General features: G+C 47.0%; 38 protein-coding genes and 1 pseudogene. 12 read left to right on the top strand and 27 right to left on the bottom strand.

Annotated features, from left to right (window positions below):
• Positions 1-117: 117 nt before the first annotated feature.
• A complete protein-coding gene (locus J7E85_RS33410) occupies positions 118-645 on the top strand; it encodes a hypothetical protein (RefSeq protein ID WP_215164247.1) in 528 nt (175 codons plus the stop codon).
• 57 nt (positions 646-702) lie between these two features.
• Here J7E85_RS33410 and J7E85_RS33405 read toward each other — a convergent pair whose 3' ends face one another.
• From J7E85_RS33405 to J7E85_RS33395, 3 genes are all read right to left on the bottom strand, one after another.
• Positions 703-2352 (bottom strand): M56 family metallopeptidase, encoded by a 1650-nt coding sequence (locus J7E85_RS33405; RefSeq protein ID WP_215164246.1) that lies wholly within the window; start codon positions 2350-2352, stop codon positions 703-705.
• A 9-nt stretch (positions 2353-2361) separates the two neighbouring features.
• Positions 2362-2736 (bottom strand): BlaI/MecI/CopY family transcriptional regulator, encoded by a 375-nt coding sequence (locus J7E85_RS33400; RefSeq protein WP_215164245.1) that lies wholly within the window; start codon positions 2734-2736, stop codon positions 2362-2364.
• A gap of 260 nt (positions 2737-2996) precedes the next feature.
• Entirely contained in the window at positions 2997-3224 is a 228-nt protein-coding gene (locus J7E85_RS33395) for a glycine zipper domain-containing protein (RefSeq protein ID WP_215164244.1), read from the bottom strand.
• Between the two features lie 248 nt (positions 3225-3472).
• Here J7E85_RS33395 and J7E85_RS33390 point away from each other — a divergent pair, with 248 nt between their 5' ends.
• The 5 genes from J7E85_RS33390 to J7E85_RS33370 all read left to right on the top strand — a co-directional run bounded on the left by J7E85_RS33390 (position 3473) and on the right by J7E85_RS33370 (position 9913).
• Positions 3473-4495 carry an ABC transporter substrate-binding protein gene (locus J7E85_RS33390; RefSeq protein WP_215164243.1) on the top strand — a complete coding sequence of 341 codons (1023 nt, stop codon included), beginning with the start codon at positions 3473-3475 and terminating at the stop codon, positions 4493-4495.
• 22 nt (positions 4496-4517) lie between these two features.
• On the top strand, positions 4518-5627 hold the full coding sequence (locus J7E85_RS33385) for an ABC transporter ATP-binding protein (protein WP_215164242.1): 1110 nt from the start codon (positions 4518-4520) through the stop codon (positions 5625-5627).
• Positions 5624-7279: an ABC transporter permease gene (locus J7E85_RS33380; RefSeq protein ID WP_215164241.1), complete on the top strand. Its 1656-nt coding sequence runs from the start codon at positions 5624-5626 to the stop codon at positions 7277-7279. The genes J7E85_RS33385 and J7E85_RS33380 overlap by 4 nt, the downstream gene beginning before the upstream one ends.
• A 143-nt stretch (positions 7280-7422) precedes the next feature.
• Positions 7423-9123 (top strand): sensor histidine kinase, encoded by a 1701-nt coding sequence (locus J7E85_RS33375; RefSeq protein WP_215164240.1) that lies wholly within the window; start codon positions 7423-7425, stop codon positions 9121-9123.
• Positions 9116-9913: a response regulator transcription factor gene (locus tag J7E85_RS33370; RefSeq protein ID WP_215164239.1), complete on the top strand. Its 798-nt coding sequence runs from the start codon at positions 9116-9118 to the stop codon at positions 9911-9913. Before J7E85_RS33375 ends, J7E85_RS33370 begins: the two co-directional genes overlap by 8 nt.
• Positions 9914-9996: 83 nt before the next feature.
• Here the strand turns inward: J7E85_RS33370 and J7E85_RS33365 are convergent, their stop codons facing one another.
• The 13 genes and pseudogenes from J7E85_RS33365 to J7E85_RS33310 form a co-directional block, all read right to left on the bottom strand.
• Entirely contained in the window at positions 9997-10554 is a 558-nt protein-coding gene (locus J7E85_RS33365) for a delta-aminolevulinic acid dehydratase (protein WP_215164238.1), read from the bottom strand.
• A gap of 81 nt (positions 10555-10635) precedes the next feature.
• Complete coding sequence (locus tag J7E85_RS33360; protein ID WP_215164237.1) at positions 10636-11490, bottom strand: hypothetical protein; 855 nt, start codon at positions 11488-11490, stop codon at positions 10636-10638.
• 156 nt (positions 11491-11646) lie between these two features.
• The gene (locus J7E85_RS33355) at positions 11647-11892 is read right to left on the bottom strand and encodes a 3-oxoacyl-[acyl-carrier-protein] synthase III C-terminal domain-containing protein (RefSeq protein ID WP_285228868.1); all 246 of its coding nucleotides are present in this window, start codon (positions 11890-11892) and stop codon (positions 11647-11649) included.
• Between the two features lie 90 nt (positions 11893-11982).
• On the bottom strand, positions 11983-12528 hold the full coding sequence (locus J7E85_RS33350; RefSeq protein ID WP_215164236.1) for a hypothetical protein: 546 nt from the start codon (positions 12526-12528) through the stop codon (positions 11983-11985).
• Between the two features lie 2 nt (positions 12529-12530).
• The gene (locus J7E85_RS33345; protein WP_251036236.1) at positions 12531-13298 is read right to left on the bottom strand and encodes a YpjP family protein; all 768 of its coding nucleotides are present in this window, start codon (positions 13296-13298) and stop codon (positions 12531-12533) included.
• A gap of 114 nt (positions 13299-13412) precedes the next feature.
• Positions 13413-13874, bottom strand: a pseudogene (locus J7E85_RS33340) (N-acetylmuramoyl-L-alanine amidase family protein).
• Positions 13871-13984 carry a phage holin family protein gene (locus J7E85_RS34470; protein ID WP_256720560.1) on the bottom strand — a complete coding sequence of 38 codons (114 nt, stop codon included), beginning with the start codon at positions 13982-13984 and terminating at the stop codon, positions 13871-13873. Before J7E85_RS34470 ends, J7E85_RS33340 begins: the two are co-directional and overlap by 4 nt.
• Positions 13985-14107: 123 nt before the next feature.
• The gene (gene arcC / locus J7E85_RS33335; protein WP_215164234.1) at positions 14108-15058 is read right to left on the bottom strand and encodes a carbamate kinase; all 951 of its coding nucleotides are present in this window, start codon (positions 15056-15058) and stop codon (positions 14108-14110) included.
• 164 nt (positions 15059-15222) lie between these two features.
• The gene (locus tag J7E85_RS33330) at positions 15223-16590 is read right to left on the bottom strand and encodes a tetratricopeptide repeat protein (protein WP_215164233.1); all 1368 of its coding nucleotides are present in this window, start codon (positions 16588-16590) and stop codon (positions 15223-15225) included.
• Positions 16591-16664: 74 nt separating this feature from the next.
• Positions 16665-18206 (bottom strand): xanthine permease, encoded by a 1542-nt coding sequence (locus J7E85_RS34465; protein WP_251036235.1) that lies wholly within the window; start codon positions 18204-18206, stop codon positions 16665-16667.
• Positions 18207-18291: 85 nt separating this feature from the next.
• On the bottom strand, positions 18292-19722 hold the full coding sequence (locus J7E85_RS33320; protein WP_215164232.1) for a YlbE family protein: 1431 nt from the start codon (positions 19720-19722) through the stop codon (positions 18292-18294).
• Position 19723: 1 nt separating this feature from the next.
• The gene (fdrA, locus tag J7E85_RS33315) at positions 19724-21268 is read right to left on the bottom strand and encodes an acyl-CoA synthetase FdrA (protein ID WP_215164231.1); all 1545 of its coding nucleotides are present in this window, start codon (positions 21266-21268) and stop codon (positions 19724-19726) included.
• A 3-nt stretch (positions 21269-21271) separates the two neighbouring features.
• Positions 21272-22099, bottom strand: a complete 828-nt coding sequence (locus J7E85_RS33310) for an oxamate carbamoyltransferase subunit AllH family protein (protein ID WP_215164230.1) — start codon at positions 22097-22099, stop codon at positions 21272-21274.
• Between the two features lie 452 nt (positions 22100-22551).
• Here J7E85_RS33310 and J7E85_RS33305 point away from each other — a divergent pair, with 452 nt between their 5' ends.
• Positions 22552-24246 carry a PucR family transcriptional regulator gene (locus tag J7E85_RS33305; protein ID WP_215164229.1) on the top strand — a complete coding sequence of 565 codons (1695 nt, stop codon included), beginning with the start codon at positions 22552-22554 and terminating at the stop codon, positions 24244-24246.
• Positions 24247-24408: 162 nt separating this feature from the next.
• Here the strand turns inward: J7E85_RS33305 and J7E85_RS33300 are convergent, their stop codons facing one another.
• From J7E85_RS33300 to J7E85_RS33250, 10 genes are all read right to left on the bottom strand, one after another.
• On the bottom strand, positions 24409-24753 hold the full coding sequence (locus tag J7E85_RS33300) for a DUF3221 domain-containing protein (RefSeq protein WP_215164228.1): 345 nt from the start codon (positions 24751-24753) through the stop codon (positions 24409-24411).
• 727 nt (positions 24754-25480) lie between these two features.
• The gene (locus tag J7E85_RS33295) at positions 25481-25942 is read right to left on the bottom strand and encodes a hypothetical protein (protein WP_215164227.1); all 462 of its coding nucleotides are present in this window, start codon (positions 25940-25942) and stop codon (positions 25481-25483) included.
• An 18-nt stretch (positions 25943-25960) separates the two neighbouring features.
• Entirely contained in the window at positions 25961-27085 is a 1125-nt protein-coding gene (locus J7E85_RS34460) for a WXG100 family type VII secretion target (RefSeq protein WP_251036234.1), read from the bottom strand.
• Between the two features lie 321 nt (positions 27086-27406).
• Complete coding sequence (locus J7E85_RS33280; protein ID WP_215164226.1) at positions 27407-29485, bottom strand: ATP-binding protein; 2079 nt, start codon at positions 29483-29485, stop codon at positions 27407-27409.
• A 174-nt stretch (positions 29486-29659) separates the two neighbouring features.
• Positions 29660-33007, bottom strand: a complete 3348-nt coding sequence (locus J7E85_RS33275; protein ID WP_215164225.1) for an S-layer homology domain-containing protein — start codon at positions 33005-33007, stop codon at positions 29660-29662.
• A 241-nt stretch (positions 33008-33248) separates the two neighbouring features.
• Entirely contained in the window at positions 33249-33722 is a 474-nt protein-coding gene (locus J7E85_RS33270; protein ID WP_215164224.1) for a hypothetical protein, read from the bottom strand.
• Positions 33723-33728: 6 nt separating this feature from the next.
• Entirely contained in the window at positions 33729-33914 is a 186-nt protein-coding gene (locus tag J7E85_RS34455; protein WP_353049612.1) for a CdiA C-terminal domain-containing protein, read from the bottom strand.
• The gene (locus J7E85_RS33260; protein ID WP_251036233.1) at positions 33866-34606 is read right to left on the bottom strand and encodes a WXG100 family type VII secretion target; all 741 of its coding nucleotides are present in this window, start codon (positions 34604-34606) and stop codon (positions 33866-33868) included. Before J7E85_RS33260 ends, J7E85_RS34455 begins: the two co-directional genes overlap by 49 nt.
• Before the next feature lie 286 nt (positions 34607-34892).
• A complete protein-coding gene (locus J7E85_RS33255) occupies positions 34893-35408 on the bottom strand; it encodes a DUF4241 domain-containing protein (protein ID WP_215164223.1) in 516 nt (171 codons plus the stop codon).
• A 109-nt stretch (positions 35409-35517) separates the two neighbouring features.
• Positions 35518-36264, bottom strand: coding sequence for a sugar phosphate isomerase/epimerase family protein (locus J7E85_RS33250; protein WP_215164222.1), 747 nt, complete (start codon positions 36262-36264; stop codon positions 35518-35520).
• Positions 36265-36471: 207 nt separating this feature from the next.
• Here J7E85_RS33250 and J7E85_RS33245 point away from each other — a divergent pair, with 207 nt between their 5' ends.
• The 5 genes from J7E85_RS33245 (at position 36472) to J7E85_RS33225 (ending at position 43290) form a co-directional block, all read left to right on the top strand.
• Positions 36472-37998, top strand: a complete 1527-nt coding sequence (locus J7E85_RS33245; protein ID WP_215164221.1) for an ABC transporter substrate-binding protein — start codon at positions 36472-36474, stop codon at positions 37996-37998.
• Between the two features lie 39 nt (positions 37999-38037).
• Positions 38038-38973 carry an ABC transporter permease gene (locus J7E85_RS33240; RefSeq protein WP_127589888.1) on the top strand — a complete coding sequence of 312 codons (936 nt, stop codon included), beginning with the start codon at positions 38038-38040 and terminating at the stop codon, positions 38971-38973.
• An 18-nt stretch (positions 38974-38991) separates the two neighbouring features.
• Complete coding sequence (locus J7E85_RS33235) at positions 38992-39879, top strand: carbohydrate ABC transporter permease (protein WP_215164220.1); 888 nt, start codon at positions 38992-38994, stop codon at positions 39877-39879.
• Between the two features lie 173 nt (positions 39880-40052).
• Positions 40053-41747 (top strand): sensor histidine kinase, encoded by a 1695-nt coding sequence (locus J7E85_RS33230; protein WP_215164219.1) that lies wholly within the window; start codon positions 40053-40055, stop codon positions 41745-41747.
• Positions 41725-43290, top strand: coding sequence for a helix-turn-helix domain-containing protein (locus tag J7E85_RS33225; protein WP_215164218.1), 1566 nt, complete (start codon positions 41725-41727; stop codon positions 43288-43290). The genes J7E85_RS33230 and J7E85_RS33225 overlap by 23 nt, the downstream gene beginning before the upstream one ends.
• Before the next feature lie 248 nt (positions 43291-43538).
• Here the strand turns inward: J7E85_RS33225 and J7E85_RS33220 are convergent, their stop codons facing one another.
• Complete coding sequence (locus tag J7E85_RS33220) at positions 43539-43769, bottom strand: AbrB/MazE/SpoVT family DNA-binding domain-containing protein (protein WP_215164217.1); 231 nt, start codon at positions 43767-43769, stop codon at positions 43539-43541.
• Between the last annotated feature and the right edge of the window lie 195 nt (positions 43770-43964).

Genomic DNA, 43964 nt, shown 5'->3' with positions numbered 1-43964 from the left:
ACGAGTCAATATCCACCGGATGGAGACTATTGACCGCCTTTGCATCCGTCTGTAAATCAAAAGTTCAGTTTATATAGTAATTAAAAAAATATTAAATTTAAGGAGGATCATTCTCTAATGAAAAAACTTTTTTCACTTGTCCTTACAATGGTTCTGATGTTGTCACTTTCGGTATCCGCTTTTGCAACCTCAGAAGGAGAAGAAGCAATCTTTCCTTCGGGAACATCCATTACGGTCAGACCCATGACTCCGGAAGAGATCGTCCTGTTTGAGCAAAGAGCGAATGGAAACCAGGACGTAGGTCTCTTTGACATTGGTATCTTGTCTGATAGCTGGAGTGGAAATGTGAGTGTCCCTATTAATACGGATGGAACCCAAGGAGCAAATGTCGGCCATGCATTTATTCCCTCTCCGGACAGATATGTTTCGATAGCTGTAGGGAATTTGCCAGGCACTATGCCATCCGTTAATTTAAGCATAAAAAGTCAAACCAATAGCAGTGTCAGTTGGTGGCAACCAAATATAGCTGGAAATTCGATTGTTACCATTGACACAGGCAGCTATAGTAACCATACGTTCCAAATTAAAACAAGCACGAACGAGGCTAATTCAAGAAGTGCAGCTTTTTCATGGTCGACCCATTGAATAACCCCAAAAAAAGCACTGCCCTAAAGGCAGTGCTTTTTTCAAAATGGCGGTTTCTTATTTATCAAAATCATACTCAGCGAGTTCTTCTGGCGTCAATGTTTCTCTTAGTTCCTCTTCAGTTTCCTTCATTGAAGCTCTTTCTTCAGGTGTCATGGATCTTACCGTAATGGAAGTTCCCGGGGGGATTTCGTTTGGATGAGAATATTCATGATCATACTCAGCAAGCTCCTCAGGCGTCAACGTTGCTCTTAATTCCTCTTCAAGCTCCTTCATTGATGCTCTTTCTTCAGGTGTCATGGACCTGACCGTAATAGAAGTTCCCGGCGGGATTTCATTTGGGTGGGACTTCCTATAACCATCGTCTACAAGTAGAGCTGGTTCTTCATTTACTTGAGATTCAGCACCACTTTTTTCATTTGCACCTACGTTTTTAGGTGCAGCCACGGTTTCTTTGCCTTGGGATTCAGTAATTGTTTTATTTTCAGCTACAGGTACAGGACGAGCTTCTTCTGGCTGAGTTTCGGCATCGTTTGTTTCATTCTCAACTACAGGTACAGAGGGAGCTTCTTCACTTGGTTCAGCTTCAACATCATTTCCTTCATTCTCAACTACGGCATCAGAAGGAGCCGCTTCAGGGGCCACTTCGTTTGGTTGAGCTTCAGAATGACTTCCCTCATTTCCAATGACTTTGGGCGTATTGCTAGAAGCCCATGCCGCTGCTGATGTGCTAATTACAGCAACCAAAAACACCGCTGTTATCGTGAGATACAGTGTTTTCTTTTTTTGTTTCTTTACATTAAGCATCATCATTAATCTCCTTTTCAATTGTTTCCCGTCACCGGATAAGGAGGCACAAAATTGCACGGGTAAATTCCTTGATCCTGCCATAACGCTTAGGATCGTCTCACCATAGCGTTTTCGCTCGGGATAGGACATCTCTTTTACGACTTCTTCATCACAAGACAGCTCGCTCCATATATGAATGTCCTTGCGCAGAATGTGCACCAAGGGGTTAAACCAATGTATGGCGCTGGCTCCGAGCGTGAACGCTTTGACCCATAAATCTTTCCGTTTCAGATGGATCAACTCATGACGGATCACCATGTCCACGTTAACAGTATTCTCTATAGGGAGATAAATGGTTGGTTTCCATAGGCCGACAAGAACAGGACTCCGAATGATGGAGCTGTAAGCAAGCCGGACGTTGCTTTTCAGACCAAGGGCTTCCTTGATGAAAGGGAGCTGTTTAGCTGCTTCGCTGCTAATCGAAACGGTGGTACGCGTATGTTCTAGTTTCTTTAAAAATCTGCGATAACAATACATCTGCCATGCAGCAAAAGCTATAGCGCCGATTGCCCATAAGATAATAAGGGGACGGGCTACGTTTGCTGAAATGGTCTGTTCTGGGATGAGCTGTACCGGATTAATCCTTGAATACGGATTGGGGAGTGCATGTTGCACAGTTGAAGGCAACTCGTTCATTATGGGGACGGTTGCTGTTGCATTGAATGTAACAAGCGGTGAACTCCACTGCATACCAAGGACTACGGGTAAAAGATAAAAGCCTACTGCCATTTTGCTAATTCCATAGCGCCACTTTGTAGGAAAGGCATGGATGGGTATGATCCGTAATACAAGAATGCAGGCTACGACGGCACTTCCAGCAACGGTAAGGGTCAACAGCAATTCAAGAATAATATTCATAAGCACCCCCTACTTTTGCGAAAACCATTGCTTCAGCTCTGCAATATCTTCATCCGAAAGCTTTTCGCCGTCATACAAAGCTGAAATTAGATTTTTAACCGAGCCTTGATATAATCCGTCCAGGACGTGCTGCGTTTCCATGAGCTTATAATCTTCAGGTGAAATGCGAGGCATATATTTATTTGTCCGTCCATGCCTCGTAACCGTAAGTGCCCCTTTGTCCACTAAGCGTGATAGGAAGGTGGAAATGGTCTGCGCTTTCCACTCTTTTCCTCTCTGGGCAAACAGACCAAGCAGTTCGGTGGATGTGACAGGCGGTGTACACTCCCAAATCACCTCCATTAGCTCGGTTTCAGTATCCGATAATTTTTGAACTTGGTTCACGGTGAACACCTCTTTACGTCGTTATGCGTCCATAACGAACTTAATCACTACATGATGTAGTGATTATAAACTACTACATCATGTAGTGGTATGTCAAGCCAAAATGAGTTGAAATTTACTAACACATAGAACTTATACGTGAAATTAAAGAACCGCGCGGGAGCGCGGTTCTTTATAACATGCAGCTACAAATAATCGAGGGCACGGGAATCCCCGGGTCCTCTTATTTTTACTCGCACAGATGGTTGTGCTAACGCAGCTTATTTTGAATCGTTGTCGTCATTCTCTGCAGCATCGCCAGCTTTGTTACCCAATGTTGCGCCTGCGATACCACCTGCAATCGTACCGATTGGACCCAGAACGGAACCTACAGCAGCACCCACAACGCCACCGCCAGCTGTTCCTAAAGCTTCTCCAGCTTCAATATCCATGTTGGTCGTGTCGCGGTCAGAATCAACCTTTTGATTACGATCATTTTTATTAGCCATCCATCTCACTCCTTCGAAATTGTGATAGGAACAGCTCCATCTTGCCAGACGTTGTTCCAAACCATATCTTGCCCTAACGGATCTGAAAGAATTCTTTAAAAGTATACCTACTCAGATCTCTTTCCACTCCAAAATAGGTTGCGTATTTTAGACGATGTTTGCGGATTATGGGATTATGTAAACGGTACCAAGCCTGCTACAATGAACATGCAATTACGAAATGAACTTTTGTTCAAGGGGGATTATACATGAAAAAGCTATCGATTTTACTGTTAACCTGCGTGTTGATTATGGGTGCGCTTAGCGGTTGTGCAAGCAGCGAGTCCGATTCGGGATCGTCCAATAAACTCGTCATCTACAGTCCGAATAGCGAGGAGATCATCAAGACCATTATTCCGATGTTCGAGAAGCAGACCGGGATTACGGTTGAGCTTGTAACGGCTGGTACCGGCGAAATTATTAAGCGCTTACAGTCCGAGAAGCAGAACCCTTACGCTGACGTGATGTTCGGTGGTTCTATGGCCGGTTTCCGCGAAAATGAAGCTTTATACGAGCCTTACGTATCACCTGAAGACAAGAACCTGATTGAAGGTCACCGTAATACGTCGGGCTTTGCTACTCCTTATATCTCGGATGGCAGCGTGCTGCTCGTAAACAAAAACCTGATCGGCGATATCAAAATCGAAGGCTATGCGGATTTGCTGAATCCGCAGCTCAAAGGGAAGATTGCTTCCGCTGACCCGGCAAGCTCAAGCTCCGCTTTCGCTCAGTTAACCAACATGCTGAAAGCCATGGGCGGCGATTATGAGAATGAACAAGGCTGGAACTATGTTGGTCAACTGATCGGGAATCTGGACGGCAAAATCGCAAGCGGTTCCGGTGCCGTTCACAAAAGCGTGGCGGACGGTGAATATGTAGTCGGCCTTACCTATGAAGACCCTTCCAGCACTTATGTAAAGAACGGCGCTCCGGTAGAAATCGTATATCCAAAAGAAGGCGCCGTATTCCTGGATGCGGGATCCGCCATTATCAAAGATGCACCGCATATGGACAACGCCAAGAAATTCATCGACTTCATTCTGTCACAAGAAGCGCAGGATGCGTTCGGTACGCAATTAACGAACCGTCCACTTCGCCTAGATACGAAGCTTGGCGACCACATGAAGCCCTATGAAGAGATCCACATGATTGATGAAGACACGGACTATGTAAGTGAGCATAAATCTGAGATCGTTGAGCGTTATGTCGATTTGTTCACTAGCGTTAAATAAACTATAGAATCAGGTGACAACCATGAGCGTAACCATAACCATTAAAGACTTAATCAAAAAATACGACGACATAACCGTCATTCCCGAGCTGTCGCTGGAGATTAAAAAGGGTGAATTCTTCACCCTTCTCGGGCCTTCCGGGTGCGGCAAGACGACACTGCTGCGCATGATCGCCGGCTTCAACAGCATTGAAGGCGGAACTATTCATTTTAACGAGCGTGTCATTAACAAGGTGGAACCGGGCAAGCGGAATATCGGGATGGTCTTTCAGAGCTATGCGATCTTCCCTCACTTAAACGTTAGAGGAAACATCGCGTTCGGACTGGAGAATCGGAAATTATCCAAGGCGGAGATTAACGCCAAGGTGGAAAACATCTTAAAGGTCGTTCAGATCGAGCCCTATAAAGATCGCATGCCGAAGAACCTATCCGGCGGCCAGCAGCAGCGCGTTGCGCTAGCCAGAGCGATCGTCATCCGCCCGGATGTCCTGCTGATGGATGAGCCTCTATCCAACCTGGATGCTAAGCTTCGGGTCGACATGCGTAACGCGATTAAAGACATTCAGAGAGAAGTCGGGATTACCACCGTCTACGTCACGCACGATCAAGAGGAAGCTATGGCGGTATCCGATCGGATTGCGGTCATGAAATCCGGCGTGATTCAGCATCTGGGGACGCCACAGGAGATTTATCAACGTCCTGCGAACGTATTCGTTGCTACCTTTATTGGTCGTACCAACATTCTCGAGGGTACTTTAACAAAATTGGCAGACAGCTATGTCCTGCACTTCGGCTCCGGCTATATGGAAGAGCTGTCTAACATCGAGGTTCCGAAATCCGATGCCAAGGCAGATACGCTAAACGTTCAAATCTCGGTTCGGCCGGAAGAGTTCATTCTGACCGAGGACCAAACCGGCATGAAAGCGACGATTGTACACAGCGTATTTCTTGGGCAGAACACCCATTATTTTGTAGACTTGGCGTCCGGTCAACGCGTGGAGATCACACAAGAATCGAAAACGTCATATATCCTCGAGCCTGGTCAAGTTATCTATCTCAAGGCCAAAAAAGAGAAGATTAATGTCTATGATGCGGCAGGCGAACTGAACTATACAAGGGGCGCTCGGCTATGAGAGAGACGCGCAAACGATTTGATGTCTGGACCAACATTTCGTTACTGATCTTTGTGTTCTACATTCTGTTTCTGGCCCTGCCTTTATTTACGATGCTGTTTAAGAGTGTGTACAACGGTACGACTGGCGATTTTTCCCTCGCCTATTTCACGAAGTTTTTCAGTAAGCCCTACTATTTAAACGCTCTGTTCAACAGCGTTAAAGTCACCGTCAGTGTAACCTTGCTTGCCGCCATTATCGCAACGCCGCTGGCATACATCATGGCAACCGTGAAGATTAAAGGCAGTTCGGCCATTCGGGTCATGATTCTGATCTCCTCGATGTCGGCTCCTTTCATTGGAGCTTACTCCTGGATCCTGCTGCTGGGCAGAAGCGGTGTCATTACGAAATTCGTTAGCAACACATTCGGCATTACGATGCCGGATATATACGGATTTACGGGGATCTTAGTCGTCTTGACCTTGCAGATGGTCCCTCTTATCTTCATGTATGTATCAGGCGCACTGAAGAATATGGACCAGTCGCTAATGGAAGCAGCCGAAAGCATGGGTTATTCAGGCTTTGGCAAAATGCGCAAAGTGCTCCTCCCGCTCATTACGCCAACCTTGCTGGCGGGCGGCCTGCTCGTCTTCATGCGTGCGCTTGCCGATTTTGGTACGCCGATGCTGATCGGTGAGGGATACAAGACCGTTCCGGTGCTGATCTTTAACGAGTTCATCAGTGAGGTCGGCGGCGATGACGGCTTTGCGGCGGCGATCAGTGTCATTGTCGTTCTGTTCGCCACAACGATATTCCTGCTGCAAAAATTCGTAGCCAATCGTAAATCCTTTACGATGAGTGCACTGCATCCGATTGAAGCCAAGAAGAAGAAGGGCATCGGCAATATCACGGCTCATGCCGTTATCTATCTGTATACGTTAATCGCACTGCTGCCGCAGCTCTATGTCATCTATACTTCGTTCCTGAAATCCAACGGCAGAATCTTCGTCGAAGGGTTCTCGCTCCAAAGCTATCGGGATGCCTTCAGTAATATTGGTGGCGTCATTCTGAACACGTTCTTCCTGGCGATCGTGTCGCTGGTTGTCATTATCCTGTTAGCGATACTGATTGCTTACGTAACCGTTCGAAGAAAGAATGCATTAACGAACACGCTGGATATCTTCACGATGTTCCCGTATATCGTTCCCGGCTCCATTCTGGGGATCGCTTTATTGATCACATTCAACAATAAGCCGCTGGCGCTAAGCGGAACAGCCGTCATCATGATCATCTCGTTTGTAATCCGCCGCCTGCCCTATACGATTCGATCCAGCGCGGCTATTCTGCATCAGATTAACGACGGGATCGAGGAAGCAGCGATCAGTCTGGGAGCTTCCCAGATGAAGACGTTCTTCAAGATCACGCTTCCGATGATGGTGGCAGGCGTAGTCTCCGGTGCGATCCTGAGCTGGATTACCATCATTACCGAATTAAGCACTTCGATCATTCTTTATACAGGCAAGACCAAGACCGTAACGGTTGCCATATACACTGAGGTCATCCGCGGTAACTACGGCGTGGCGGCAGCTCTATCCACGATTCTTACCGTCATTACGGTAGTGTCGCTGCTTGTCTTCCTGAAGCTCTCCGGACAGAAGGAAGTTTCAATGTAAAATGTGATGAATTCATAACGTAGAGACTACATCCAAGTCGGCACCTGCACCATGAAGGCCGACTTGGATGTATTTGGATTATCTGCGGTTAACCGCGAGTCAGTATAATAGGATCGAGGGTCTTATCGCAGATGGAGGGCAGCATGAAACATACACATTATCGCAACTTCAAGGAATCAACCCGTCATTTATTTCGCATCTATACGATGATCCCGTTCTCCATCTTAATTGTATTGTTTTTGGCGTTCACGATTATTAATGGCAGAATGAACCTAACCCAAAAGACGACCGAAGCCGCCCAGTCCATCAGTCAGTCCATATCCGGCGTGTATCAGCAGTACTACGAGGAGATTAATCGGATGGCCATCTCTCCTACCGTGATCAATTATGTAAGCTCGCATTTGGGCAGCGATAAAGTGTACTCCGCATTTTATGATTTCAACAACCAGCAGAAGGTCAAAAGTATTTTTCATATCGTCAATACGGATGGAGTCTTCCTGGCAAGCTCCGCCCCAGCGGATTCACTGTATTCCAATTTTGCCTTCGGCAATCTCATTCATCGGATCGATCAGCGGCCCGGCGACACGCTAACCGAAATGAACAGCTTTCGTTATTCGCATGACCGCGATACGAGTTACACGTTTGGCAAAGCCATCGTGAAGGACAAACGGACGATAGGTTATATCATCTATCAGCTGTACGAATCCGACATTCAGAAGATGATTTTCGAACAAAATAATGAGATCGCCATGATCACCGATGAACATAACACCATTATTGCCACGACCAGCAACGTGACCAAAGGCGTGCTCAACAAATTCAGCCCCAAGCTCGATAACAAGGGACATGTTCTGCTAAACGAAGGCAAGTACTACATGTATGCCAAGCGGATCCCTGATACGCCGATTCAAGTCATTACGCTGAACTCCTATAAATCGGAGCAATACACCTACTATACGGTCTCTTTCTTTGTTCTTGCTGCCAGCCTGCTGCTATGGGTGTTGATCCAGTTCCTGGCGAACAAAATGTCGACCCGCAATTCTGAGTCGATCGATAAATTAATTCATGCCTTGGCACAGCTGCGCGAAGGAAACTTCAATGGCTATGTCGACATTCAGACGAATGACGAGTTTCAAATTCTGGGCGATGAGTACAATGTGATGCTGGATCGGTTGAAAGAATTGATCGAGAAAAATAAAGAGCTGTCCGAGCTCAGCACGATTATTGAGGTGAAGCAGCTGCAATCGCAGTTCCACCCGCATTTTATATTCAATGTACTGGAGACACTGCGCTATGCCATTAAGATTGACGCGAATCAAGCGCAGGACATCGTGCTGATCCTATCGAGGCTGCTTCGATACAGCATCGGACCTGATCGCAATGTCCAACTGAAGAATGACATGAATTATGTACGGGATTACCTGAAGCTGCAGCAAATTCGGTTCAATGATCGGCTGGAATATCGGATTACCGTAGCAGAGGAAACACTGGATGTATACGTCCCCAAGCTTCTGCTGCAACCAATTATCGAAAACGCTATCAAATATGGGTATCAGGATCAGAGCCATGTACTTATCGAGATCAATATCTACACTTCCACAGACAAGCTGATTCTGGAAGTCCGCGACAACGGGCAAGGCATGAGTGAAGAGACGCTTCAGGAAGTGAATCAGATCCTGCAGAGCCACACAAACACGACGCAGCATATCGGGCTGTACAACGTTCACCGACGTTTGGTGCTTCTATATGGCGAAGGATCCGGCATTCACATTGACAGCGCACAAGGAAAAGGCACCTGTGTGGCACTTACGATTCCTTACGAATGGAGTGGATATCATGTTTAAAGTTCTACTGGTCGAAGATGAGGATATGATTCGCAGGGGCATACGGTTCAGCATCGATTGGCTTCAATACGATTGCATCGTCATTGAAGAAGGGCTGAATGGACAGGATGGCTATGAGAAGATCTGCGAGCTGAAGCCGGATATCGTCATAACCGACATCACCATGCCGATCATGGATGGCATTTCGATGATTCGGGAAGGGTTGCAGCAGCATACCTTCAGCAGCATTATTATTTCCGGATATAATGAATTCCACCTTGCGAAGCAGGCACTCCAGTTAGGCGTGACCGAATTTCTAGTGAAGCCCTTAGAGGATGAGCAGCTGGTAGCGGCACTGGAATCGGCCAAAGCCAAGGTGGATTTAATCCGCAAATATGAAGTGATCTCCAATCATCCACAGGAAAAGGAAGAGATTCTAAACAGCAAATTTCTGGAGAAGGAAACCAAAACCTCGAAATACGTGGCCAAAATGATCGCCTATGTACAGGAGAACTATGCCAAAAAGATCAGCATTCATGACCTCGTGGAGGAGATCGGCTTAAGCGCCTATTACCTGAACCAGAAATTCAAGGCAGAGACCAGCTATACCTTCAACGAGTTTCTCAATCGCTATCGCATTCAGAAATCGATCGATTTACTGAAGTCAGGCGATAACAAAGTCTATACCATCGCGCAGGATATCGGATTTAGCGACTACAAGTATTTTATTAGCATCTTCAAAAAGTACGCCCATGTCACGCCGAGTCAGTATCAGGAATATTTCGAGGAGAAGAATGGAAAGAACGGGTAATATAGATCCTAGAGGTACTCTATCGTGCTTATATTGACACACACCCCTGCCAGGAATGAGCAGGGGTGTAGGATCTTTATCTATTATTCCTGTCGTTCATACAGCCGGTACATGGATAGTTCATCACTCATCGCTACCGCTTGCGCAAAGGCTTCCTTTACGTCCCGTCCCTGCTGAACGATTTCATAAAACAGCCGAAGAACGAACATCAGTGCATCGTTGCCGTCCGGATAGTCATCCGGCCCGATATACATCTTGCAGCCCCGCTCCAGGAAAGCGTCAGCCAGTGCTGGATCTCCCAGCGAGCAGCCGTTCGCGATCACCGTCTTCCCGTCCAACTTCGCGTAACGCTGTATCTCGCCTGGTCCGAAGCCGCCTCTCGGCTCATCCTCCTCGTATACCTCTTCGCCGAGCTCCGGCATGATCAAACTGCCTTCATCCCCGTGAAAGTTCAACAGGATCATATCGGTGCCTTCATACACATCATCACCCGACAAGACAGAGATCAGATCATTCGGCCTCCCGATCCAATAGGTAAAAACGCGCACCCCGAAATATTCCAGAGCCGCCCTTACGGCTTGGCTCTCCATATCGCAATCCGGTCCGACGACCAGAGCGACCTGCATAACAGGCTTACTCACTACCACTTCAACTCCTGACAATTATCCTTGAATTTGGATTTATTTATTGAAACTATGTTGTTACAAGAACTTAAACTATGATTATTCTTTTCTCAATATCATCCACCATTGTTTATCATACGATTCGACTTCAATCTCTTCAAGACCTAGATTTGCTTCGCTAATCCAGCTTCTAGCCAGTTGTATATAGTTGCTGTGAAATTCAGAGGAATAACCCATTTCATCATATCCAGAATAAGTAATGTTATCGAATACCATGTATCCTCCTCTTTTTAACTGCTTATGACTTGTGTCAATGATTTGGATAAACGCATGATACGCTGCATCTTTTAACATGCCTTTTCGGTCATAATCCATAACAGCTTGTAACATTTGAGGTTCTATTGTCCACCAATCATTATTTACTGTATCAATGCCCTCACGGTCGGCGATAATGGTCTGGATGATATCATTAATAGCGTGATGAAAAGCAACAACGTCAAAAGAAGACTCTGGATAATATAAACCAATATTTGCGGCATCGTCCTCAACAACCTGTATGTTTATGTCCATTCCTTTCGTTTTCTCCTGAAAATTTTGTGTCAGCTCCCTGTTGAGATTGGCAGTCACATAGGTGCCCATGTTCTTGGAATAAGCGTCTAAAGCCTTTGGAATGTAAACAATATCACCTGCACCAACTTCTAAAAGACTTAAAGCACGGGGCATATTCAGCTCCATAAAGAGATTCTGCCAAGAGGCTGAATAATACAATTGAAGATATTCGAATACCCTCTGCTTGGATATACCTATCGGTACTGCTAATGTGTCTTTCAATTTGTTTTCCATTTGGACTGCGTTCATCTGTTCTAATTCAGAAATCATGTCCTGTGAAAAGTCACGTTTTAGAACGTTAAACACACCGGCACTCATCTTCTCTGCTAGTGTCTGCATATTCATTAGAGTATCCCTCTCTTCGTATAGTTTCTAGAGTATATTCGAGAATTCATGGTGTTTTTTCCTCTTTTTATTATTAAAAAGGAGAATCTGTGCATGATGATCGCTGTCTGTATGAGGAAAATAAAAGACAGCGTCAGACGATGGCGTCCTTTATGTTTACACTACGCTCAGCAGCATAATCGAGATTTGGAATCTACCACTTTCGGGAACGATGCACAACACCTGCTCTCCCTCAGTGAGATGACCTTCATTCAGCAGCTCCTCCAGCATAATATAGATCGATGCTGCGCCCGTGTTCCCTTTCGTATATAAATTCGTAAACCATTTCTCTTCCGGAATCCTCACGCCGCCAAGTTTCAATAACCGGAAGATTTCATCGTTCTTGAGTTTCTTTGGAAACAAACAGTGACTTTAAATTCCCATAATCCCAAAAAGAAAAATAAAAGACCCTGCACTATATAATGTGCAGGGTCTTACTTTTCAAATTACTTACTACATTTTAATCAATTTCTGTATCCATTTGATCGTTATTTCATCTTTGACTTCTCTACTCAAATCGGAAGGAATTTGCAAATATTGTTCTTCCTCAGGCATTTTATGCAACTGACTATGCACAATAGGATCAGCATTACTGTCAGCAGAATAATATTGAGGAAAGCGGTAATCTTGTCCTTCAAGTGATCGATAAACATAAAAATTGTACTCGATACCATCAACTACACAAAAGGCATGACCTTGAATTCTCGGATCGCACCAGACGTGAGTCCCTTTTAGCTTTTTTAAAGAAAGTAAAAAACCATTCTTCTGAGCTTCCGTAATATGATAATCATCCAAATAGTACTTAGATGATATTCGATCAAAGTTCGTATCGATGATCTGGTAGTTCAAAATCACTTCGGCCCTCTTTTGAAGAATGGGGTTAAAATAATCCTCTTGGATTCCGCCCTTATACTTTGATAATCGGCTCTTTACCAAGTAGTCGATATTACTGTGGTCTAAATTACGACCAAACGTTAATAAAAATCGTCGTTTATCCAATTTTACTCTGAACCCCATTTTGGAAGTGAATTATGGTATAAATCAATATTTCCTTTATGGTCATCCCAATCATCTTTTGTATGATAATGCCACCGAGTATGATTTCTAGATTGGGAAGTGAAAACATCTAATCTCAAATATTCTTTACCATCTTGTCCAAATAAATGAATTATTGGTTCTCCTTGATCTATCCCATTCGGTTGACTAGGTTTTTCTGGTCCTTTGTTCTTAGTATAACCATATCGTTCATAATGTGCTTTTATTCCTGGCTCTAATCTTGGCCATACAATCTCATCGAATTGTTTACCTATTTGCTGTTGTATCTTCTTCCCCATCTTCTTTTTAACAGCTGCTTTTATTATAGCAGCAACAACTGCCCAAACAATAGGCCAAATAGCAGGCGAAATTTCACTTTGTATACTGGAATCTGACAAATGACTTATCGTAGATGTCTCAGTACTTGATATATCTGCAAATGCAAGTATCATAGCAAACTCTTTGCTATACTCGTTATATTGTTCAATATTCGCCTTTAAATTTTCGTCTACCTCGATTGCTTCCTCTATGCTGCTAGAGTGTTCTTGGATAAATAATAGAAGTTCTTGAATCTCGCTTTCAGTTAGATTTAGTTCATCTTGGATTTGCTGAAGTTCGCTATGTGCTGGGAGCGCCGATACAGTAATTGCAGCAAATACTGTATTTAACAACATTACCAAAACTAAAACTGAAGCTATTTTCTTGATACTACGCCAAAAACTCACAAAAACCATCTCCTTATAATATCTATTTTGTATAACACCTCCTAAAAATCTAAATTATTTACTAATATTTAACAAATGATGAAAGTTCTATTTTATTTTAACAATATGTGTTTTTATGAATTTTTAATAGTAATTTTGGTATATTATAATATTTACATTTACCATCTTTACATAAAGGTCATAGACAATATGCAGATTCGCCGCTTTCTGTCCCCGATCAATCACATGATAAGGCTTTAGGGCTGCCATGATTTTGGTATGCAGCACATTCTGAAGAGAACGAGACGCAGCGGAAACATTAGTATATCGGAATGACTCCAATCCACCAGCTCCACCACCGGCATTACAATGGATGGAGACCAGGAGGTCAGCGTCCGCTTTGTTGGCCGCATCTGTTCAATCATCAAGCTCAAAAAACTCATCCGTGGACCGGGAGAACAGCACCTATACGCCACCATAATCACGTTCCAGCTGCTTTTTAATTTCGTGTGAAAGAGTAAGAACGATATCCTTTTCCTGCAGACCATTTGCAACCACTCCCGGGTCCTTACCCCCATGTCCGGCATTGATCCATACCTTCTTCATGACTGGATCCTTTCTTTCGTTTGCTTGATTGCCTGGTGACCAAATACAGCAAAGACCCCTGCAAGGATTCCCTGAATGATGGCTTCAACGGAAAACCCTAGGAGCCCGATTATGCGAGTATCATCGCAAAGAACCCGAGAGAGGCACTTTTTTCAAAGTATCCCTCTCTCGGGCCATGTTCAAAAAAGTAAATATAGCGGTTCTGGCGGTTCTTTTGCCAACCGCTTGCGCCATTAGCTCACAATATGTGTCCCAGCCTGTTTCTTGATGGCATCGCTTAAGCTTTCCGGGTTCGTAATGATGACTCTGCGTCCGGGTTTCTTTAGAAAATTAAGACTCGCCTCAATTTTAGGAAGCATACTGCCTTTCGGGAAATGCCCCTCTTTCACATACTGTTTAATCTCTTCAACGGTGACCTCTTCAAGTGCCTTCTGATCCGGCGTACCGAAATTCACGAATACTTGGGGCACGCCCGTTGTAATGATCAGCGTTTCCGCATCTACCTGTTCTGCCAATAAGCTTGTGGCAAAGTCCTTATCGATCACCGCATCGATGCCTTCGTAGGTATGGTCCTTCGTCTTGATCACAGGAATACCTCCTCCGCCGACGGCAATAACGATACAGCCAGACTCGATCAGCGAACGGATGGCCTCCTTCTCGACAATATCAATGGGAGCAGGTGAAGGAACAACCCTTCGATATCCGCGGCCCGAATCCTCAATCATCACCCACTCGGGATGCTCGCGCTTCAATTCCTCGGCTTGCTCTAGGGAGAAGAAGGAGCCCACCGGTTTGGAAGGATCTCGGAAATTAGGGTCGGCTTCACTGACTTCAACCTGTGTAATGATGGTCGCTACCCTTTTCGTGATGTTGCGGTGGATAAACTCATTCGTTAACGCCTGTTGAATTTGATAGCCGATGCCGCCCTGCGTGTCCGCCACGCAATTCACGAGCGGAACGGCATTCATGCCAATGACCTCTGAAGCAACCTCGCTCCTTCTCAGCTCGAATCCAACCTGCGGCCCGTTACCGTGAGTAACGACCACGTTGACGCCTGCTTGCACCATGTCTGCAATGTTGGCTGCAATTTCACATACCGCCTCGTATTGATCCTTAATCGACTCGCGGCCATTATCCTTGACTAACGAATTACCGCCAATGGCTACAACTACAAATTTATCCATGACTAACCTCCTGGTCGATCAGCCGATGACTCTGGCTGAGTGATCCTCTATAAACGAGCCATACGGCGCGCCGATAATAACGAGTCCTGCATGAAGAATCCATCTTTATTGGCACGCCAGAGACCGTAGATGTTCCGTAAAGATGTGTTTACATTCGAATGGAATTATCGTTTAGCAGCAGCCGTTATGGTTTCTTTCAAACGTTTGGCTCTACTATGGTCCGGATGAATAGCCTGTGCTTGTTCAATCCACGTCATGGCCTGATCCGGCTGATTAAGCGCTAACAGGCTGCTGGCTTTCTCGCAGTAATAATCCGCATGATCCGGGCCGCATTGGATGGCCTGATCCATCACTTCGATCGCTGCCGCATAGTTACCAAGCAAATTCAAGGATTGGCCCTTATGATAATGATATAGCCCATTGGTCCGATCATGCGTGATTGCATTGTCTATCGCATCGGCAGCCTCTTGGTGCTTACCGAGCGATCTCAAGCTGTTCGCTTTGTGAAAGGAGAAATCATAACGCCAAGGCTGCTCGGCTAACAGCTGATCCATCACGATGACGGCTTCCTCGTGCCTGCCCAATTCTCTTAAATAATTGGATTTATGATAGCGGTAGAACGTTTCCTCCGGCTTACGCTCAATCGCTTTGTCATATTCGGCAATGGCTTCTTCCGGACGTTTCATCATCCGATAAGCATTGGCGGTATAGAAATAGAAGTCTAGATCGCCGGGATCAAGCGACAGCCCTTGATTATATGCAGCCAGTGCCTCGTCATAGCGTCCTAATTCTCCGGAACAATAACCTTTGTAGTAGTAGAGGTCGGCAGGATTCCCCTCTTCCCCCAGCGCATTGTCTATGACAGAGATGGCTTCCTCGAAACTTTCTGCCTTAGCCAGCTCTTTCGCTCTTTGGATGCTGTCCGGAACACTTTCGCTTTGTTTATTGAGAATCTTGATTACCTTATGCTGCTTCATCTCTACGGCATGCTGGAGGGAGGACTTTCCGTCACGATCCTTCAGATGCACGTCGGCCCCTGCTTCAGCCAGAAGCTGAATGATATCGGAGTACAGCCGGCCCCCGTTTCCAAGAATGACAGCCTCCAGCAGTGCGGACCATCCCAGATTATTCACATGATTCACGGCAACGCCTGCTTCCAGGCAAATCTGAACGGTCCTTAAATATCCCTTTTCGCTTGACGGCAGCAGCGTTGTTCCCCCAAATCGGTTCACGCTGGTGATATCCGCTCCTCCTTGAATAATCAGACGCAGGATTTCATGAAAACCGTTAGCTCCTGCACATAGATATGGGGTTAACATGGTGATGTCTCTTGCATTCACGTCACTGCCAGCTTCGATTAACCCTTTGGCAAGGGAGACATGGTTTTTCTGTGTTGCAGCCATTAGCGCCGTCCGGCCCTGGCTGTCCTTGTGATGAACATCGGCACCACGCTTCAATAACTGCTCTACCGCAGCCAAGTCTCCCCGGTCGCATGCCAGAATGAGTTCGTCATTCATCGCTTCAGCATTCATTGAGTGACCTCCTCATTTTATGTTTTCAATCCTTGTCATTCAGAACTGCATATTCGGACAAGCGCATTCCAGCATTACTCTGACTGCAATTGGTTTGCCGGATCGCGTAGATCGGAAAAATGCTTATAAACAAACAGTGCGGCAACCATCAGGTATGCGTATACGAACGGCATCAGCGCATCTTGGGCAAATCCCACCGTAGGCGCATGGATAATGCCGAATAGGGATAGGACGGCTGCGATGACCGCGAACACGGCAGCCCGCAGCGGCTTATTCAGGATGGCGAAGATGGCAATTGAGCCCCAGATCAAACTGCTGAGTGGTGCGCCGTTCCCCAGATGATTCAGACCGTTATAATAAACGCCTTTGCTTAACAACAAATCGATGCCAACCTTGGAAGCCGTCGTCTCGGCGGCATTAAAGATGTTATTGGCAAGTGTTAAAGCCCAGTTGGCGATCCAAGGGAATAAAGTGATGAAGATAACGGGCACTTCATTCTTAGGCGTCTCGCGGACAACCTGATTGGCTGTGACCACGCCGACATAGACCAGGATCGGTACAATCGCGACAACCGGAATGATGGACAGGAGCAGCGCCCCGATTCCAAAGAGCGAGATGATCAGCATGGCAAAGCCGGATGCAATCGTATACCCCAGACCGGCGCCGATGGATTTCCAGCCGGCGTGACCGATGTACACGGTAACCGGGAACGGGTTACCTGTGAATGCACCAATACTGGAAGCCACACCGTTCGTCAGCATGACGTTCCGGGTATTATAAGGATCTCCCGCCGCATGCGCACTCTCGATATTTTCCAAGTCAAAAATATAGTTGGCGAGACCCAAAGGAATGGCCGATGCCAAGTACGGTAGCGCATGAGGTATTCCTTGGAACAGGCTTGTAATGTGTACTTCAGGCGGATTAAAGCCCAGTGTAGACAACGCCGTCGTAATCGCTTCCGGATTTTGCAATCCGAATACCCAAGCCAGAACGGTACCGGCAATGAGCAACAGAAAACCGGTCGGGATTTTTTTGAATATTGGAGATTTACCAAACCAGTTGATAAAGATGATGACCAGTACGATAAAAGCGACAATCGGTGTTTCGAATGATTGCAGCATCGGGTTCATGGCAAGCAGCAGCAATCCAAGGCCGGACAAACAGGACAAGAGAACGGTTCTTGGAATTACTTTTCTAAGCAAATCGCCCAAGAAGGAACCCACAACCAGGATCATGGCTTCGAAGAAGCACCATACCAGACCGATCTGGAGCGCAAACGTTGCATCATTGGTCTGTCGGAATACCGGAATCAGCACCAGAAAAGTAACGGTAAATATCGATGGGGCGCTCGGACCTGACGGCAGTGCGGTAATGTCACTGCGGCCCGTTTTCTTTGCCAGCCTATATCCAAACCAACCGTAAGCCATGCTTGCGATAAAGATAGCGAATCCGAAGGCCGGGACTACTCTTCCGTAGACCATATCTTCCGGAAAACCTACAACAAAAATCAAAAGTGAAATCATGGTCAGCAGATTGGTTAGATTATTGGCAAGCAAGCCGAAGAACGCAGCCCAATCTCCTTTTTTCCATAACATTTTCATGAGTACCTGATCCATATAAATGCCTCCTTAGATCATTACACTTATAGAACTAGCATAAGGTACCCTTCAGGCATTAACGCATGCCTGAAGGGGCACCATTCTATGACTGAATGCGCTGGCTAAGAGCTAGTAACGCCTGTTCAAAACAATCCACCGGAGGATGCGTGATACCCGCTCCAATCATTCCGATTCCCGGGTCTTTATGTGCGATGGCCGTGTTGATGACAGGCATGATGCCGGTTTGGGCCACTTTGCGAATATCAATGCCCGTTGGAATGCCGCTGAAGTTCAATAAAGGAATCGTGACATTCGGATTTTCCGTGGTCGTAATCTCCTTCATCTTGACTGAATAATTCATGGCTTCATCCACGGTGCCGCCGACAAGCGCCACGATCGCCGGAGCGGTTGCCATCGCAAATCCGCCGATTCCGTAGGTTTCCGTGATCGCGCTATCGCCAATATCAAGGCCTGAATCCTCCGGTTTATAACCTGCGAACATCGGTCCAACCACCTTTTGCGCCGGTCCGGTGAACCAGGTGTTGCCTGGCATGCCGCTGACGCGAATGCCGAATTCGACGCCATTGCGGGCCATGGTGGTCACGATGGTGCTGTATTCAATCCCATGGGCCGCATCCAGCGCGCATTTACAGAGCGCCATCCAGGTCGGGCCGGAGAAGTAATCGCTGCTTGCCACAAAATCAAAGACCTCGATTTGCTGCTCGGTAGGGAAGTCCGTCCGCAGAATGAGCGGCGTTAACGCTTGGATTAACAGCGTCGTGCCGGCATTGTTGCGGTTATGGCATTCATCTCCCATATGAAGCGCCTGCGACAGCATCAGACGAAGGTCAATGCCATTCTTGGAGAACTTCATGGCATCCCGGAGCATCGGGCCAAGCACGTCTCTCATCCAGTTCAGACGAGCGATGACCGTTTCGTCATTGGCGCCCATCCGCAGTATTTTGGACAGCTGTTCGCTCAGGTTTGTGTACGCGATATTGCCGTATGTCCGGTTCTCCACGATGTGCATGAACATCGAAGCTGAGGTTACCCCCGCCATCGAGCCTACGCAGTTATGCTCGTGACATGGCGAGAACGTGATTTCACCCGATGCTGCAAGTTCCGCTGCTTCATCCAGATTGCCGGCCAAGCCTTCGAAGACCAGTGCGCCCGTAACCGCGCCCTTCATCGGACCGCTCATTCGCTCCCATGTAATAGGCGGGCCTGCGTGCAGGATCGTCTTCTTGGTCATGCCCGGCACGACATTAATCGCCTGATCGAAACCGATCAATACCGGCTGGGAGTTGATGATCCGCCCTACGGCCAGCTTGTTCGCCGCTTCGATTTTCTCCTGAATGTCCGGCTGATCCAGCTTGTCAAGCAGTGCGATGACTTCAGGCTTGCCGCCGCCCGGCGGTTTCCACTCCAGGTGGGAGACCTTCCCCTTTTGCTTCAAAATATCGTCTTTAAACATTTCCAGACCCACATTGATTACGTGAAGCTCGCTGTTAAATAGCTCGTTGATTCTGCTCATGTCATACTCCTTTCTCGACAAAGCCTCTGGCAAGAAGCCCTGTATTCGTACTGCTGCTGGCATAAGTAACTCCGGCAGATACCAGTTTATTTAACTGCTCTTCTACAGACGGCGTATCGAGATCCGTGCCCAGTACATAACCGATAATCTCCAGATGTCTTCCTTCTTGTTCGGCCGCCTGCTTGGCTTCCACGATCGCCGGAAGCATGACCCCGACCGGATCCTCGTGCGCTCCGTATCCAAGAACGAAGTCCATTACGATAACGCCAACCGACGGATCTTTAGCTTCCTGCTTGAATCTGGCAATTCGGGAAGAAGGATCGATCATCGGATGAGGCTTGCCGTTGGTGAACTCGTCATCCCCAAAATCGATAAACGTGTGGCCCTGGCTCACATGGATATCCTGCAGGCGATACTTCGGATCCTTTGGAATATTGCTGTATACATCCTCGTATTGCTCCATCGCCAGGTACATGGCTTCGTCGCACAGCGTTCCGCCGCAGAACAATCCACGGATGTATTTTTGCTCCGGCTTTAGCTTGGCCTTGATCTCCTCGATGAGAGGCAGATTCAGCGGGTGCTTATCAATGGTGCTCTCGTCGACGCCCGACAGGATAACGGCTTTCAGCGCCGCTTCTTTCGTCGTTTTGGCAAAATGACCGCCGGCGTTCACCACTGCTTCTTCCGTTCCGCCGATAAAACACACCACGACAGGCTTGCTCATGTGCTTGATCTCGGCAAGCACCTTCTCCTCCACGCTCTTGGCAGGCGGCTTTGAGATCAGTACGATGACCTTGGTTGCTTCGTCTTGGTTAAGCGCTCTCATGCCGTCCAGCATCATAATGCCGCCAACACGTTCGCTTAAATCGCGTCCACCCGTGCCGATCAGCTGGGAGATCCCTCCGCCAAAATCATGAACCCGAACGCTGACCTCCTGGCTTCCCGTGCCGGATGCGCCTACGATCCCAACGCTTCCTGGACGCACGTTATTCGCAAAGCACAGCCCCACGCCTCCGATGATGGCCGTACCGCAGTCCGATCCCATCATGAGCAAACCACGCTCATGCGCCATATTCTTGAGCTCGATCTCCTCTTCCACGCTGACGTTATCGCTGAACAGCATGACGTGGAGGTCATTCTCCAGTGCCTTTCTGGCTTCTCTGGCTGCGAAGAGTCCGTTTACAGAAATGACGGCCAGCTTGGCCGAAGGAAGATTTCTTGCGGCTGAATCAATCGTCGGGAACGTGAGTTCACTGTTTCCTGCCTCGCTTCCCTTGCTGTTAAATAGGGCTTCAACGCCTTCGTAAGCGCTTTCTACGAACTCCTCAGAGACTGCTTTAATGACGATCATCAGATCACTTCCCTTGGCTTCCTCCAGCTCCGGGGTCATGAGACCGACATTGGCCAGTACTTCCTTGTTCATCTGCGTTCCCATTGCGATAAATGCCTGATCCACGCCTTCCAATTGATTCGCTTTGGTTGACAGTGACATCAATGAGACGGAATCAAAGTACGTATTCTTTTTAATCACAACTTTAGTCGACATGCTTTACCTCCCATTTCTTTCTATGCTAAGCTTCAAGCCATTCACCAGACCGAGCGCGATATCCGTTCCTGATGTAGAACCGATATCGAGTACCCTGGATAAGCTAGATATAACTTCAGTCTTACTGCCATGGATCATATGGTGCATGAACTCTCCAATGGATTCCCTTACCTGGCCGCTTGCGGCTTTCTTTAAAGCCATATAACTAATCGGATTGCTCCTATCAGCCGATGCTGCCACAACTTGCTCGCACACATGGCGGATCTTGAACAGCGGACCATTCGTTAGATTCATAACGGCAAACAATCCGACCAAGAAATCGTCGCCCGACGGAGTCAGACCCGGACCCAAGCCTATTAGTTGAATTGCATAATGAGATGCCAGGTTGACTTCGCCTTTGGATAGTGCTTCAAGAAGTCTCGCGGAGCGCTCCCTCAGTAATCTCTCCATTTCCCGATCAAAAGGATTTACGGTCTCTGCCGATCGCTTCATCCCGCCGGCCTTGCCGTGAGCTTCAATCCATAACTGCGCTGCAGCTACATGGCTTCTTAAAATTTCTTCGTCTTCCGGATAGGATGGGATCTTACTCCGCCATACATGGACTTGCTGAAGCATAACGGCTTGATTCTTCCCTACGTATAACCGATCTCCCTCCGCATAGACCTGATCTCCAATCGTCAGCCCCTGTTTGGAAAAGCTGTCGATGTCCGTGACCAGCGTATTCGGAGCGTTGTCCACGTTGTCAGTGGCAATCGTATATAATTCACCGTTCGGACACTTCAGGTTCACCGTTCGATCAAAGATGCTGTGTACCGTCCCATGGAATTTCAAGCTTCTTATTTGTTGAAGGAACCCCGCATCGCAAGAGATGGCGGCGCTTACAACACAAACGGCTTCTGTACTGGTTTTCTTCCCGCAGCTTCCCGTTATATCGCCTCCTTAGCTTACAAATGGACAAATGCTGTCTTTTGTCAGGTTATCCCTTTGAAGGCTTCATTCACCTTGGATCGGCCATGCCTTAGTTGTGGATAAATGACCTTAGATGCTATACTAAATTCAAATTCAGCCGGTATATAAACGTCGAACGTAGAACAGGTGAATGACCTTCCATAACCAAAAGGATATTTTGTGAATTATATCACAGTTGAAGTTGCGAACCGCTCCTGACACCCTTATTGTAATCCAGGGCTTCGCTCCGGTCATTGTACAGCGAAACTAAAAACATGCCGTATTCGCTGTGCACATTGCACAATGAAGAACAAAAACAAAGGTGTGTGTTAAGAATGCTAACCATCAGGGACATCCTTCAGATCAAAGCGATCGAAGGCATTAAACTCGTTGCAGGTGCGGCAGGAATTGATCACCAAATATCCATTGTGAATATTATTGAAAATCCGGATGTATTCGATTGGCTGGCTTCGAATGAGCTGCTCTTATCCACCGGATATATTTTTAAAGATAGCGAGGAGCTGCAGAATCGGGTCATTCATGAATTGGCCGCGAACAATTGCGCGGGACTGTGTATCAAAATGAAACGCTATTTTGACCGAATTCCGCAAAACATGATTGATCTGGCAAACAAGTATGGGCTTCCGCTACTGGAGCTCCCTTTTGAATACACGCTGTCCAAGGTGATCGCGATCATTAATGAGAAGACCAATGCCGATTATGACGCGCTGAATCGCAGATCACTCGATCTGCATAATGCGCTGTTCAAAATTCCGCTGGAAGGGGGCGGCATCGAACAAATTTCGGCGGAGCTAGCCGACATCGTCCATAATCCGATCCTGATTCTTGATCGGGATTGGAATTTGCTCTGCTATACGGATCATCCGGATAATAAGACGCCGCTGCATGAGTTCATGTCGCTCCAGAAGAATAGGCCCATCTTCCCGTCCGAGTTTACCGAGGCGATCCCGACATATGTAAGCGAAATCAAGAAATCGATCCAGCGCGACTACGATCATAAGGGACAATCGTACAAATGCCGCATCATGCCGATCTCGGTGTCCAGCCATGTGTACGGATACATCGTCATCTTCCAAACCGTTCGCAAGCTGACCGAAGTCGATAATTTGGCGTTAGAGCACGGCTCTACCATTCTGGCCCTCGATCGCATGAAGGCGAAAGAGCTCGAGGAAGTCAAGCTCAAGATCCGGCACGATTTCTTTGACGACCTGCTGTCCGGCAGCATCACCTCGACCGAGACGCTGCATTCGCAGTCGGATTTGCATGGGCTGAATATCAACTATACCTATTACTGTATGGTCGTCCATATCGAACCGACCCTTCTGGAAAGCTACAAAGATATCGTATACCGCAAATACGAGCTGGAGCATATGGTGAAGAAGTGTGTCAACCTGATCCACGGCTTGTCCAGTAAAGCCAACGGGGAGCTTACGTGTTACTACCGAAGCCAGCAGATCATCATATTAGTCGGGAAGAATGAGAATAAACCGCCGGTTACCGTCAACGAAACAAAAGCTTTCGCCCATGAGCTGGTCGAGCTATTGACCCGAGAAATGAAAAAAACACAGTTTCTTATCGGCATTGGGAGTCAGTATAAGACGTTCTCCTCGCTTCATCGAAGCTTCTTCGAGGCCCAGGAAGCGATGCGATTGATGCAGCGATTCAAAGACATTCGGATTATCTCCCATTTTGAAGATTATGCCGTCTATCATTTTCTCGATTCCAATATCAAGCCTGCCGAGATGGAAGAGTTCTTCCACAACACACTTGGCGTCATCCATCACCATGATCAAACGTTTAACACCAGCTTTATCTCTACGCTGGAATACTATTTCATGCACAATCAGAACGTGACGGAAGCCGCCAAGGCAATGTTCATCCACCGCAACACTTTTATCTATCGCATCGACAAAATCAAAGAGCTGTTGAATTCTAATTTGAAAAATGCAGACGAGTTATTCCAGATTCAATTGGCGCTCACGCTCTATCGGCTGCTGAATAAAGGGTAGTCTACGGCAAAAAGGCGTGATTGGAAGGATCGCTGAGGAGCGGTCAGTTCCATGTCACGTCTTTTTTTGGGGGGGAATAGTGAGGGAAAGGCTTCTCTTTAGTTGTGCTCTGGCGGAGGTGTTAGGGAGGGTTATATGATTGGCTGCTTAAAGTTGGTAGTGTTATTTGCTCTCTAATTTCTCGTACTTTTTAGCTGCTATCTTACCAGGATAAGAATCTTCCCTAGTTTCATAGTAAATGATGATTTCTTCACCAACTGTAAGTGTTGAGGGATCAATCTTACTCACCCATACGACTTCCCTATATTCGCCAGATTTAATCACTTCTTGCGTATCTTTCTTTAAATCACCCTCTGTTAAATCAGCTATGAGTAGTATTCTATTATTTTGGAGATCGACTTCTTTTACGACTCCTTGCATCTGTTGGTAATCGGAATTGACAATATTACAAGCGCCCAATATAAAGAGGAGACAGCATGTTAGTAGCACCCATTTTGTTTTCTTCATTGGTTTGCTCCCTGAATTTCAGATAGTTGACGGGCTCTAGGAAAATGCCAATAACACGGGCTAAAAAAATAATATTCATAACGAAACCTTCGTTCTATGCTTATGTAAAGTGCGCTTGCGGCAGTGAACAGATTAAAGAAAACCTTGAAAGGCATATGCCATTCAAGGTCTCGAACCTATATCTTTTCAACTGAAATTGAATTACAGACTATCTCAGCAGTAAGAGGGGGCATTATAATTTTACAGTTCAACAATTGATGGCCTTCACTTTGAACTTCTGTAACTTCGATATCTTGTAGAAAATAAGGAATTTGTGGTCTGGTCAACTCTCTTAATGGTTTAGTCCTATCATCAACACTTGTAAGAAAGGAAAATTTAGAACATCCCGTAAAGGACAATTTGACGTTAAACTCAGTATCCTCAAAAACAAGTGTTAATTCGTCCAAAAAAACTCGAATCAAATTTTAATACTCTAGCATCCCAATAGTGCATTGCTTCAATCTCGCTCAGGATTTTTTCTGCTTTCACTGTATCACCTCATTTTTTATATGGAATATGAGCATCAGGACTTTTTCTGCCAACCACATTCAGATTAACATCAATTGGGTTACCACTTTCATCAAACAAATGAACATGGTCATATTTGGTGACTTTATCAGGTTTCTAATACTTATATAGGAATAGGCTTCTGACTTTTTATTTTTATGTTCATTAATGCTATGGACACTCAATATTTTTCTAAACTCTTAACTTCTTTCATTTTTTGCTCAATCCCATTCATAGCAATTTCTGCTTCCTCTCGAGCAATAACTCCCCTTCTGCTTTTATATTTATAAGTTTCATAAGCCCACACTAATATAATTTTCACAAATTCAATTGTCTCTAATTTACAGATCGGTTCAATCTCATCCTCGTCTTCGTCGTAAAATGGATCCTCAATTATGGTCCATTCTCTATAAGATATAACGCTTGAAGCATTTCCTCCATGTCTATATTCAGGTATATTCCCCTTCAATAAATCAATATAATTATCAATATCATTTTTTAGATCCTTAAATCTCCAAGGTATATCAGATCCTAAAGGATCACTTATCATATTGGCAAACTCCAATGATTTTTCTTCATCAAAATCCATTACAACGATATTAAATTCGTCCATATATCTCAATTTATACTTATACTTAATCATAAACAGATGTCCTCCATCTTAATAGACTGGAAAAGCCGAAATTATCTTATCGTTCCTTAAAATAATCTCAATTTCCATACCACTGCTTGTTTTCCCTATATATTTATTGTTTTTTATATTTACTTTATTATTAAAAGCCTCATTTACTGCATCTACCACCTCTTGAGGTGTCCATTCCTTTGGAAAAAATGTGGATTTAGGACCCTTTAATACTCCATTGATTTCTACATTAGCTTGATAGACACCAAACTCATTGGGTGGGTCAATATTTCCAACAATATTCGCCTTACTATTCGGCATTCCTTCATAATGAAAACCATTAGCATTCCCATTTTTGAGTATTTCACCATCAAAAATATGGTTTAACCCATTTTCTTTAGTCCCTTGTTTGAAGTTTTCTGTGCTTTGTAGACTCTCAAGCCATTTCGTTTTCTCTATAACAGGCTTTCCAACTTCAACCTTCCCCCCATCCCCACCCGAATCATGCTTCAGGTGTGGGTGAGTCTTCACGCCAAACCGGCGTCCGGCCAAGCCAGCGATGGCCATGGCTGCTTGCTGTCCGGCAAAATTGAACGCACCGCCCGACGCCTCGACGTCTGCGGCGAATTTCTCCTGGGTATCGGCATCAAAGATCATTTTGCCTCCCCAAACCGCCGTGTCGATAATCTCTTCCGCCGTCCCGATGGTTGCATTATAGGCCATATCCTTTGCAGTGCCAAGCGGGTCTTCTACCAAGGATGTCGCCGTATCCTTTACCGAATTTGCTACGGACTTCGCCCCGGTCTGCAGCCCCTGCCAGAAGTCCCCCGCATGGTCCCAGAACGTTTTGGGTTCATTAGCAGCGCTCGCTGCAGCTGCCGCGAGCATGATATCTTCATGCATATCGGCTGAAATAAACCGAAAGGCAATGGTTTTCAACTCCTGGCCGATGATCCGCAGATGTTCAATCGTTTTATTCATTTCGCCGTGGGCGTGCTGAAAATCTTCAAAAAACCGCGAACGGGTCGTTCCTTCCCACGAAGACATCATATACGTAATCTGCTGGTCCAGCCGATTCTTGGTCCTTTCCAGCTCTTCCGCTGCCCTGGCAGCTTCCTCCGATACCCGAATCAATACCTCGGGCGGAACGAGTATTCTAGGCATTTGCATCCTCTCCAATATTTCATTGGACCTTATTGTACCTATCTTCTAGGATATGGAAAAGGTTCCAGAGTCCTTCATATCAAAGGCATTGGGGTTTACAACCTGGAAGATTGGGGCCTTTCATGTTCTAATATGGTTCAGAAGCCCCAATATGCTCTATTGTCTCTAGTATAGTGACAGCCTTGGTTGACATTATGATGTATCTCTAATCAAACAGTTCACAAGAAACGCACCTCCTACAGAGATGCGTTTTTCCGCTGGGAATCCTATGCAGGAGCCCGCATAAACGGGCTATTTGATCCTATATCTTATCTAGTGTGCTCAGAACCCTGACCTCATCAAATCGCTTAGCACAAAAGCCAGATGTTTTTCTGCTAAACGCGTATGGCGGTAAAAGGTGGCTCTGCTCATATGGAAGGATGCTGCGAGCTGGCCTTTATTCCGGTCCTTGCGCAGATAACTTGCGATTAGAATTTCCTTCTCCAACAGCGTCAAAGGTTCCATCGGACGTCCGTCGGCCAGAATCCCTTGGATGATGTCCCTCACCTGCATCCCGTTCCAATCCAATCGCCGCGCGACAGGGAGTTCCTCCAGCTTGTCCGGGTCGAATAGCCGTTCCAGCATTTGCTTCATTTCGCTTCTATCAATGGCCGGAGGAAACTCACCCTTCCGTCGATGTGTCGGTTGACCTGCTGCTGTCTCCGTTTGCCGGATGATCCGCTGAATCCACTGATCAAAGGTCGTTTGCCTAAAATCAAGCTTCCATGTCGTTAATTCGATGCCCTTAGATCCCGTCGCTTTCCCGCATGCTTTGAATCCAAGAATCGACAATAAAGAATTCAACTGCGGATCCCCCGCCGCCAAAATCCCCCGCAGGCCGCCAGTCATATGAACCAGCCATTGCTGCATCAGCAAAGCCCCCAACTCTTCGGGACGATACAAAGTCTGTTCGGAGTTTACCGCGGATAACAGCACGAATATCGTATCGGCTGCCTCCGGAGGAAGCCGATGCAGCGAAGAAGCCTCTTCTCCCAGCATCCCCCTACACCCAGGCGCATATCGTTCCAACAATGGCAAACTCAAGGCATGCAGCCATACGCCTGCGCAAAACGCCAGCGGCATCCCTTTTTCATCCCGCACGATAAAGATTCCTTCAGGAAAATGAGCTGCAATCTCCTCCAGCAAAACCGGGCAATCGGCAGGTTCAACCAGTTCGGACTGCCAGTCAGAACCCTGAATTGACGCCTTTAAAAAGCACTGCACATACGGCAGATCTCCCTGCCCGAACGGCTTCTGCTCGCCGGGTTTCAGGCTTGACGAGAAATTGGCATAGGCATGGGCCGAGGGCAGAAATTCGCGGTACAGCTCCAAGATGTGGGCGCTCAGGCGCGTCTGCATCCGTTGATCGACCGAATGGAATCGTTCTGCCAGCAGAACGAACGCCTGATGGCGAACCGCTTCGAATTGTGCGGGATTTCTGCGCGCGAAATCATCCCGCAACATTCGAGCGACGACCTGGTGCAGCGATATTCCATCCACCGTATCCCGTACAAACGAAAGTCCCCTCAACTTGTAATAGTCCGCCCCTTCCCAGGGTGCGTCCAACAACCGGTTCAGCAGCTTCTCGTCGGCTACAGGCAGAAGCGACAAAACCGTCAGCGCACGGTACACGCCGGGAGAAGCCGCTTCCCGCAAAAATTCGGCGCTCAATACAGCCGGAACCTCTCGCCATACATCCCACTGTTCCGCAGATTCGGAAAGCAGCAGATCCACGGTCAAAGCAAGCGACAACGGATGGCCTTCCGTCTTCTCGACAATAACCCTTTGCATTTCCACACCCAAGCCGCTGCCGCCTAAATAATCGTAGACCTCTTCTCGCGTAAACAGCCGCAAAGGGAACCTATGCAATTGGGATTTCCATTCCGGATTCGTCTGCCACTTGAGCGGCAGTCCATTGCGCGAGGCACATACGATCAACACGCGGGCGGACTTCAACTCAGGAAGAAATCTGGAGAACAGCCACCCTTCCAGCTTTTCGATCTCCTCACCATTGTCTATGAACAACACGGTACGCTGCAGCTGAAGCTCGTTAACGATGTATGGCAGCAGCGCGGATTCCGGATCCCTGGTTCTGCCGTATTCGGTTGCCAGACTCATCTCCAGACTCGCCAGAAAAGCGCCCGACGTTGTTAAGCCCCCTTGCCCGTCCAGCCAAAGGGAACGCACCGAGGACTGCCTTGCCGTGCGGGCCATTTGAAGCAGCAGCGTTGTTTTGCCAATACCGCCAATCCCTGATATTGAAAAAATGGATGTCTGTGCACGGGAATCCGTCAGCCAATCCGTAAAACTCTTCATTTCCCGATCCAAACCGATAATTCGATGTCTTGAAATCTTCTCCATCCGTTACATCCTCACTCCATCCGCTTCTCGCCCGTTGAATCTTATCACTAATAAACCTACTATTTTTTTATACTATACTATGTATCGAGTCTACGAATAGGTTCAATAACGGAATAACCGCAAAAAACGCGCACATTCTCGGTTGGAATGTACGCGTCAGCTGTTCAGCTGCAATTAGTTGATGAAATTCAAATAGTGCAGCATTCGGTATAAGAGAACGGTGCTTTGGGCGCGCGTGGCAAACGCCTGCGGAGCGAACGCAGCCTTCCCGACCCCTTCGATCACGCCCGCGGCCAGCAGCTCGGCAGCCGGTCCCTTGGCCCACTCGGATACCTGGGCATGGTCCGAGAAGCGTTCCAACGCGGAGGTGTCCTGCGGCGGAAGCTCGCTGGCATATCGGACGGCTCTGCCCAGCATAACCGCCACCTGCTCTCTCGTGACCCAAGCGTCCGGTCGGAACGAACCGTCGGCGTAGCCATCAATTAAGCCGGCCTCGGATGCGGCACCTACCGCACCGGCGTACCAAACATCCTTCGGCCACACGTCCGAATAGGAAGAAGACTGCGGCTTCTCGGCGAGTCCGAGCGCACGTACGAGCATCGCGACGAACTCGGCGCGGGTCACCGTGCGGTTGGGATCAAGGGTGCCGTCAGCCGATCCGTTCACGATCAGCTTGTTCGCCATCTGCTCGATGTCGCTTTGAGCCCAATGTCCCTGAATATCCTCGAAGGTTCGATTGGATCGAACCGCGGTGTACACACCGTTATATAGGCCATAAAAAGTCGCTGTCTCCCCTTCAAAAACGGAAGGGACGAAGCGCAGCTTCCCTGCGTCATCCACCCACACGACGGTGGAACGGTCAGGTTCTGCAGCTGCGTTCATCGAGAATGCCCGCTCCATGTACGTTCCTTCCGCTTCGATTCTTTCATCGCCGTCACTGTATAGGTAAAAGCTCGTCGGTTCCGCCAGCATCTCATACCCTTGACGGATCAATACCTCATCCAACTGACGGCTTGCGGAATCCGTCATTTTCGCAATGACGATCGTTACGATCGCTCGCTTCGGGAGGTCACTTAGCACTTGCAGCGGAACGCTGTAGCTTGCCTTGCTTACCCCAATCCGAATGACTGCATTCGGCTTCGCCGCAAGGAGATCTTGCAGCGCTTCAGCCGGAAGGTCTACCTTCACCACCGGATCCTCATTGTCGATATCGATGATGATATCGTCCCCGCCAACAACAGACCACGACCGAACCAGCTCGGAGCCCGGCATCAATCTCAGAACCGTGCGCCCGTCATGCTCCTGCTCTTTTTTGGCGGTTACCCGAACTTGTTGACCATTGATCGTTACGATCATCCTTGGATCCGGTGCAGGAATAGGAGCAGGAACAGGAGGAACCCAGCTGTAGGTTGGAGGTTCCGGTTTAGGGATATAGACAGCTCTCAGATCGATGCGTCCTACGTCGACCGTTTCCCCAGCTAAGACATTCACGGTTGTCGCATAATCGTTATACGTCGCTGCTGTCACCGTGAGTGCATGGCGGCCTGCCACTACGTTATTCAGGGCGAATCTCCCATCGATGTCGGTCATATCCTTCACTTCACCCACCGATACCGCCGCACCAACCAGCGGTGTGTTACCTGCACCGTAGACTGCACCGATCACCGTCCCCGTGCTCGCTGGAGCCGATTGTACCGTCACAGCGGCGACAGCCGTGTACCCGCCATCGGTAGTTGTCACCGTGATCACCGTCGTACCTTCAGCGATCGGCGTCACCTCGCCGCTCTGATCCACCTGGGCGACGGCTGAATCGCTGGAAGTCCAGGATACCATCTGATTCGTCGCATTCACCGGCATAAGGACGGCCGTCAGCTTCTGCGAAGCACCTTCTGCCGTAAGGGTCAATTCCGTCTGATCCAGCGTCACTCCCGTCACGCGGACCTGGTCTCGAATATGGGCCACTTCCACCTGTACGCTGCTCCATGCCTGAATACGCTGCTGTGCATCCAGCTCAAACACCTGAAGATACTGACCCGGAATCGGTTCCATAATGTCCGTGCCTAGCAAGTACGATGTCGCTTCAACTGGCAGCGCATCACCCACTAGGGGTCGCACACCGGCATCTGACCCGAGCAGATAAGCAAACGTGTGTCCCGGGTCGCCCGGAACCGCCGTCACGCTCGTCGAGCCATTCGCGCTGCCTGGACTAATAGCAAACCCGTCGATGCCCGGTGCTGATTCATCCACGTACAGGGTCAGCACAGCACTAACGGTGTTCTGGCCCGCATCTGTCGCCGAGACCGTTACCGGGAACTCGCCACTCAGCGTAGGACGGCCTTCAATCGTTCCGTAGGTAGTCATCGATAGGCCATCGGGAAGTCCGGAAGCACTCCATGCCAGCCCTCCCCTTGCACCATCGAAAGCATCAGTCGAAATCGAATAAGGAACGTCCTTGACTGCCCGCTGAAGATCGGTTGTCAAGATGCCGGGGCGTAGATAGGGATAGCCCCCATTGACGCCAGCATCGACGGCCCACGTGTTCGCGAAATCCCAACCGCCATAATTGAAGGCTGCCTTCATGTCGTTGGTCGTAAGGCCTGTGAGTTGAGGCGGGCCTAAGTTTTCCCCAACTCCCACGCCAGTGGTTTGGACCGATACCGTGTTATCGTAATACGAGGCGTTGATGGAGGCATACGTCAAGATTCCGATAAAACCGCCCACTGTGTAATATGTGACGCTTCCGGACTGCATGACGGCAGTCGAAGAATAGCTATTGGCGATCGTTCCGTATATCAATTGTCCGGCCAACCCGCCGCCAAAAAAAAAGTGATCGCCCGCCGTATTCGTGATCCTTCCGGTGGCATACGATTCATTGATACTGCCTGCTCCCTGAGCTCCAACCAGGCCGCCCGCATACTGATTGGAGGCATCCCCGCTCTTCACAGCAGCGGATGAAGATGAGCGAAGAATGGTCGAATCGCCATTGGCCGCCCCGGCCAAACCGCCGGCTGTGCTCAAGCCTGCATAACCGGTATTGCCGCTCGTAACAGTGCCCTGCGAATGCGAGTTGATGATGCTGCCGCCCAGTAGATGGCCTACCAATCCGCCGGCATAACTTCCGCCGTTGACTTGAACTGAAATGCCCAGGTTACGGATGGTTCCCGATACGCGGCCGAAGAAGCCGACATACTGCAGAGACCCTCCATCGATGGAGAGGCCCTCGATCCGATGTCCCCTGCCGTCAAAAATGCCGCTGAAGACGGTTGCTTCATCAGCAATAGGCACCCAATCGTATCCCGTCATATTGATATCGTCGGTTAATCGGATATTCCGATCCAGATAGGAAGATGGATTCCGATTGATATAAGCCAGTTCATCTGAGGTCCCAACCCAAACCCAACCGTCCGCTTCGGACGGGACCGAGTCGTTACCGACCCGGACCACAGGCTGAGCGGAACTCAAGGGAGCAAGCACCATCGAAAAAATGAGCGTTACTGCCAGAACAATGGACATTTTTTTCATAAAAAGGTTTCTCCTTTGCATCAGTACAATCATCGATGAGTCATAGAAACACGCCGTGATCTGATAAATTTCAAAATCTTCAATTAAGTGTAAACCAACAATAGAACAAAGACTGTCTCAATTTTGTTTCAAGTTCAATGAGGCCTGTTATAACGGAAAAACCGAGCGAATACAGGGAGGGGCCCTGAGTTTTCGCTCGGTTTGATTTTAGTGTATGAGTTCTAGCATGTAATGACTATCATTAGTTTGGCAATCTGTCCTCAATATAAGAATGGTCCAGTAAACCAAGCAGGCTTTTGGTTAAATATCTCTTCTGGTATTGATTTAAATCATTATTGACAATTAACTGACCGTTCTCTTTTCTAAGTAGTTGATCCGAACCATTCTCCAAAAATAGTAGATTACCATCAATCTTGTTCATGATCTTCCCAATAACTTTAAACAAATATTCTAAACCTTGATAAAATGTGTTACCAAATAGTTGAATTCTAATACATTGGTTAACATTGAGATTGTAATGATTTCTAACAAAAGCTATATCAGAAATATCATCGATTTCGAGAGCCATCGAAAAAAATTCAGTGCTGATCACTATTTCTTCTTCGTTATTGTGAAGTGATACGTTTTGATTTACAGATTCAGCTACTATTTTTTGTATGATTTCTGCTAGCGATTTGGAACTTAAATTTGATTCAAGAAACAATTCGCAATCCATTCATTTCTAACCTCCGAATACACGTGTTATTTTTCCGTCGTTTACAATAATTAATTCTTTTAAACTCTTCAAATCTCCGTTAGAATTTGCTTTCCTTAGAATTCCCTCAGTGATCTCACTTATTTTTTCTACGGCAAAGTTATCTAAATTAAGAACAATTCTGTCTGCCTGTGCTTTAGTCTTAGTTCTAATGTTTCTAAGAACATTATCAACATTCGTATCTTGTGTAGGTGCATAACAATCAAATACTTTACGATCCGGCGTGTGGCTAAACCGGCCAGGATCATGGCAGCCTGCTGTCCCATGTAATTGGACGCGCCGCCCGACGCCTCGACGTCTGCGGCGAATTTCTCCTGGGTATCGGCATCAAAGATCATTTTGCCTCCCCAAACCGCCGTATCTACGACCTCTTCGACTGCCCCGATGGTCATGTTATAGGCCATATCCTTAGCGGTGTCAAGCGGATCTTCTACTAAGGAGGTCGCCGTATCCTTTACCGAATTGGCCACGGTCTTGGCACCGGTCTGCAGCCCCTGCCAGAAGTCCCCCGCATGGTCCCAGAACGTTTTGGGTTCATTAGCAGCGCTCGCTGCAGCTGCCGCGAGCATGAGATCTTCATGCATATCGGCTGAAATAAACCGAAAGGCAATGGTTTTCAACTCTTGGCCGATGATCCGCAGATGTTCAATCGTTTTATTCATTTCGCCGTAGGCGTGCTGAAAATCTTCGAAAAACCGCGAACGGGTCGTTCCTTCCCACGAAGACATCATATACGTAATCTGCTGGTCCAGCCGATTCTTGGTCGTTTCCAGTTCTTCCACTGCCCTGGCAGCTTCCTCCGATACCCGAATCAGCACCTCGGGCGGAACGAGTATTCTAGGCATTTGCATCCTCTCCAACGTTTCATTGGACCTTATTGTACCTATCTTCTAGGATATGGAAAAGGTTCCAGAGTCCTTCATATCGAAGGCGTTGAGAGTATGTAATCTGGGATAATCGAGCTTTTCATATTAAGAAAATATGGTTCAGAAGCCCCGAATAAGCTCTATTGTCTCTAGTATAGTGACAGCCTCGGTTGGCATTATGGTGTATCTCTAATAAAACAGCCATAAAAGGATTACCTTCCATGGCCGTTCCCGCGTGCTCATATTCTGTTTCTTTGACACTCAACTACCTCTTAATAAACACAATCTTCACGCCAACCACCTGATCCTGCTCATTCACAGCCTTATAAACGCCGTATGCACCATCGCCCATGCCGGTTCGAGATACAACGCCTCCATCCAGAACGCCCGCTTCTTCCCCGCTCTCGGTGATGTCGCAGCACGCGTAATACCATTCCGTATCCGTATCCGAGGTGTCCGATGTCGCATCCGCGTCAGGAATCCGGTACTTTTGAATATCAAAAATCCCGGCCTGCCCGCTATCCACCCCAGCTACAAAAGGACACTTGATCCACTCCAGGAATGCCCCCTGTTCAGCTGCCGAATGATGGTAAGCCGTTAGCTTGGCGTTGGCTTCGCCCCAGTCCGGGATCTCCACCTTCTCCACTTCCCCTACCCACGTTCCATTCAATACGGCTTCCAACACACCCATGATAATAATGTTCGTATCCAATTCATAACAAGGATCCGCGACAACCAATTGTCTGGAATTCACTTCAAAATCGCCCAGTTGAATGACCAATGAAGATACCTCCAATAACTCCGTATAATGGTTCTATTTTAGCACGTATGATGGCGTTCGAGACCTTGTATCGTTACATTCTACCATGGTCAGACACCGTTAAATGTCCCTACAGCATTGCTTTCACATGGTCAAGCGAAATCTTGACACTCTCATAGCCGTCTATCTTAATGCGGTCCTGCTCAACAACGACCCAATCGTAGCCCGAGGACTTGGCTTTCTCGATAATGCCTTTCAGATCAAGAATGCCCGTTCCTACCTCGGTCATCTCTTTGTCTTCTTTATTGACCATGTCCTTCACATGAACCGTCTTGCAGCGTGTTCCGAAACGATCCATGACCTCCACTGGCTCACGGTCAGCATGGGTTGTCCAAAACATGTCGATTTCAAAGCCCAGCTCCGCTTCCGTTGTTGCTTCTCCCAGCATTTCGAGTATGGGCTGATCCCCGAATGTATTCGTGAACTCATGATAATGGTTGTGATATAGAAGTTCCATACCGGCTGCCTTGATCTTCGGGCCAATCTCTTTTACGATCGCGATTAGGCTATGTACGTCTTCCATGGATTCAATCTTATAGTACGGAATCACGATGTACGAAGAGCCGATCACTTGATTGTAAGCGATAACCTCGTCCAGACGATCCATGAGATCCTCCATCCGCGTATGGCTGCCCATGGCTTCCAGTCCCGCCTTCTCCAACAACGACTTCATCTCTTCTGCCGGAATATCAGCAAATCCCGCAAATTCAACGCCATCATACCCAGCCTCCCTTACCTTTATAAGCTTCGCAGCGAAATCTTCCTGATCGTAATCGCGCAAAGTATACAGCTGTAACGCAACCTTCAGATTTGTCATGCCTAATCCGCCTCATTGCTGATGTTAAGTTATGGCTTAGATCCTGCACCATTCTAGCACAAACCTATTTACGGGGAATCAACAAATGCGGCTTTCCGGACAACAAGTCATTTTTTCAATCATTTCAGACATTATTTTTACAGATACGCGTTCACCTTGTCTGCTAAGATATTAAACATGATTCTACTAGAGAAGGGTGTTGTCAAAATGAAACGAATATTGTCATGCGCGCTGGTCATTATAACAGCGCTTTCAATCCTTGCCGCTTGCGGAGGCAAAGATTCCGGATCCGGCGCTAAGAACGATTCGGGACCTGTCGCTGAAGGAGATTTGAAAGAAAAGGAGCTCGTGAAGCTCAACGTTGTCATGATGGGCAATAACAAGAAAGATACCGCCGAGGTCGTGGAGGCCGTTAACGAAATCACAAGAGAAAAGCTGAATGTTGAAATGGACCTCACGTACATTTCGTACGGGAATTACGTACAACAGACGACAATGATGCTGGCCTCCGGTAAGGGAGTGGACTTGCTTCCGATCTACATGACGCCACTGGCTACGGTTGCCAACAACGGTCAGATCATCCCGCTTAACGATTTGCTTGAGACATATGGTCAAGACCTCGTTAAAGAAATCGGGCCTGAGTACGTTGAGAGCGGCCGCATAGGCGATGACATTTACGGTATTACGACAGGTCGCGACCTTGCCAAGGCCTACGGCTTCCAAATGAGAAAAGACTTGGCGGATAAATACAACATCGATTACGCCAATATCAAAACACTCGATCAGTTGGAAGAAGCGCTGACAACGATCCGCGAGAATGAACCCAACGTAATCCCTGTCGTTCCATCGAATGGCGAGCTGGTTCGTAACTGGGGCTGGGATACGCTTGGCGACGATATGACCAACCTTGGCGTACTGATGGATTTTGGCAAGGAACTGAAGGTTGTCAACTTGTATGAAACAGAGTTTTACAAAGATTTTGTTACACGCACGCACAAATGGTATCAATCCGGCCTGATCATGAAAGATGCGATTAACAATACGGAAAGTGCCGGCACGCTGATGAAAGCAGGCAGCGCATTTGGCGGATTTGCCAACCTGAAGCCTGGATTTGCCGTACAGGAGACGAGAAATTGGAACACGGAAATCGTCGTATCCGAAATCATTCCTCCTTATACAACAACCTCTGACGTGCAAATGGCTACTTGGACGATCAGCAGCGGAAGCGAGCATGCCGAAGCGGCGATGAAATTGCTGAATTTGATGTACACTGATCCCGAAATTGTGAACCTGCTGATCTACGGTATTCAGGATAAGCACTATGTAACCGTTGGCGATGCTGCGAATGGACAATCCATGATCGACTTCCCTGAAGGCGTAAATGGCGGCAACAGCGGATATCCGCCGACTAGCGGCTGGATTTGGACAAATCAAACCATTGGTCATGTATGGAAAGGCAACCCGGCAGATTATTGGGAAGTTCAAAAGGAATTTAACAACACGGCCACCCGCTCTGCAGCATACGGTTTCACCTTTGACTCAAGCCGTGTACGAAACCAGATGACTGCCGCCTCCAATGTCGTTGCTAAATACCACGAGGCCTTGATGTGCGGGGTTCTTGACCCTGAGACGGCGCTGCCGATCTTCCAGAAGGAACTGAAGGATGCCGGCATTGACGACATTATTGCTGAGAAGCAATCCCAGCTTGATAAGTGGGCTGCTAACAATAAATAATCTTTTTTTCGATTATTGGCTGAAAGGAGAATGGCCATCATGGCGGCACCAAAGGTAAAAAGAGCTGGAAAAACCGGTTATAAACGCTTTATTCCCATGTACATCATGATGATTCCAGGCCTTATTTACCTGCTGATCAACAACTATGTACCAATGGCTGGTATCATCATAGCGTTTAAACATATTAACTGGAATAAAGGCATCATCGATAGCCCGTTTGCAGGCTTAAGCAACTTTGAATACCTCTTCAAGACGAAGGAGGCATGGATCATTACCCGAAACACCCTGGGATACAACCTTGCTTTTATTATTTTGGGGACTGTTTTAGCCGTTGCCATTGCCATAGTCTTAAATGAAATTCGTTCGAAGTTTTGGAAAAAGAGCTACCAAACGATTATCCTGCTGCCTTATCTGATTTCCATTGTTGTCGTAAGTTATCTTGTATTCGCCCTGTTTAGCTCCGAATCCGGTTTTATCAATCACTCCATTCTGGAGCCTCTCGGATTGAAGAGCATTTCATGGTACACGGAGCCGAAATACTGGCCCTATATCCTGACGATTGTGCATCTATGGAAAACCGTCGGATATAGCTGCATCATCTACTACGCGACCGTAGTCGGCATTGATCGAGGCTACTATGAAGCGGCGGTAATTGATGGAGCGAACCGGTGGAAGCAGATCGTTCATATCACATTGCCTTCTCTGAAGCCAACGATGATTACGCTCGTGCTGCTTGCAATCGGAACGATATTCTATTCCGACTTCGGTCTGTTCTACCAGGTACCGATGGATTCCGGTCCGCTGTACGATGTTACCAATACGATTGACACCTATGTTTATCGCGGCTTGATCAAATTGAACGATGTTGGCATGTCCTCTGCCGCAGGTGTGTACCAATCGCTGGTCGGATTCACGCTGGTCTACATCGCCAATCGACTCGTTATTAAATTCAGCAAAGAGAACGCGCTATTCTGACGCAAAGGAGCTTCGAACATGGTTGATAATAGTAGAGCGTTTCAGATCATAGCGAATATTCTAATGTTCTTATTTACGATATTCTGCTTGTTTCCGTTTGTACTGCTAGTCGTCTCTTCCTTTACCGATGAGGGCACACTCATCCGGAACGGTTACTCGCTGTTTCCCGAGAAGTTCAGTTTGGAAAGCTATGCGTACATGTATGAAAGACTCGATACGATTGTGCGTGCCTACGGCATCACCGTCTTCGTCACGGTTGTCGGCACGGTTACCAGCTTGATGATCACCGTATTGCTGGCTTACCCTCTCTCGAGAAGAGATTTGCCGCATCGCGGGAAATTCGCTTTCTTCGTCTTTTTCACGATGCTGTTCAACGGCGGGTTAGTACCTACCTATATTATGTGGACCCGCTATTTAAACATTGATAATACGATTTGGGCTTTGATCATTCCCGCCCTGCTGCTCAATGCCTTCTATGTCATCATGATGCGTACGTACTTTACGACTACCATACCTGACGAAGTTATTGAAGCCGGAAGAATCGACGGTGCCGGAGAGTTTCGCATTCTCTTCCGCATTGTTCTCCCCATGTCGCTGCCGATGGTCGCGACACTGTCGCTCCTTATTGGGCTCAACTATTGGAACGACTGGAGAAACGGTCTGTATTACTTAACGGATCATAGCTTGTTCAGTGTACAAAATATGCTGAATACGATGCTGCAAGATGTTAGATTCCTTGCAAGCGGCGGAGCTGGCGGCAACGCTAGTGAAATTGCATCCAATATGCCTAGCGTAGGGATTAAAATGGCGATCGCCGTCGTCGGGGCTTTACCGATTATGATTGTATACCCATTCTTCCAAAGGTATTTCGTAAAAGGGATAACGGTTGGAGCCGTTAAAGGTTAGACCTTGCTTTCTCACAAAAAAGGACAAGAAGCACAGCATGAATGTTCATCACCTTGCTGGCCTATTGTCCTTTTTTTGAAATCAAGACGTTCAAGGAAATAACTTGTTTAGCCTGAGTCGGATGTCTTACGTGATATAATATACAAACATATTAAATCCTAGGTGACAACATCATGAAAAGAAGGTACAGCGCTTCATTTAAAATGAATATATTTCGCGCATTATTGCTGATTACGTTCCCGCTAATCGGGATGCTGCTTGCGTTCAACTTCTATTCCTATTACGCGTTTAATGCGAAATTTGTCGAATCGAATCAGCAATCCTACGCATTATATGCTCAAAATTTGCAAAACGATCTGGATGCAATCGATAATTTTTTATCCAACGTTGCCGTAAGCGATTACAATTATGCAACGCTGAGCAGTCCTGTCAATGCGCTTCGGGCTCATGTTGCATCCCATGAAATTATGACGCAATTCAATACGGCTCTTAACTCTTATGACTTGGCTAATGCTTTTTTTATATATAGTGCTGTCAATGACACTTATCGCGATATTTTTGATAACGGGTATAGTTATGAAACGAAGGAAGCCATTCGGCTGCATATGCGTACATTGACGCAGCGATCCGAGAACCATTATAACGTTGGTTGGCTTGCTTTCGAAATCGAGGGGAAGGCTTATCTGTTCAGACTGCTCGGGAAAAACGGTACGTATGCCGCTGTCATGGTGGATTTTGATCGGATCCATTCGATGGATCTTGTGCAAAAAGGAACCGAGGTTATTTACGCCAACAACCAAGGGGCTCCGCTGACGAATAAACCATTCTTCGCAGACCACGAGCTCCAATTAAGCGAATATAACAACAACTTTATCCTGATCAGCCAGCCCATTCACAACACGGATCTCCAATTGATCTTTGCTGTACCGAAACCGGATGTATTCAAGGGAGGGCTTGCTCTATTGTTCGCGCTGTCCTTGTTCACCATTATACTTGTGATCATCAGCTTATTCTTCTTGAACCGGTCGCTCCTCTCTCCTTGGCATCGCCTGATGACAAGCATTGGCAAAGGCTCAGCGCAGGAGCTAAGAGAAGAATACCGCATCGAAGAGTTTAAACAGGTCGGCGCAGCATTTAACCATTTGACAACCCAGGTCAATCACTTGAAGATTGTCGCCTATGAACATGAGATTGAACGGCAGAAGGCAGAGCTGCAGCATTTGCAGCTGCAAATTCGCCCCCATTTCTTTCTCAACTGCTTGAAAAGCCTGTACGGGATGGCCCAGCAGCAAAGCTACGAGCGCATTCAGCATATGATCCTGGCGATATCCAACCACCTGCGCTACAATTTCAAGGATAATCTGCAGCTCGTCTCCCTTCAGCAGGAGGTAGATCATGTTCTGAACTATATTCGGATTCAGCAAATTGCTCATCATGTTCCGCCGCTGTGCGAATACAGCGTCGATAGCGCCTTGAAGGATTTTACGATACCGCCTCTATCCATTCAGGCCTTCGTGGAGAACAGCATCAAATATGCAACGAAGCCGAATGAACAGCTGCGGGTCGAGATTAAAGCGATTCTGCTGGAGAGTGACGATGGAGATTATGCGGATATCACCATTCAGGATAATGGCGACGGCTTTACGGATTCGATTCTGCAGGAGCTGAATCATGGGGACAGCAGCTTCTATAAGGATATCCATATCGGAATCAGCAATGTGCGTCATCGCTTGTCCATGCTGTACGGGGAGCGGGCTATGCTTGCCTTTTTCAACACAGAGAAAGGTGCGGTTGCCGAAATCATAATCCCGATCAAGGAAAGAATACAAGACAAGGAGGAAGCTTATGAACGTTCTAGTGGTGGATGATCAATATGATGTCGTGCAAGGAGTTATAGCAGGAGTCAATTGGCAGGAGCTGCATATCGATCATGTGTATCCCGCGTATGGCCCGGACGAAGTCAGAACACTATTAAATCATCATCATGTACATATTATGCTATGTGACATCGAAATGCCGCTGGAGAATGGACTGGAGTTGTTCAAATGGGTAAAAGCTCAATTTCCAGCCATCGAGTGTATCTTCCTGTCTTCTTATTCCGAATTTGAATATGCGCAGGAAGCCATTCAGCTTGGCTGCTTCGATTATATTCTCCAGCCTGCAAGGTACGAAGATATTCAAGCATCCATTGAGCGTGCGATCCATAAGATCCATGCCAATACCCACATGCAGCAAGTTTATGAGTATGGTGCCTATTGGCGGCAAAATGAAGAATTTCTGCTCGAGAACTGTGTCCGCAGCTTCATGCTGGATTTCCGAATGCATCCGCAGCAGCTGCTGCGAGATTTGAGCAATATCCATATTTCCGTCTCTGCTCACGCCCAATTCGGTTCCATTCTGATCCAGCTTACGAAATCGAATCCGAACAAAGAGACCATAAAATATGAGCTGAGAAGTATCGTATCGGAGCTCATAGAGCCTTATAACCTCGACCTGCTGTTCGTGCAGCTGGATCAGGTGAATTATTTGGCACTTCTTTATACGGAGGGTTTGTTCGATGCCCCAATCTCGGAATTGATGAAGCAATTTATCGACATGGCACAAAATGAGCTCGGCTGCTCGGCAGCCTGCTATATTTCGGATATCGGGGAACCGGAAAAGCTTAAACTGCACTATAAAGCACTCTGCCATATGCGGCAGCAAAATGTCGCTATATACAGCAAAGTCTTTACGATGCAGCATCTGAACAAGATCAAGGATAGTTCCTACTCCTTTCCCAACATGCAGAACTGGTCCATGCTCATATCCCATAACAACATTAAGACCGTGCGGGATCAGATCCATAGCTACCTCCTTCAGCAAAAGCAGCTGGGGATTATGTCTGCTGAATTTCTGGCCAGGTTTCATCAGGACTATATCCAAATATTCTTGACAGCGGTTAACCAGTTGAAACTGGAAGTGAACGACATCTTTTTTGAGCAATATCCTTATGCCGACTATATCGAAGCTTATACATCACTGGATAAGATGATAGACCTGGTCCATTTCACGCTTGATTATGTTCAAGAGCACGCCGGAGAGGCTCACCATGCCCTATCCCCCATCGAACGGGCCATTGATTACATCAATCAGAACATCGAGAAGAACTTTAGCCGTGCGGAAGTAGCGGAAGCCATCTATCTGAACCCGGAATACTTATCCCGGTTGTTCAAGAAAGCGGAGGGCATATCCCTGAATGACTTTATTATCACGCGGAAAATGGAAATCTCAAAATCATTGTTAATGAGCACGCACATTCCGGTTCACCTCATTGCTTCCAAGGTAGGTTACTCCAACTTCTCTTACTTCTCCCAGGTGTTTAAAAAACACTGCGGCCTCACCCCGCTCGAATATCGGCAGCAGCAAGGATGAAGGATGGTACTCCGGTGGATCGTTTTAAGCGAATATTGAAAATAAAGCAGAGGGGTCAAAGAATCTTAGAAGATTCTCAGGCCCCTCTGCTTGTTCTCTTCTTCTTTCTTCTCACTAATGCACAACATTCATTAAGCTCCAAATCTCTGCCGATGCCCGATTGTTCTGTATGCTCCTAACAACTTCTTAAGGCTCTTGGATCGTGGATTAAATTGAATCTATACCAAGTCGCCACGATCAGAAATCTTTTACCGTGACTCCCGTCCTTGCGACTCACCCGTTTGAACCTCGGAATGGATATTATCAGGCGTTATTTTCGAAAGTAGATCTTCCAATGTTTTGGTCCGTGGTTTGATGACGAGATGACCATCTTTAAGGTCAAGATCAATCTTTGACCCCTCTTCCAGTCCTACCTCCATAGCCAGTTCTTTTGGGATGCGGATGCCTAAACTGTTTCCCCATTTTTGAACTTGCGACATGCTACCACCTCACATAAATGTTTATACAAAGTATAAACATTTTTTTTGGAATGAAGACAAATTATCGACCTTTCGATAATTTATATCTATATAAAACGCAATTAAGATTAAAACCTAATTAATAGGCGATCAATAGTTTCCATCGGATGCTTATTGATTCGCTTCATAAACTGGCCGACATGAAGCTTAATCTTA

Source organism: Paenibacillus sp. ISL-20 (assembly GCF_018613005.1).
Lineage (GTDB): Bacteria > Bacillota > Bacilli > Paenibacillales > Paenibacillaceae > Paenibacillus_AQ.
The sequence above is the reverse complement of the archived record's forward strand: the minus strand, read 5'-3'. Positions and strand labels throughout refer to the sequence as shown.

What these genes read in the sequence shown, in the direction of transcription:
- J7E85_RS34460 (WP_251036234.1), bottom strand. Translation starts at nt 27,085, where the DNA reads ATGCCTAGAATACTCGTTCCGCCCGAGGTATTGATTCGGGTATCGGAG.
- J7E85_RS33250 (WP_215164222.1), bottom strand. Translation starts at nt 36,264, where the DNA reads ATGACAAATCTGAAGGTTGCGTTACAGCTGTATACTTTGCGCGATTAC.
- J7E85_RS33280 (WP_215164226.1), bottom strand. Translation starts at nt 29,485, where the DNA reads ATGGAGAAGATTTCAAGACATCGAATTATCGGTTTGGATCGGGAAATG.
- J7E85_RS33380 (WP_215164241.1), top strand. Translation starts at nt 5,624, where the DNA reads ATGAGAGAGACGCGCAAACGATTTGATGTCTGGACCAACATTTCGTTA.
- J7E85_RS33390 (WP_215164243.1), top strand. Translation starts at nt 3,473, where the DNA reads ATGAAAAAGCTATCGATTTTACTGTTAACCTGCGTGTTGATTATGGGT.
- J7E85_RS33305 (WP_215164229.1), top strand. Translation starts at nt 22,552, where the DNA reads ATGCTAACCATCAGGGACATCCTTCAGATCAAAGCGATCGAAGGCATT.
- fdrA (WP_215164231.1), bottom strand. Translation starts at nt 21,268, where the DNA reads ATGTCGACTAAAGTTGTGATTAAAAAGAATACGTACTTTGATTCCGTC.
- J7E85_RS33330 (WP_215164233.1), bottom strand. Translation starts at nt 16,590, where the DNA reads ATGAATGCTGAAGCGATGAATGACGAACTCATTCTGGCATGCGACCGG.
- J7E85_RS33230 (WP_215164219.1), top strand. Translation starts at nt 40,053, where the DNA reads ATGAAAAGAAGGTACAGCGCTTCATTTAAAATGAATATATTTCGCGCA.
- J7E85_RS33220 (WP_215164217.1), bottom strand. Translation starts at nt 43,769, where the DNA reads ATGTCGCAAGTTCAAAAATGGGGAAACAGTTTAGGCATCCGCATCCCA.
- J7E85_RS33260 (WP_251036233.1), bottom strand. Translation starts at nt 34,606, where the DNA reads ATGCCTAGAATACTCGTTCCGCCCGAGGTGCTGATTCGGGTATCGGAG.
- J7E85_RS33245 (WP_215164221.1), top strand. Translation starts at nt 36,472, where the DNA reads ATGAAACGAATATTGTCATGCGCGCTGGTCATTATAACAGCGCTTTCA.
- J7E85_RS34465 (WP_251036235.1), bottom strand. Translation starts at nt 18,206, where the DNA reads ATGGATCAGGTACTCATGAAAATGTTATGGAAAAAAGGAGATTGGGCT.
- J7E85_RS33275 (WP_215164225.1), bottom strand. Translation starts at nt 33,007, where the DNA reads ATGAAAAAAATGTCCATTGTTCTGGCAGTAACGCTCATTTTTTCGATG.
- J7E85_RS33370 (WP_215164239.1), top strand. Translation starts at nt 9,116, where the DNA reads ATGTTTAAAGTTCTACTGGTCGAAGATGAGGATATGATTCGCAGGGGC.
- J7E85_RS33270 (WP_215164224.1), bottom strand. Translation starts at nt 33,722, where the DNA reads ATGGATTGCGAATTGTTTCTTGAATCAAATTTAAGTTCCAAATCGCTA.
- J7E85_RS33235 (WP_215164220.1), top strand. Translation starts at nt 38,992, where the DNA reads ATGGTTGATAATAGTAGAGCGTTTCAGATCATAGCGAATATTCTAATG.
- J7E85_RS33360 (WP_215164237.1), bottom strand. Translation starts at nt 11,490, where the DNA reads ATGAATATGCAGACACTAGCAGAGAAGATGAGTGCCGGTGTGTTTAAC.
- J7E85_RS33295 (WP_215164227.1), bottom strand. Translation starts at nt 25,942, where the DNA reads ATGATTAAGTATAAGTATAAATTGAGATATATGGACGAATTTAATATC.
- J7E85_RS33410 (WP_215164247.1), top strand. Translation starts at nt 118, where the DNA reads ATGAAAAAACTTTTTTCACTTGTCCTTACAATGGTTCTGATGTTGTCA.
- J7E85_RS33225 (WP_215164218.1), top strand. Translation starts at nt 41,725, where the DNA reads ATGAACGTTCTAGTGGTGGATGATCAATATGATGTCGTGCAAGGAGTT.
- J7E85_RS33375 (WP_215164240.1), top strand. Translation starts at nt 7,423, where the DNA reads ATGAAACATACACATTATCGCAACTTCAAGGAATCAACCCGTCATTTA.
- J7E85_RS33300 (WP_215164228.1), bottom strand. Translation starts at nt 24,753, where the DNA reads ATGAAGAAAACAAAATGGGTGCTACTAACATGCTGTCTCCTCTTTATA.
- J7E85_RS33320 (WP_215164232.1), bottom strand. Translation starts at nt 19,722, where the DNA reads ATGAGCAGAATCAACGAGCTATTTAACAGCGAGCTTCACGTAATCAAT.
- J7E85_RS33395 (WP_215164244.1), bottom strand. Translation starts at nt 3,224, where the DNA reads ATGGCTAATAAAAATGATCGTAATCAAAAGGTTGATTCTGACCGCGAC.
- J7E85_RS33405 (WP_215164246.1), bottom strand. Translation starts at nt 2,352, where the DNA reads ATGAATATTATTCTTGAATTGCTGTTGACCCTTACCGTTGCTGGAAGT.
- J7E85_RS33345 (WP_251036236.1), bottom strand. Translation starts at nt 13,298, where the DNA reads ATGGTTTTTGTGAGTTTTTGGCGTAGTATCAAGAAAATAGCTTCAGTT.
- arcC (WP_215164234.1), bottom strand. Translation starts at nt 15,058, where the DNA reads ATGGATAAATTTGTAGTTGTAGCCATTGGCGGTAATTCGTTAGTCAAG.
- J7E85_RS33240 (WP_127589888.1), top strand. Translation starts at nt 38,038, where the DNA reads ATGGCGGCACCAAAGGTAAAAAGAGCTGGAAAAACCGGTTATAAACGC.
- J7E85_RS33385 (WP_215164242.1), top strand. Translation starts at nt 4,518, where the DNA reads ATGAGCGTAACCATAACCATTAAAGACTTAATCAAAAAATACGACGAC.